Here is a 55,254-nt window from a genome sequence, read left to right as displayed (position 1 = left end):
GCATCGTCGCCCAGATCGCGACTCCAAAGACGAGCAGGAAGTACAGCGCGATGATTACCCAGTCCCACGTCGCAAGCAGACTGGTCACGTGCGCCTCTCTCAGATCAAGGTTTTTTGAAGCAGGGTGCCCCTCGCTGCAGGACTGGGTAAATTGGCTCGAACTGCACCTCGACGGGAAGAGGCTCGTAACGGAATGCCTTCAATGAGGAGCGTATGATCCTGCTGGCCAGGCGAGCTAGGGTTGTCATCCTGGGCGCTGCGTTGAGCGCCGGAATCGGTGCCTGTCGGTCCGAGCGCGTGTCCGTGGAAGAGCTCTACATCACTCGCACGTTGGGACTCAGCTATCTCCAGCGAAACCAATTGTCGCAGGCTGATTCCACGTTCAAGAGGCTCATCGAGCTCGCGCCGGACGATCCCGCGGGGTACGCCTACCTCGGACTCACCTTTCTGCAAGCCGGCCGCTACGCCGAGGCGGAGAAGCAGTTGCGGCGTGCCCGCAAACTGGATCCGGCCGGCGTCGAGGTCGGTCTCGCGCTCGCCAGGGTCTACTCGCTGACGGGACGTCCATCTGACGCGCGCGCAATGCTTGAGGGGCTTCGACGCGACACTGCCGGCAATGCTCACGTGCTGTATGCGCTCGCCGAGCTCGAGGCGCAGCAAAGCGACAGAGCGTCGGCCGGCAGGTACGAAGACCGACTGCGGGACGTGCTCGCGCTGGCGCCGGCGAATCTAGTGGCGCGACTGAAGCTCGTGAATGCGCTCGCGCGGCGGGGCGAAGCCGACAGCGTCGTTCGCCACCTTGAGGAGGTGCGGCGGATACCCCCGGAGCCTCCGAGGGAGGCACGAACGTATCTCGACAGCACGATTCAGCTACTGCGCGCGGGAAAGCTCGCGGAATCGCGGACGACCCTCGACCGCTTCCTCGGTTTCATGGAGGTCACGGCGCCGTATCAGGCGTCGCTCGAGGACGTGAAATGGACTAACGGTCCGATCGCCGGACGTCCTGTTCTGACCTTTGCGCCGCAGGGCTTCTTTTCGCGCGGCGGGATACGGGACCGCGCGACAGTCGACCTGGCGAAATTCACCGACGCGACGATCGAGGCGGGTCTCGCCGGCACGGTAACCGGTACCGGCACTGCCGCCGCGCCGCAACGGCAGGACGGATCCACGACCCTCGCCGTTGGCGACGTGGACGGCGACGGCACGGATGACCTCTTCGTCTCGACGTGGTCGCCGGCGCTGCGGAGGTCCGTCGCGCGTCTCTATCGTGTTCAGGGAGGATTCCTCCGAGACGTTACCGGGCGCTCAGGCATCTCCCTCTCTCAGGGTGCCGCGTACGCCACCTTCGCGGACTACGACAACGATGGCTGGCTGGACCTCTTCGTCATCGGTGGCGAGGGACGCGGCTACCTGTTCCGCAACCGCGGCGACGGGACGTTTGTGGAGCTGGCGGCGAAAGCCGGAGTTGCCGGTGTCCGGGGAGCGCGCAAGGCACTCTTCGTCGACCTCGATCACGACGGAGACCTGGATATTCTTCTCATCGCAAACGGTCAGCGCGCCGTGTACCGCAACAATCTCGACGGGACCTTCACCGAGGCGACGGCAAGCTTCGGTCTGGCCGGCGGCGATGCGCGCGACGCCGTCTTCGGCGACTTCGACGGCGACGGACGCATCGACATCTTCGTCACGAACGAGCATGGCAGCGACGCTCTCCTGCGCAATGGCGGCGTACAACGTTTCGGCGACGTGACCGCGACGAGTGGGCTGGAAAGTGGCGGCGGATCGGGGGCCGCCGCGGCGGGGGATTATAACAACGACGGTTTCCTCGATCTCTTCGTCGTCCGCACGGATGGCGGCGAACCGGCGCTCTGGCTCAACAGAGGCAACGGAACCTTCACTCGCGACCGCCGCTCGAATGCAGCAATGCAGGCGCCCCGCTCAGCGGCCGGATCGGCGGCGACGTTCGTGGATTATGACAACGATGGCTGGCTCGACCTCGTCGTGGTGGGCGTGCCGATCGGGCGTGGCAAGGGTGCTCCTGGGGTGTTTCTCTTTCGGAACGACGGCACGGGCAGGCTCCTCGACAGGTCCGCTTTGGTTCCGGCCGCTGTGCGGGCGGCCGGGGCATCCGCGCTCGCGGTCTCGGACGTCGATGCCGATGGCGACCAGGATCTACTGCTGATCGACGCCGCCGGCGCGGCGCGGCTGCTGCGAAACGATTTCGGGAACAGCAACCTCGCGGTGAACGTGGAGCTCAAGGCGCTGCGCACCGGCAGCGGCAAGAATAACGCATTCGGCATCGGTGCGAGGCTGGAGCTTCGAGCGGGCGGGATCTACCAGACACGCGTCGCCACCGGTCGCACGACGCACTTCGGCCTGGGACCGCATCTCAAGGCCGACGTTCTCCGCGTAGAGTGGCCTAACGGCGTGCCGCAAACCGTGTACTTCCCCGGGTCCGATCAGGACGTCGTCGAGAGCGAAATGCTCAAGGGGTCGTGTCCCTCTGTGTATGCGTGGGACGGGAAGCGATTCCGGTTCGTGACCGATGCGATGTGGCGCAGCGCCCTGGGAATGCCGCTCGGCATCATGAGCGGCATGACGAACGCTCTCGCTCCCGCGGGCGCGTCGCAGGAATACTTCCGCATTCCGGGTGATGCGCTCGCGCCGCGCGACGGGCGCTACATCCTTCAGCTCACGGATGAGCTCTGGGAGACAGCGTACGCCGACGAAATCAAGCTGCTCGCCGTCGACCACCCGGATTCGGTCGACGTGTTCGTGGACGAGCGTTTCGTCCCGCCTGGACCGGTGAGCCTCCGGCTCTTCCAGATCGGGCGGCGCTACTTGCCACTGTCCGCGACTGATGAACGTGGCCACGACGTTCTCCCGGCGTTGCGCGAGCGCGACGACGTGTACGTCTCGAACCTCACGCCCACGCGGTATCAGGGAGTGGTCGAGTCGCACGATCTCATCCTCGATCTTGGCCACGCTGCGGGCGACGCTGGTACGTTCCTGTTCCTCCGGGGCTGGATCTATCCCACCGACGCCAGCATCAACGTCGCACTTTCGCAGCAATCTTCGATCAAGGTCGTCGCTCCTTCAATCGAGGTGCGCGACGCGAAGGGCCGATGGCGCACCGCGATCGCGAACATCAGCTTCCCCTCCGGCAAGGACAAGACGATCGTGGTGGATCTGGCCGGGAAGTTTCCGACGGCGGATCATCACGTGCGGATTCGCACGACCATGCAGATCTACTGGGATGAGGCGTTCGTCGCTCGTAATCTCGCAAACAGCTCCGTCAGGATCACGACGCTGGCGCCCGTAGCGGCCGATCTCCATTTCCGCGGCTTCTCGCGCATGTACCGCAAGGGCGGTCGGTATGGGCCGTATTGGCTCGCCTACGACGAAGTGACGACGGAGTCACCCTGGCGACCAATCGAGGGCGCCTTCACGCGTTTCGGCGACGTGCTGCCGCTGCTGCGGAATCCTGACGACATGTACGTGATCATGGCCCCCGGGGATGAGGCGACCATTCAGTTCGACGCCAGCTCGGGGAGCTCGCTCCCGCCGGGGTGGAAGCGCGACTTCCTGCTCTACACCGACGGCTGGCTCAAGGACTCCGATCTGAACACGGCGTTCGGCACGACGGTCGCTCCGCTACCCTTCCATCAGATCGAGTCGTATCCGTACGCGGCGGCGGAAAAGTATCCGACGGACGCGGCGCACCAGAACTATCTGCGCCAGTACAACACCCGCCACGTGGGCCGGCGTTGATGACCGGCTCACCTGCCGCCGCTGAGGGCCGGCTCAGCGTGCTCTCGCTCGGCGAGCGGAGAGCAGGCTGTTCAGCTCGCGGTAGCGCGTCGCCATGTCGCGCTTCGCGTCGGCTGTTCGCAGCCGCTGCACGAGCGTGCGTAGCTCTCCGCAACGTTGGTTCTCGGCAACGAGTGCCGCTGTACCCCGCCTGGTATCGCCTTCACCGGGCGGCTGCACGGATGGAGTAACGCTCTCGGCGGGCGCGACGGCGCGCGCGAATTGCTGTTCCGCGAGTGCGGTGTTGCCGTTCTTCCACTCCACGTATCCGGCATAGAACCGCGCGAGGTCGTTGCCGGCGTGTGTAACGAGCACCGCCTCGAAATGGCGTTTGGCGGCAGCGAGATCACCGCGCAACAGCGCGACTTCGCCGAGCCGGACGAGCGGCCCGGTTTCCTCCTTGTTGATCTCGTGGGCACGCGCGAAGTGCTGCTCGGCGGAGTCAAGCTGGAAGGGCGCCCCCGTTTCGAGGCAGAGGTACAGCGAGCCTAGCTCCGAGTGTGCGCGCGCGCTCGAGGGGTTGACCGCGACGAGCGTCCTCCAGGCGCGGGCTGCTCCGGCAAAATCGCCGAGGTCGAGCCGCATACTGCCGTAGTAGTACAGAACATCCTCGTGGCTCGGATTGAGCTCGAGAGCCCGCGCGTACGCCTCCGATGCGCGCTGCGTCATGCGCGCCACTCGAAGCGCGGTGGCCTCGCGATAATGGTTCCAGAAATCCCGCACTTGCATGCGATCGACCCCCGCCGTCTCGCTCTCGGTGATGAGAAGGCGCTGGTTCGGGGACACACCGGTGCGCACGACACGCGCGCCGGCCGGCCAGAGCACCTCGACGGTGTCGGCTCGCGTTGCGGCTCCGAGTCCGAACGTCTCGATGAGACTGTTTTGCGACAGATATGAGCTTTGCGCCCCGATCTGCCGGGTCTGAGTCGTGTCGCCCACGACCACGCGAACGGTGGCGCCCAGTCCCTGCCGGTTGGACTTCGTGCCACGCAGCTCGACCTGGAGCCAGTGGTTGCGATTGCCTCCGTCGTTGCGTAGCAGGATACCGGGTCCGCCGTGGTTCACGATGAAGACGTCTTCGTCGCCGTCATTGTCGTAGTCGGCAAAGGCGGCGCCGCGCCCCACGAATTGTTTTCCGAACGTCGCGCCTGCCACGCGTGACACATCGAAGAATCCGGCTCGGCGCCCCTGGTTCCAGAACAGCTGGTTGCGCATCGGCACCAGACGCGTGGAATCGCTCTTGTCCTGTAGTGTGCTGCCATTCGCGATGAAAAGGTCTACCTTGCCGTCGTTGTCGTAGTCGATGAACGACGTCGCCCAACCGACGAAGTCGAGCGAGCTCTGTCCGAGGCCGACGCGGTCCGCCTCGTCCATGAAAGTCAGCCTGGAGACGTCACCACCCGTGAGCCGCTTCTTTGACTCGCTGAGCTGGTTCGTGTACAGTGCGTTCTCCTGCGCGAGCCAATGGGTCAGAAAGAGATCCTGCGCCCCATCATTGTCCCAATCCCCGACCGCGATCCCCATGGAACCACGGTAGTCCGAGACGCGTGCCGAGTGACTCATGTCGCTGAACTTGCCGTTGCCAAGGTTGCGGAAGAACGCGTTGTCTGACTGATCGTTGGCCACGTAGAGATCGAGCCAGCCATCGCCGTCGAAATCCGCCCACGCGGCTGACAGACCACGCCCGCTGACGTCGGCGACGCCTGCCACTGCTCCGACTTCAGTGAAGGTTCCGTTGCCATCGTTCCGGAAGAGCAGATTGCGCTCGGGAGGGAAGGACGACGGGTTGATGCTGGCGGGATTCTCGATATCGTACCGCGCCTGCGCGCTCCCGCCTTCGGGCCGGCTGTACTTCACGTACCCGGTGACGTAGAGATCGAGAAATCCGTCGCGGTCGTAATCACCCCAGGAGGCACCCGTCCAGAATCCGACTGGCGCGCCGATCCGCGACACGAGGCTGCGGTCGGTGAAGGTGCCGTTTCCGTTGTTGTGATACAGAACGTTCCGTCCGTACGCGGTGAGGACGAGGTCGGCGTGTCCGTCGTTGTCGTAGTCACCCCACGCGACTCCCATTCCCCAGCCGCGGAAGTCGATTCCCGCTTTCTCGGTCGCATCGCTGAACGTGCCGTGGTCGTTGTGGTACAGCCGTGCGCGAGCCGGCGACCGGCGGCGCTCGTCCTCGGCCATGGTGAGCGGACCGACTTCGTTCGCGACCATGAGGTCCATCCAGCCATCGTTGTCATAGTCACCCCAGGCGGCGCCGGAACCCATGTCTTCCGGCAGCTGCGACGACCGCTTTCCGCTGAAGTGCACGAACTCAATTCCCGCGGATCGAGTGACATCCGTGAAAGTGACGCGCGGATAGTTTTCCGGCAGGTCGCGCGCAAGCTCCGAGGTGATGCCCTCGCGATCCTCACCGGGCTGGTACTTCCGCTCCTGGCCGCGCCAGCGTAGCGCAGCGGTACTGGCCGCGGCGAGAAACACTAGAGCGCCGGCTGAGGCAAGAAACAACAGTCGTCTTCGCCGCGTCACTCCTGCATCCTCCTAACCGTCAGTCCGCACACGGATCGTCTTGCGATCCTCGGACAGAACGGTGATGGGAGCCGTGATTCCAGATTCCTTCCCGAACAGGAAGTTGAGGAGATACTGGTCCACCTTGCGATACATGAGCCGCGCCGTCACGTGCAGCTCGGTGACAGGGGGGTCCGGACACGCGAAGGTGAATGTTTCCTGATCCGAGAATCCCGGAAAGAGCGAACGCCTATACCGCACGCCCACCATCTCCCAGAGATTGTGCCGGTCGATGAGGTTGCCGTTTTCGTCCACCGGCTCTGCTTTGAGCATGAAGCTTCCCGGCGCGATGAAGTGCGCCGAATCCCGCTGTCCGGACTGGAAGACAACGCGGCCGGCCTGGTCGGTCACGCTGAGCTCGACCCAGGCCTGAATGATGTCGAGTGGTCCGGTCGGGAAGTCGTGCCCCACCTTGTTGTTCGTGAGCACTACCTGAATCGTGATCGGAGCGCCGGGCCGCGCGGTGGCCGGCGCCATCACTTCCACGGGGACGGCCGGGCCTGGGCGCCACTTGTCCGCGATCTCGGGAATGTCGATCTCTCCGCGCAGCCATTTCTCGGTCAAACGCGCATGCTCCTGGGCACCGGGAAGCTCGAGCGCGAGCGGAATGAACTGGTTTCCGCCGAGGAACCGATGGGTCCGGTGCTTGCCGTCGCCGGGTGAGCGGTTGTAATCGAGATCGTCGCCGCTGCCGGGATCGCTGGATGCCGCGAGCGGCATGTGGCATTCCCGGCACTCGATGGTCTTGAGTGGATCTTTTCCGTGATTCCAGCGGCTTTTGCGCCAGTTATCAAATTGGTTCTGGAGCTGTACCCACCCTACATGGTTGATCTCCTCATCGATGAACTGCTTGTGGCAGGCGGCGCAAAACTCCGCGCTCTTGAAGAGCTTGTGCTGAAGTGACCGGACGTGCTGGCGTGGATACGCACGGATGAGAAAGTCGCTCACAGCCCGGGGAACAGGGCGGTCAGTCAGCTCGAACAGGTAGCGTTCCGGCTGCGACATGACATATGCCGCATTCCCCTTCACGTCCGTTTTCTTGATTGCGTGGCAGGCGACGCATGAGACTCCTTCCTGATAACCCGCGCGACTCGTGAGATCTTCGGCGAAGATGTTCTTCGTCCCGGAGAAGAGCGAGATCGGATCGTGGCATCCCCCGCAGTAACGGGTGGATTCGGGCCCGTTCTGCTCCGCCATCACTGCCTGCACCTTTTGAAAGGCAGGGTCCATGGCGGAATAGCGATGGGCGCTCACCGCCCATTCGTCATAGATCGTCTTGTGACAACCCGCCGTGCCGCACGACTCCGAGCCGGCGAGCGATCGCGCATCGTACGCGCCCCCGCTCGCGGTGCGGGCCAGACTTGGCGCGAAGGGCCGCTCCGGACCGAACACGTAGCTGTAGTCCTTTGGGAACTGATTGTTCAGTTTCGGCGGGCGGTACACCACCGACGCCACGATAACTGGTATGAAGAGAGCACCGGTGAGCAGAACGCTGCCGTACTGGAAGCGACGTGACGCGGCGTGCAGCGTGCCACCGATTGCTCCCGCCTTCGCGCGAGCAGCCCGGACGAGCAGTGTCCCGACGTGCGGCAGCACGGATGCGATCAAGCCGAACGTCGCCCAGATGTGCGCGAGGTCCCAGCCCCGGCTGATGCGCGGTGCGAAGATCGCCTCGAAGGTAAGAACCAGCCCAGAAACGATGAGCACGATCGTGGCGAGCATCGCGAAATAGCCGGTGAGCACCACGTGCGACACTCGGATCGACCGATACAGCTTCCAGTGGCGCACCTGGTACCAGGCGAAGGGGATCACGAAGGCCAACCCGGCCAGCGTGTGAAATACCACCATCCACTGGTTGGGCACACTGAACGGCAGTAGATAGATGCCGAGGCCGGTCAGCGTCTCGAAGAGGAGCAGTCCCCCCACACAGTACAGCAGGCGTTGCCGCCATTCGTCAGCTCTGGATGTAGCGTGTCGGGAGGCGGTCATTCTGGAGCCTACGTTCGCGGTCGCGGGCCGGAAAAGCTGTCGGGGAAACGCCTACCGCGTGTCGGCAAAGGTAGCCGTTGCCGCCTCGGGGACTCGAACACGCGCACGGGAAGAGGAGTTTGTCGCGGCGATGAGGTATTGAGGCTATACTCTGCCCCGTGCTGCACCGACCCCGCCCGGCCGTTCGGCGCGCCATCATGGCCGTACCCTTTCTGGGTGCCCTGCTGCTCGCGATGCGACTCGATCGCGGGCCAAATCAGGCCGCGGCGGACGCGGCGCACCCCGGCTTCCTGCTGCGTGACGAGACCGCGGCGGCCGGCATCGCCTTCGTGCATCGCCGGCCGACCTTCGATCCAAAGATTGCGAGCATCGAGCCGCACGTCGCGGCGTTGGGAGCCTCCGTGTCCGTCGCCGATTTCGATAGCGACGGATGGCCCGATCTGTACTTCACCAACAGCCGCTTTGGCGAGCCGAGCTCGCTCTACCGCAACCGCGGGGACGGCACGTTCGAGGACGTCGCCGCAAGCGCGAGGGTGGCGGATCTCAACCGGCCGGGGGATGGAGTGTCGATGGGCGCCGTGTGGGGCGACATCGACAATGACGGCCACGAGGACCTGCTGGTATACCGCTACGGTTACCTGGCGCTGTTCCGAAACATCGATGGCCGCCGCTTCGAGGACATCACCGCCCGGGCCGGTCTGCGTCGCTGGGTGAACAGCAACGGCGCGATCTGGCTTGATTACGATCGCGACGGCCTGCTCGATCTGTACGTCACGGCGTATTTCCGCGACGTCGATCTGTGGCACCTGGCGACGACGAAGATCATGCACAACAGCTTCGAGTTCGCTACCAACGGCGGGAAGAATCTGCTGTTTCGCAATCTGAGTGGCGGCAAATTCGAGGACGTGACCGACGAGATGGGCGTCGGCAGCACGCGTTGGACGCTGGCGGCGGCGTCGGCCGACTTCAACGGCGACCGATGGCCGGACATCTATCTAGCCAACGATTATGGTCCGGAGGAGCTGTATCTGAACGACGGCGGACGGCGATTCGTTCTCACCACCGCCGGTCTCGAGAGCGAGTCCAAGAGCGGCATGTCGGTAGCGCTGGGCGATGCGTACGATCGGGGCCGGCTCGACGCGTTCGTCACCAATATCTCCGAGCGCGGCTACATCTTTCAGAACAACAATCTCCGCCTTAACGAAATGCCCGAGGCGGGCCGGTTCCGGAACGTCGCCGAAGGACAGATCGCCGACGCCGGCTGGGCGTGGGGCGCACAATTCGGTGATCTCAACAACGACGGCGCCAACGAGCTGTTCGTCGCCAACGGCTTCATCTCGGCGAATCCCCAAAAGAGCTACTGGTACTCGATGTCGAAGATCGCCGGCGCCAACGCGCGATTCTTCGAGGACGCTGCCACCTGGCCGCCGTTCGGAAACGCGAGTCTGTCCGGGTACGAGCGCTCCCGCGTGTACCTCAATCGCGGCGTCGTGGGGTGGCTGGACGTGGCGGAAAAAGTAGGCGTGGCGGACGTGTACGACGGCCGCGCAGTGGCGCTCGCCGATCTCTCGAATCGTGGCGCGGTGGACGTGATCGTCGCCAACCAGAATCAGCCGGCAGCGCTGTATCGCAACTATCCCGACAGCGCCAATCACTGGATTGCTTTCAAGCTCGTCGGCACGCGCAGCAATCGCAGCGCGATCGGCGCGGAGGTGGTGCTCGAGTCGGGAGATTTCATCCAACGACGAATCGTCGATGGCGGATCGGGATTCGCGAGCCAGAACGACCGGCGGCTGCACTTCGGGCTCGGCACGCGGGAGTGGGTCGACCGCGTCGTCATCCACTGGCCGTCGGGAGCGCAGCAGGTGTTGCGGCATCCGGCGATCGATCGCTTCCTCACCGTCACCGAGCCGCGCAGCTGACGCCATGAGTGACGTGGCTCACGCAACCGCCGCGGGCAGAAATGTCTTCGCGCGCTCGTGGGACCGCGGCAGCACCCTCGACCCGCGCTATCTCATCGCGTTTCTCATCACACTGGTGCTGGTGGCGGCGCAGCTCCGCTACCACATGTTCGGCGGCTACGACCGGCTGGTGCTAGCCCTCGCCGTGTGCCTGGCCACCGAGGCCCTGCTCTCCTGGTTTGACCGCGGCAAGGTCGTGAACCTGCTGAGCGCCTACATCAGCGGCCTCAGCCTGACGCTGCTCATCAAGCCGCAGGGCGGGGCACTCTGGCCATTCGTGTTGGGGGGCTTTCTCGCGATCTCGTCCAAGTATGTCCTGCGCTATCGCGACAACCATCTCTGGAATCCGACGAACTTCGCGATCACGGCGCTGCTGCTCGCCGCGCCGGAGCGCATCTCCGTGCTCAGCCACCAGTTCGGCAACGACGTCGCGACCAATATGCTGATCTGGCTCTTCGGGCTGGTCGTCGCCGCGCGGGTCGGCGTCCTGCACATCACGCTCACCTATGTGGCGAGCTTCCTGCTCCTGAATGGCCTGCGGGCCGCGGTGCTCGGACAAGCCATGCTGCCGGAGCTCGCGCCGATCACCGGACCGATGTATCAGCTGTTCGTCTTCTTCATGATCACCGACCCGCGCACGATCGTCCGCGGGCGGCAGCGGCAGATCGTAGTGGTGGTCTTGATCGCGCTGATGGAGACGCTGATCCGGTTTGCGTCCGACCAGGCATGGCCCCTGCCGACGGCCTTCAACGCCGCGCCGGCGTTCCTGGCGCTGGCGCTCGTCGGTCCGGTAGCGAAGTGGCTCGATCTGCGACGCCTTGTCAGGCAAACAGTGCGATGATTACCGCTGGAAAGTCTCATATCCGCCCGTGCGCGGGCACGGAATTTCTCGTATCGTTTGAGTCATGAAAGAATCCCATACTCCGCTCCGCCGTTTCGCGGCCTCGATGGCCGCCGGGATCCTGCTCGTGAGCACTGCCGTGACAGGGTCGGCCGGAGCGCAATCGACGGCGGCGCCGGCGGGCGTGGCCACGGCTCACAGCATCGTCCCGGCCCCCGCCTCCCTGACGATGAATGCAGGCGCGCCGTTCAGGCTCGACTCGACCTCGTCGATCGTCGTCGACGACGACGCCGAGGTCGCTCGGACGGCGGAGATGCTCGCGGCGCTGCTCCGTCCTTCGACCGGGTACGCCATCCCGGTGGTCCGCGGATCCGGGAAGGCCGGCACGATCGCTCTGCGTGTGAGCGCAGCCGCCACCGGCGAGGAGTACCAGCTCAGCGTAACGCGCGACTCGGTGGTCATCGCCGGGACCGCGGCGGGAATTTTCCGGGGGGTGCAGACGCTGCGACAGCTGCTGCCGCCGGCGATCGAGTCGGAGATGCTGCTCGGCGGAACGTGGACGATCCCCGCGGTCACGATCGACGACCGCCCGCGCTTCTCCTGGCGCGGCTCGATGCTCGACGTCTCGCGGCATTTCTTCACCGTCGACGAGGTCAAGCAGTTCATCGACCTGCTCGCGCTGTACAAGTTGAACGTGCTGCACCTGCACCTCTCCGACGATCAGGGGTGGCGCATCGAGATCAAGTCCAGGCCGCGGCTCGCCGCGGTGGGCGGCGCGACGCAGGTCGGCGGCGGGCCGGGCGGATTCTACACGCAGGCCGATTACGCCGAGATCGTGCGCTACGCCGGGGAGCGCTACGTCACCATTGTTCCCGAGATCGACATGCCGGGGCACACGAACGCCGCGCTCGTCGCGCATCCGGAGCTGAGCTGCAGCCGCAGAGCGCCCGCGCTGTACACCGGCACCGAAGTCGGCTGGAGCACGTTCTGTCACGACAAGGAAGAGACCTACGCCCTGATCGACGACGTGGTCCGTGAGCTCGCCGCGATCACTCCCGGGCCGTACATCCACATCGGCGGCGACGAAGTCGAAGTGCTGACGCACGACGAATACGTCCGGTTCGTCGAGCGGGTGCAGGACATCGTGGCCCGGCACGGCAAGGAGATGATCGGCTGGGAGGAGATCGCGAAGGCGCGGCTGCGCGCCACCACCCTGGTGCAGCCCTGGAAGGGCGACTCGGGCGTGCTGGCGCTCAAGTACGGCGCCAAGCTGATCATGTCGCCCGCCAAGCGCGCCTATCTCGACATGAAGTACACGAACGCCACCGAGCTCGGGCTCGCGTGGGCCGGACTCATCGAGGTCGCAGACGCCTACAACTGGGATCCCGCCACTTTTCAAGCGGGGGTGACCGAGCGCGACATCGTCGGCGTCGAAGGGCCGATCTGGAGCGAGACGCTGCGCAACATCACCGCGGTGCAGTACCTGGCGATCCCGCGACTCCCGGCTCTCGCCGAAGTCGGGTGGACGCCGCAGTCGGGGCGGCAGTGGGAGAGTTTTCGCCTGCGCATCGCGGCGCATGCTCCGCGCTGGAACTATCTCGGCGTGAATTACTACCGGTCGCCGCAGATTCCCTGGTGAGGAGATGCGCTCGCCGGCATTCGGGCAGCTTCGCAATCCTGTTGCTGGCCGGCTGTGCCCTGGGCGATCGCGACCGGCCGCTGTTCGAGCTGCTGACTCCGGAGCAGACCGGCGTCACCTTCGCGAACACCATAACCACCGACGACTCCGTAAACGTTCAGACCGACGTCTATGTGTATAACGGCGCCGGGGTAGCAGTCGGCGACATCGACAACGACGGACTGTCGGACATCTTCTTTGCCGGCAACATGGTGTCCAGTCGCCTGTACCTGAACAAGGGGGAGATGCGGTTTGAGGACGTCACCGCCCGGGCAGGCGTCGAGACGAGCCGGTGGGCCACCGGCGCCTCGATGGTGGACATCAACGACGACGGCTACCTGGACATATACGTTTCCGTTTCCGGGCCCGAATGGTCCAAACCGGAGCAGCGGTCGAATCTGTTGTTCGTCAACAACGGAGACCGCACCTTCACCGAGGCTGCCGCACAATACGCCGTCGCCGACACCGGCTTCACGACGCACGCCGCATTTCTGGATTACAACGGGGACGGGTGCATAGATCTCTTCCTCCTCAACAATTCGCCCCGGGATTTTTCGCGCAGTGAGGTGACGCGGCATCCATCAGGCCGCGGGGAGACACCCGGCAGCCACAACCAGCTGTACCGGAGCAGCTGCCGGGGAACGTTCACCAACGTGTCCGCCGAAGCCGGCATCCTGCGAACCGTCGGCTATGGCCTCGGCGTGGCCGTGTCGGACCTGAACGCGGACGGGCTGCCCGACATCTACGTCTCGAACGATGGCGCGCCCAACGACGTCCTGTACGTCAACAACGGCGATGGAACGTTCAGCGACAGGGCTGCCCGGTGGCTCAAGCACGCCAGTTATGCCGGCATGGGCGTCGACATCGCCGATTTCAACAACGACGGCTGGCCCGACATTCTCCAGGCGGACATGATGCCGCGCGACCTGAGCCGGCGCAAACGGACGAGCGGGTACATGACCTATGCGAGGCTGCTGGACTCACGCGACCGCGGATTCCGCGACGATTACTCGGTCAACACGCTGCAGCTGAATAACGGAGTGACGAGCGGCGGAGACGTCATCTTCAGCGATATTGCCCGCCTTGCGGGCGTCGCCGCCACGGATTGGAGCTGGAGTGCCCTCTTCGCGGACTTCGACAACGACGGCTACAAGGACATCTTCATCGGCAACGGCTACCCGAAGGCGGCCAATGATCTCGATTACCAGAGTGCCATTTCCTCCGTGCGCCAAACCGGGGATGGCAGCGGCTCGCGCAGAACCGGACTGGGAGTCCTGCAGCGGCTCCACGGTTACGAGGAGTCCAACTACGTCTTCCGGAACGCGGGCGACCTGACGTTTACCGACAAGACCAGCGAATGGGGGATGCAGCGCCCCAGCTTCTCGTACGGCGCGGCCTATGCCGACCTTGATAACGACGGCAGGCTGGACCTAGTGGTGAATAACATCGACGCTCCGGCATTCATCTACCGGAACGCCGGGCTCGGCGACGACGCGCATCACTATCTGCAGGTCAGGCTGCACGGAGATTCGCCGCAGCAAGGCGGGATCGGCGCCAGGCTGATTCTCACGGTGGGGGGACAAAAGCAGTACCTGTACCACTCCCCATACCGGGGCTTCATGTCCACGATGGATGGCCGCGCGCACTTCGGCCTGGGCCGTGTGCGTCGCGTTGACAGCCTGGAAGTCGAGTGGCCTGACGGGCGGTATCAACTACTGACGGGACTCGAAGTCGATCGGCTCCTGGTCGTTAGGCAGTCCGACGCGACGGAGAAGAAGCGTCCTGCCCGTCCTCATGGTCGAAACCACTTGTTCGAGCCGGTAGATCCCGGCCCGGGACTGAAGTACCGGCACCAGCTGGAAACACCGCCGGATTACAGCGTGCAGCCCCTCTTGCCGTACATGCCCTCGCGCCAGGGCCCTCCGCTAGCCGTGGGCGACGTCGACGGCGACGCCCTCGATGATGTCTTCATCGGTGGGGCCGCCGGCGTGCCCGGCAAGCTGTTCATCCAGCGCAAGGACGGCGGTTTCGTCGAATCCGCGCAGGGGCAACCCTGGGCCGCCGACGAATCGTACGAGGATTGGGGAGCCGTGTTCTTCGATGCCAACGGGGACGGCAAGCTGGACTTGTACGTGGCAAGCGGCGGCTATCACGCCGCGCCCGGCTCCCCGTCGTTGCAGGATCGCCTCTACATCAACGACGGAAGCGGCCGGTTTGCGCCAAACGATGGAGCACTGCCACCGATGTTCACGAGCACTGCGACAGTGCGAGCCGGTGATTTCAATGGGGATGGCCGGCCCGATCTATTCGTCGGTGGGCGGCTGACACCGAGAAAGTATCCCTATCCCACCAGAAGCTATGTGCTGCGCAATGACGGTGATCATTTCACCGATGTCACCGAAGACGTCGCGCCTGAGCTCGCGCATCCCGGGGGAATGATCACCGATGCCGTCTGGATCGATTTCGACGGCGACAGGCGCCTCGATCTGGTCACCGTGGGCGAGTGGATGCCGATCCACTTCTATCGCAACGACGGAAGACTGCTGCGCGAGGTGACGCGGCAAACGCGACTGCCGTCGCTGCGCGGCTGGTGGTATAGCCTGGCGGTTGGAGACTTCGACAACGACGGCCGTTCCGACCTCGTAGCCGGCAATCTGGGGCTGAACTACAGCTACACGACTTCGAACGACGGCAAATTCGGGGTGTACGCGAGCAGTTTCACCGGCAACCAAACCACGGATATCGTTCTCACGCAGCAGGTGGACGGGACGGAGTACCCTTACGCCGGCATGGCTCCGCTTGGCAGGGAGGTCTATTCGACCGCCGTGAGATTCCCGACGTATGGATCGTTCGCGCGAGCGTCGATTCGTGACCTGTTCAGCGCCGACCAGTTGCAGCAGTCGCTGCACTACGAGGCTGATACGTTTGCCAGCATCTATTTGCGCAACGAGGGCGGCGGAAGGTTCAGCTCGTCGGCGTTACCCAATCTGGCGCAAATCGCACCGATCAAGGCGATGATCGCGCACGATGTCGACGGTGACGGGCACCTCGACCTGCTCCTGGCGGGGAACCTGTACGACGCCGAGCCAAATACGCCGAGAGCCGATGCGGGCAACGGACTCTGGCTGAGGGGTGACGGCCGGGGTCGCTTCATTCCCGTGCCCGCGAGCGAAAGCGGCTTTCTGGCTCCTCTCAACGTCGCACAGCTGCGTCTCATCGGCACGGCGACCGGCAAGGCGGTGCTCGTAGCGAACACTGGCGATTCGCTGCAGGCTTTTACGATCAGGAAACGCTGACAGGGAAGCAGCAAAAAAACGGGGCGACTGAATGTCGCCCCGTTTTTTTTTCCGTGCGTTCGGTTACCCGAGTCCGCTTACCAACCCGGATTTTGGGTTAGCCTGTTCTCACTCCCGACCTTGCTCAGTTCGATCTGAATGTTGGGAATCGGATACAAAGCGTGGCGGGCCGTAAAAGCTTCGGCGTTTGCAAGGTAGAGCCTGCGGGTGTCTTCGCGGCCCCCGCCCATGCCCGTGAGGTATCCGTTGAGCGCAGTAGCGGCGATCCCCCAGCGGCGCAGATCAAAGAGCCGTTGCCCTTCCATCGCCAGCTCGAGCCTGCGTTCTGCTCGAACCGCCTCACGGCCGTAGGCCTGACTCGGAAACGTCGTGGGATACTGGTTGACTCGATAAACTGCCCAGGTGATCGATGGCGAATTGATCGGCACCGCTATGGTCGCGCGATCTGTGCCAGGGCCCTGAGCCGTCTGCCCAGCCCGTGCTCTCACGAGATTGACCATCGCCGTGGCGCCGGAGAGATCGCCGGTTTCAACCATCGCATCCGCCAGGAGCAACAGCATGTCGGCATAACGGAAAAGGTGAATGTTCACTGAATTCTGCTGCGTCGGCGCCCAACCCCCGGCTAGCTGCTCAGCGCCGCTGGTATTTTCATGGATGTTTTTCTTGGCAGCGTAGGGACCACCGTTTGCCACGTCCCTGGCATAAGCTGCCACCGTGTAGAGTCCCCAATCCTTGAGTGGCACGCCCTCCCGACCGACTGTCCAGTCCAGACGCGGATCCACCGGGGCAGTGTTCGCCGACGTGAAATTCGCATCGTTCGCGTTCCAGTTGTCCGGATCCGACAACGCCAAGGGAAGCCCGCCGGCATCAACCCGGAAAAAGTTGACCAGGTTCTGCGTCGGCTGGTTGAAACCGCAGCAACCGAAGTGGCCACCGTTCGGAAAATTCAGCCGTTCTCCAAAGTTGGCATTATTCCCGTCGGGCTCACCGTCATTCGCTGACGCCTGGTAGGCAAGTATCGTCTCCCGCCCATTGGCGAAATCCGAAAAGCCGGTCCAGACACGGTCATAGCTCTGCTCGAGCGCATAAGGTCCGGTGTCTCTGACGTCCTTCAGCGTCGTCACGGCCGCGGCAAATTGGCCCGCATAGACCTGAACCCGCCCTTTGTAGGCTTTGGCGGCCCATGAGGTCGCCCGTCCCTTCTCCCCGTTGCGCGGGGTCGGCGGCAGCAGCTCGATGGCTGCATCGAGGTCCGCCAGGAGGTCTGCAACGACCTGGTCGCTCGTCTCATTCGCCTTGCGAAAATCCGTATCATCTTCGTGGTAGTACGGGATGTTCCCCCACATCCGGTATGCCTCGAAGTGGTAATGGGCTCTGAGGAACAAGGCCTCTCCCTCGATGCTGCTAGCCTCCGCGGCGGTAAACTCTCCCGGACTCGAGGCTACCACACTCTTGACGAGGCGTAGCGCCGCGTTGCTTCGGACCACTCCTTCATAGAGGTGCGACCACTTTTGATTCAGGTAGTCCTCGGCTTTGGCCGATCCCCAGTGGTAACCCTCGATGTCATTGATGGGTGGCTGATCGCTCCCGGTGGACCCTTTGTAGGACTCGTCGCTGGCAACAGTAGACCAGACCCAGTTGCTGGCGGCGCATCCCCAGGCACCACTGGTATTCGTGCAGTCCAGAGGTCGATACGCTCCAATGAGCGTGCCTTCAACTCCCGCTCGATTAGCGAGCGTCCCTTCATCCAAAGTCCCTTGCGGAGTGGCGCTATCAGTCAAGAAGTCGCTGCAACCGTAGATGGTGCCGGTCGCGAGAGCCAGAAGCGCCATTCCGACGAGGAGTGGGTGTTTCGATACGATTTTCATCGTCTATGCATCCCTTGAAAGAGGCGGGTGGCTAGAACGTGGTGACGACGCCAATGCTGAAAACTCTGTTGCTGGGATACGATCCACGATCGACGCCCCGATACTGATCACGAACGTCGCCGGCGGCCCCGAAGACGTTCGCCGTGGGGAGCGCCGGATCGAGGCCCTCGTAACCGGTAAAGGTGAACAGGTTCTCTCCCTGGAGATAAACCCGGGAGCCCGCCGGTAACCAGCGCGCGAACGACGAGGGAACCGTGTACCCGAGCTGCACGTTGCGCAGCCTGACGTACGACCCGTCCGCAACGTAGAAATCGCTGATCGCGGAGCTGAAGGAGTCGTTCCGGTCGATGCGGGGATACTTGGCGTTCGGGTTTTCGGGCGTCCACGAATTCTTGAGCAGGTCCTTTCGGACATTCGTCTCGAACTCGCGGAACACGTAGAATTCCTTCTGATTCTCGAAGATGTCGCTCCCGAACGTCCCGAAGAGAGTCGCGTTCAGGTCCCAATTTCCCCGTCGCAGCCCCAGATCCAGGCCGGCCGTGAAATCCGGATGGGGATTCCCGATAATGGTTCGGTCCGCCGCATTCACGATCCCGTCGCCGTTTACATCCTTGAACTTGAACCGGCCGGGAGCGGCCCCGTCCTGACAGGGAGGAGTCGCGCATACCAGGGTGACCGGATCCGCGGTGTGGGCGTCCGCCTCGGCCTGGGTCTGGAAATAGCCGTCCGTCACGAGGCCATAGAACGAGCCGATCGGATGACCGACCTGGTTGATGACCTGATTGCCGAAGCGCGTCGATATCGGACCGTAGAAGAAGTCCTGGACTCCGTCGATCGAGACGATCTCGTTCTTGTAGTGGCTGCCGTTGAAGGAGACGCTCCATGACGCGGCCTGATGTCCGATGGAGAAGTCGACGCCCGTGTTTTTCATCTCCCCGATATTGACGATCGGGGGAGCGGCGACGCCGGCCGTCGCCGGGAGTCGCGGGTCGAACAGCAGGTTGCTGGTCGCCCGCCGATACACGTCGACGATGAAATTGACCTTGCCTTCGAAAAGGACCATGTCGGCGCCCACGTTCGTGGACTTGTTCTCTTCCCACTTCAGATTGGGATTGCCCAACGACGTTTGGCGGAATCCCCCTACGATCGTGCTGTTTGATCCTGCCACGTCGTAGTAGGTATCTCCCCGGCTGCCGCCGAATTGAGCGACGATACGTCCGGAGGGTATGAGCTGGTTTCCGGTGACGCCCCAGCCAAACCGCAACATGACGTCCGAGAAGATTCTGCTGTTCGCCAGGAAGGGCTCGTTGGATATTCTCCAACCCAGGCCCGCTGCCGGGAAAGTTCCCCACTGGTTGCCGGGCGCCAGCCGGGAGGAGCCGTCTCTCCGCAGCGTAAAGCTCGCGACGTATTTGTCGGCGAAGTTGTAGTCGGCCTTTCCAAAAACGGACAACAAGGCATTCCGGCCACCGGTCGTGAAGACGTTCTTGGTGCTGGCCTGGCCCAGCGCGTCCTGGATGTATCTGGAATCCGGGCTGGTGTTCAGGAGGTTGCCAATTGATGCCTCGATGTACCGGTTGTTGCCTCTATTCGCTTCCTGTCCGACCAACAGATCGAAGTTGTGCCGGGAAAGCGCCTTGACATACCTCAGCGTATTGGTCCAGGTCCAATCGTTGAAGTCGTTCCTGTTCTCGCCCGCGCCATTGCCGAACGTCGCCTCGGCGACCTCGGGAGAGGCCGGAGTGAAGGTGAGGCTGGTTCTCTGTGCCACGTTGAATCCGAGCCTGCTCTTGAATGAGAACTGTGGGCTTACGTCCAGGCCGGCGAACACGTTGCCGAAGACCTGGTTGTTTTTGGTTGTGTTGTTCCTTGCAGCCGACGCAAACTTGAGGGGATTGCCCTGGTTGCCCAGGGTTTTGGCCTTTCCGCCGGCGAAATTGCCGTTTATGTCGTATATCGGGATGACGGGCTGCTGCAGAATGTTCTTGCCGAGGATGCCGTCTTCGGCGTAGCCACCCGGATCGTTCGGCAGCCCGCCAACATGTCGCTCGAGAGCGAGCGAGATGTTCTCACCGAAGTTCAGCTTGCCGCGGGTGAATATGGTGTTGACGCGGACGCTCCCCCGCTTGAAGTGATTGAACTTCGCGGTGCCGCCCTGATCGAAGTAATTGAAGGAGACACGGTATGCGTTGTCCTCACCGCCCCCCGCGACATCCAGGTTGTAATCCGACACCATCGCCGAACCGAAGACGGCGTCCCACCAGTTGGTGCCCTGGCTGCCGGGCATGATCAACGTATTGGGATAGGAATACGCAGCCTGATTCACGGCGGTCGGCCGTCCAAACGCGTCGAACGAGGTGACGACGCCCGTGCAGGCGGACGTCGCAGGGCAGTTGTTCGGCCAGATGAAAGCAGGGACCGACGGGTTGTTGGGGTCCCCGTAGATGTTGGTCGGGACCGCCTCTCCGGCGTTCTCGTAGCTTGCCTTCATTACCTGGAAGTAGTCCAGCGAGTTGGTAATGAGTATGTCGTCATAGCCGCGTACCGGAGTCGCCATCCCGGTTCTCGCCCGAAATGTGACCTGGGGTGGTCCGGCGACGCCCTTCTTCGTGGTCTCGATGAGAATCACACCGTTACTGGCGCGCGCACCGAAAATCGAGGCCGACGACGCATCCTTCAGGACCTGGATCGACGTGATGTCATTGGGGTTCAGAAAATTGAGATAGGATTCCTGAACCGGAGTTCCATCAATGACATAAAGAGGATCGTTGTTCTGGAAGGAACTGATGCCGCGGATTCTGACGGTGCTGCGTGCGCCGGGCGAACCGCTCGCAACAACCGTTATGCCGGGTACGGCGGCGTCCAGCCGCTGGAGCACACTCGCGCCCGTCTGTCGGGAAGCGCTTTCAACGTTGACGCTTGAGACCGCACCGGTGATATCTGCCCGCCGCTGTTCCGTGTAGGCGGTAACCACGACCTGCTCCAGATAGGAAATGGCCTCCATCGTGACGTCGACGGTCGTCCGTCCGGCGATCGGTGTCTCGACGGCGCGCTGGCCCACGAGAGTAAAGCTCAGGGTTCCATTCGAGGGAGCCGCTATGGAGTATCTCCCGTTCGCGCCCGTAATCGCGACGACATCCGTCCCCTGTAACCGCACTCTCACTCCCTGAAGGGGGGTGCCGCCCGCGGAAGTGACGGTTCCGGAGATCGGTATCCGCTGGGCCAGCGCAGTTCCGCCGAATGCCAGTGTGAGCAGAATGGCCATCCCCACCGCGCCAAGCCGGTGAAGGTGGCTGTTCCGGAATGAGCTCCTACCCGACTGAATCTTCTCCATGATTACCCTCCAAGTAGCACGCATTCGGTGTCATCCTCCTGGTCTGCGCATGGACTGCAAGCCCTGCATGTCGATCAGCTGGCGGTACGTAATGAGCCGGACGTTGCGAGCCTGGACCGCTTCGCTGAACGTCCGTGACGTGAGCGCATCAAGCTCTCCCTGGCGATTCTTGCTCATCTTGGCGAGAGGTTGGCCGGTGTTCATATCCAGCAGCGCGCCCAGCTCGGCGTCGTCTATCCCCACGTGAGTCACCACCATGTTGAGCCGCTCCGGGAGGCGACCGATCAGCGCCACCAGGCTGTCGATCTTGTTCTCCGGGGCCGCCCGGTACTGGGGATCGTGTCTGGTCTCCCCAAAGTATCCCGACATGCCAAGACCAAACTCACCCGCTAGCCGCTCCGTGATCTCGCGAAACTCGGGGTAGCGAACCGCCGTGCCCATGTGGTAATCCATGTAGTCGATCTTCAGACCCGACCGCTGCGCCCGTTGGATTTGCGCGCGCAGCTCCAGCTCGACTTCCCTTGGGTCAGGGTGGTTGCGATACAGCGCGGCGCCGTCCGGAAAGAAGTACCCGTCGGCATCCACGAGCGTGGGAACCGCACTGCGGCCCGCCACGGGTCCCCAACGGTAGTTCTTCCACTCCGAGTTGAGCGTCAAGTGAATTCCCACCGCGACCGCGGGGTTTCGCTGCAGGATCTCCACCGTTTCCTGGTACCACGGAGTGGGGAACATGACCGACACGGAAACCGGCAGGCCGGTCGCGATGAGCCGCTCGAGAGCCAGGTTCACGCTGTGGCTCATTCCGGCATCGTCACTGCGGATAATCAGATAGACCGGGTCGGAAGCACCGGGATGGATCGGCGTGTCGGCCCGAGCGGCAACACGGGTCGGCGAGGCGGACAACAGCGAGCTACACAGCAGTAAAACAAACGCACGAAGCAGGAGCGTACGACCCTCCCTTCCGAAAGAGGAAGTCAGGTAACTCTGCCTATTTCGACCCTCGTAATCCGGGCCAGGCAACCGCGTGGCCGGTCCGGAAGATCCCCTCTATTACTGCCCCGGATTGGAGATGTCAAGAACGGTTTCGCGGACCCCCGCGCATGTTCCCGGTACTCGAACCGGATGCCCATCCGCCGTCTCGAGCCGGAATCGAAGCTGGTTCGTGCTTGCCGAGCTGCCCCCGACGAACACGGTAAAGGTTCCCGGCTCCGCTACGCGAGCCAAAGCGGCATCGTGGAACGCGAGATCCTGGACGTGGATCGCGAACACAATTGTGCGGGTCTCGCCCGGGGCCAGTCGCACCCGGCGGAATCCGCGCAGTTCTCGTACGGGACGCGTGACGCTCCCGACGTCGTCGCGAATGTAGAGCTGCACGACCTCGTCGCCTGCGACCCTGCCCGCGTTCGTGACGTCCACCTCGACGCGTAGCGTGTCTGCGGGCCGCATCGTCGTCGCGCTGGCCCGCGGAGTGCCATGGCGAAAACTGGTGTAGCTCAAGCCGTGACCGAACGGGTACAACGGAGTCCACGGCACGTCGATGTATTTCGACGTGTATTTCTCGTTGGTCGGGGGGCGGCCCGTGTTGCGGTGGCTGTAGTAGATCGGCACCTGGCCCGTCACTCGCGGGAAGGTCGCGGCCAGCTTGCCGCCGGGGTTGTAATCGCCGAACAGCACGTCCGCCGTCGCGGTCCCGTGCTCCACTCCCAAAAACCACGTCTCCACGATTGCCGGCACGTTGTCGTGCAGCCATTGAAGCGCGAGTGGCCGGCCGTTCATCAGCACCACTACGACGGGTTTTCCGGTCGCGGCAATCGCTTGCGCGAGCCGCAGCTGCGCCCCCGGAAGCTCGACGCTGGCGCGACTCGCCGCCTCCGCGCTCTGCAACGGCGACTCGCCGAGCACCAGCACGATCGCGTCAGCCTGCCTTGCGACGCGCACGGCGCCGGCGATTCCCGTGCTGTCGTCGTCCATGGGAGATGCCCCCCGCTCGTGCACCACGCGCGTCCGCGGCGAGACCGCGCGCCGGATGCCGGTGAGGACCGATACCGCGTCCGCTCCGCGGCCAAGCGCCGACCAATTGCCGATGGCGGCACCGCTGTCGGCGGCCAGCTCACCGATCACAGCCAGCGTGCCAAGGTCTTTCGAGAGGGGCAGGGTGTTGCGATCGTTCTTCAGCAGTACGATCGACGCGCGCGCCACTTCCCGCGCGGCCTCGCGATTCTCGGCGGAAAGTCCGACTCCCTGCACGTGGGCGGAGTCCCCCACGCGATACGGGTTCTGAAAGAGGCCGAGCCGGTACTTGAGCCGGAGCACGCGGCGCACCGCTTCGTCCAAAGTCTGCGGCGCCACGCTCCCGGCGCGCACGAGCGACGGCAGCTGCTTGCGGAAGATCTCGCTCACCATGTCGATGTCGACGCCCGCGTTCAGAGCGAGGGTTCCGACGCTGGCGCTGTCGCCGCCGATGCCGTGATTGAGCAGCTCGCCGATGCCGGTCCAATCGCTTACTACCGCGCCGTCGAATCCCCATTCGCCGCGCAGGATGTCGGTCAGCAGTCGCTTGTGCGCGTGCGCCGGAACGCCGTCGATCTCATTGAACGCCGCCATCAGAGTCTGGGCGCCGGCGCACACCGCCGCCTGGAAAGGCGGCAGGTAGACGTCGCGCAGCGTCCGCTCCGGTACGTCCGCGATGTTGTAATCGCGCCCACCCTCGGCTGCTCCGTACGCGGCGAAGTGCTTGGCTGTCGCGGCAATGGTGCCGGGGTTGCGGAGGCTGCTGCCCTGAAAGCCCCGCACTCGTGCGGCGGCCATTATCGCGCCCAGGTACGGGTCCTCTCCCGAGCCCTCGACGATGCGTCCCCAACGAGGATCCCGCGCGATGTCTACCATCGGCGCGAAGGTCCAGCTGATGCCTTGCGCGGCTGCTTCCGCCGCGGCGATCCGAGCCGAGCGCTGGACAGCGGCAGGATCCCAGCTGCTGGCTTCGGCGAGCGGGACGGGAAACGTCGTGCGGAACCCGTGAATGACGTCGAGCGCGAAGAGCAGCGGGATGTGCGTCCGCGACTGCTCCACGGCGATCCGCTGCAATCGCACGACCGTGTCTCTTCCCACGACGTTGAGGAAAGAGCCCACCTCGCCCCGCCTGATCTGTTCGATTCCCGCCGGAGCTCCGCCGGGTCCGGTGGGCGCTCCCAAGCCCGAGAGCTGGTTGAGCTGGCCGACCTTTTCTTCCAGCGTCATCCCCGCGAGCACAGAATCCACGAAAAGGCGCTCTCGCCGATCCTCGCCCGGCGCCGCCGTCAGGGCTGCCTGCGTGGAGGCGACCTGATTGACCGAGCAACCGAGCGTGGCAATGGCACCGAGGAAGACCAGCATTCGGGTCAATTCCGCCGGTCTCCCAGTCTCCCGCACATCGACCTTCTTACGGATCGCGATACGCGCGCACATAGTCCACCACCATTTGCTGCGGGAACGTCGTCGACGTGTCGGGATCCCCTGGCCAACCTCCGCCCACCGCGACGTTGAGCAGCAAGAAGAAAGGATGATCGAACACCCACTTCGTACCCGCCGGCAGGTCCGCCGGCGTCAGTCGATGGTAGGGGCGCCCGTCGACGTACCAGCGGACCTCGCCCGGCCGCCATGCGACCGCGAAGACGTGGAAGTCGTCCGCGTAGCCCCCTCGAGACAGCGTGTCGGCCCGGCTGATGCCGCCAGCGCCCGAATAGCCCGGGCCGTGCAACGTGCCGTACGCTACGGCCGGCTCGCGCCCGATGTGCTCCATGATATCGATCTCGCCGCTCCGGGGCCATCCGACGGAATCGATGTCCGCGCCGAGCATCCAGAAGGCGGGCCAGAGTCCCTGTCCGCGTGGAACGCGGATCCGCGCCTCGAAGCGGCCGTACGTCTGCGCGAACAGCCCCTTGGTCTTGAGCCGCGTCGACGTGTAGAGACAGCGTCCGTACCAGCATGCGTACCCGGACTCCGCCGGCTCGGCGCGGGCGGTGATCACCAGATGGCCTTCACCGTCCAGGGCGATGTTCTCGCCGCGCGTCGTGTAGAACTGCCGCTCCTGGTTGCCGAAGCCGTGTCCGCCCGTGTCAGCGACCCACCTCGACCGATCAAAAGACGCGCCCGCGGGTCCGTCGAATTCGTCGTGCCACACAGGGCTCGGCGATGGAGCCGCAACGGCGCACGCGGAAACGGTGAACCATGCGACGAAGGTCGCCATCATTTCAGTCCTTTGTTGCACCACAGCTCAGGCGTGCGGAGCCCAAGCCTTCTCGCCGGGCCGATACGGCACGCACGGATCGAAGCGGCCGGGCGATTCCTCGTAGCGCAGCGCCTGCGTGTAGCCGATCTCCGACGTGAAATAGCCGAGCAGCGCGAGCTCCTTCATCATCCGAAAGTAGTGCGGTGGGGGGTCCTCGGTTATCGCGGCGGCCGCGCCGACGTCGGCGCCCGGTGCCGCCTCCTGGCGCTGGTCGCTCAGAGCCGCCTCGGCTCGCTGCCGCTCTTCCTTCTCATCCCTGCGGGCGTCGCTCTCGGCCTTCTGCTCGCGATCGACCGCCTCGAGCAGGGCGAGCCGCTGCCGCGGCGTCGCGGTCATGAACGAGACGGTGTGCGCCTTGCGGCTCGCTTCGTCGAGCTTGCGCATGCCCTCACGGAAGACAGCCTGATCGCGCGGGCTGTAGCTGTCCGTCACCATGAGCGCCATGAACGCGCCCGTCTTCGCGGCTTTCGCGCCGGGCGTGCTCGTGGCGGGAAGAATCGTTTCCGCGACCTCGTCGAGGAACGCGATGTCCTCGGGTGTGAACAGCGCGCCGGTGACGCCACGGTCTTCGTCCCGGCAACCGGTGAGCAGCGCGCTGCCGCCGACCAGCGCAACCCCGCCGAGCAGCGCGGTTACGCGCAGGATCGCCTCGCGGCGGTCGATCATCCCGGGAGTGAGGTCACCCGCGTTTTCGTGTGCGGCCATCGGCGACTCTCCGGTCAAATGTTGCGGCGATTCAGCTCGCGCACCGCGAAATCGGCCGCGCGCGCGGTGAGCGCCATATAGGTGAGCGACGGATTCTGGCACGCGGCAGACGCCATGCAGGAACCGTCCGTAACGAAGACGTTGGGCGCGTCCCACACCTGGTTGTGCGCGTTGAGCACCGAGGTCTTCGGATCGCGCCCCATGCGCGCCGTCCCCATCTCGTGGATTCCCATGCCGGGGAAGTACTCGTTGTCGTACGTGTATACTCCCTTCGCGCCGCACTGCTCGAGCATGTCCGCCATATCCGTCATCATGTCCTTGCGCATCGACCGCTCGTTCTCGCCCGTAGCGCAGTCGATCTTCAGGACCGGCAGACCCCATTTGTCGCGCTTCGTCTCGTCGAGTGAGATCCGGTTTGCGTGATTCGGGAGCATCTCGCCGAAGGCGGTGGCACCGATTGACCAGTCTCCCGGCTGCGACAGCGAATCCTTGAAGGCGGCGCCGACACCCAGCTCGGCGACCGCTCTCGACCACCCCTGGCGTCCGGCGCTTCCCTGGTAACCGAAGCCGCGGAGATATGCGCGCTTGTCGCCGAACAGGTTCCGGTAGCGCGGGATATAGAAACCGGTGGGTCGCCTGCCGTTGTAATACCGGTCCTCCATCCCCTCGAGCTTCCCGCCCGCGCCGACGCGGAAGTGGTGGTCCATGAGATTGTGGCCCAGCTCACCGGAGCTGCTACCGAGCCCGCCGGGCCAAACGTCGGTCGCCGAGCGCATCAGCAGCCAGGTGGAGTTGAGCGTCGAGGCGCAGAGGAAGATCACGCGGGCCGAATGGTCCGTAGTCTGGTCGCTTACCGCGTCGAGGACGCGGACGCCGGTCGCGCGCTTGCGATCGCGGTCGTACAGCACCTCGGTGACGATCGCGAACGGCTTGAGCGTGAGGCGTCCGGTTTTCGCGGCCGCGGGCAGCGTGGATGACTGCGTGCTGAAGTAGGCCCCATACGGGCAGCCGAGCCAGCAGGCATCCCGGTACTGGCAGGCTGAGCGGCCGGTAAGCTCTCGCGTGAGGTTCGCGACGCGGCCAGGGATGATGCGTCGCCGTCCGTCGTACAGTTTGCTCAGCCGCCCGGCGACCAGCTCCTCGCCGCAATTCAGCGGCATCGCCGGTTGGAACTTGCCATCGGGGAGCTGCGGGAGCCCTTCGAGCGACCCCGAGATCCCGGCGTGCGGCTCGATGTGATCGTACCAGGGGGCGAGGTCGGCGTACCGGATCGGCCAGTCGGTCGCGATTCCGTCCCTCGCGTTGGCCTCAAAATCGAATTCACTCCACCGGTAGCTCTGCCGCCCCCACATGAGTGACCTACCGCCGACCTGGTACCCGCGGAACCAGTCGAACCGCTTCACTTCCGTGTACGGGTTGTCCTTGTCCGATGCCCAGAACTCGAGGTTCTTCTCGTTCAGCGGGTAGTCGCGCTTGAGGACCGGGTACGCCTCTTCCATCGCGCGGGTGCGGCCGCCGCGATGCGGGTACTGCCACGGCGCCTTGGTCGCGTTGACGTAGTCCTTGATGTGCTCCACGTTGCGGCCGCGCTCGAGCAGCAGCACGCGGAGTCCCTTTTCCGTGAGCTCCTTGGCCGCCCATCCGCCGGAGATCCCGGATCCGACGACGATCGCATCGTAGCTGGTATCCTGCATCGTGTCCTCGCTGGCGGTTGCGAATTTGCGCACGCGCCACCTTGCTCGCGTGCAACGGAAGCTGCGTAGCGGCCTGAATTCGAATATGTCGCGCGGCGCGTTCGACGGCTACATTTCCACGGGTCCCGTGATGAACTCCCCAGGTATCCCTTCCGGGCCGGACACGCGCCGCGCGTTCGTCGGCGCACTCCTGCGTGCCGCTGCCGCGCTGGCCGCCGGTGGCCTGACGGCGGGCGCGAAGTGCGCCCGCCGCGAGGCGGAAGCCGGCGGCACCGCACTGCTGCCGGCGGGCACGCGTGCGATCGGCGTGCAGCTCTACACGGTGCGCGACCTGATGGCGCGCGATCTCCCCGGCACTCTGGCGGCCCTGGCCGCGATCGGGTACACCGAGGTGGAGTTCGCCGGGTACTTCGGACAGGAGCCGGCGCAGCTACGGGCGCTTCTCGCCCGGCTCGGATTGGCGGCGCCTGGCGTGCACCAACCGCTCGATGCGCTGCGGAACACCCTCGATGCCGTGCTTGCGGCGGCCGAAATCATCGAGCACCGCTACATCGTCTGCCCGTGGCTCGCCGAGTCGGAGCGCACGGCCGACGGCTACCGGCGCCTGGCCGCGGACCTCGACCGAATCGGGAGGGCGTGCCGTGATCGCGGGTTCCAGTTGGGGTATCACAACCACGACTTCGAGTTTGACCCCGGGGTCTTCCCCGGAACGACGCCGTACGACGTGCTGCTCGCCGAGACCGATCCCGAGCTCGTGACCATGGAGCTCGATCTGTTCTGGATCACGCGCGGCGGGCGCGATCCACTCTGGTACTTCGAGCACCATCCGGGGCGCTTCCCGCTCTGGCACGTGAAGGACATGCGTGACGTCGCCGGCGCGCGGGAGATGGTGAGCGTCGGTCAAGGCGACATCGATTTCGGGCGGTTGTTCGCGGCCGGTGAGCGGGCCGGGCTCAAACATTTCTTCGTCGAGCACGACAACCCGGCCGATTCCCTCGCGAGCGTCAGAGCGAGCTACGAACATCTCAGGCGGATCCTACGCTGACGGCCCGCGCCTTTCCCTGCGGACGCGGGCGGGGCGCTTTCACCGCGCTCCTGGCGCTGTGCGGCGTGATCGTCGGTGCGGGCTGCACCCCGTCGCAACCTGAATCGGATCAGATGAGCGACGGGTGGACGGCCTTGTTCGATGGCAGCGGCCTCGATCACTGGCGCGGATACCACCGCGAGGACCTGCCGTCGGGCTGGCGTGTGGAGGACAGCGTGCTCGCTTTCGTTCCGGGCGCGGACGGCGGCGACATAGTGTCACGCGACCAGTACGGTGACTTCGAGCTCACACTTGAGTGGCGCATCTCGGAAGGCGGCAACAGCGGAATATTTTACCGGGCTGCCGAACAACGTGACAACGTGTGGGAGACGGGTCCCGAGATGCAGGTGCTGGACAACGCGCGTCACGTGGATGGCCGCAGTCCGCTGACATCGGCCGGCGCCAACTATGGGCTGTACGCGCCCACGGTGGACGTGACCAGGCCGCCAGGCGAGTGGAACGAAGCCCGCATCGTCGCGCGCGGGCCGCACGTGGAGCACTGGCTCAACGGCCGGGAGCTCCTCGAGTACGAGCAGGGAAGCCCGGAGTGGCAGGAGCGGGTGCGCCAGAGCAAGTTCGCCACGATGCCGGAGTATGGGCGGCAGCTGCGCGGGCACATCGCGCTGCAGGATCACGGCGACCGCGTGTGGTACCGCAACATCCGCATCCGGCGGCTCGGTGAGCCGGCGGCCGACACCGCTCCCTGACGCCTCAGCAATTTGATTCTTCGGATCAGCGCGGATCGATTCGCGTTGGCCTGATCGGGTACGGGCTCGCGGGCGCCGTCTTTCATGCTCCGTTGATCGCGGCGACCCAGGGACTGCGCCTCGCCGCAGTGGTGACCGGGAATGCCGAACGGCGGGAAGCAGCGCGGCGCTCGCACCCGGGGGCCGGCCTCTTCGGCACTCCGGCACAACTTTGGGAGCATGCCGCGGACCTCGACCTGGTCGTCGTCGCCTCGCCGAATCGTACGCACGTGCCCCTGGCGCTGGCCGCGCTCGCCGCCGGACTGCACGTCGTCGTCGACAAGCCGCTCGCTCCGACGGCCGCCGAAGGCCGGCGGCTCACCAATGAAGCTCGCGAGCAGCGACTCATGCTCACCGTATTTCATAACCGGCGGTGGGACGGCGACTTCCTCACACTACGCCGGCTGCTGCGCGAAGGCGCGCTCGGCGAGCCCCTCCGGTTCGAGTCGCGGTTCGAGCGCTGGCGTTCCGTTCCCAAACCGGGGTGGCGCGAGCTCGGCGCGCCGGAGGAAGCGGGGGGGCTCCTCTACGATTTAGGCTGCCACCTCATCGACCAGGCACTCGTTCTCTTCGGCCCCGGGAGTCATGTCTATGCCGAGTTGGATCGCCGCCGATCATCGGTCGAAGTCGACGACGACAGCTTCGTGGCGCTGACCCACGCCTCTGGTGTGCGCTCTCATCTGTTCATGAGCGCCGTTGCCGCTCAAGGCGGCCCGCGCATTCGCCTCCTCGGCAGCCGGGCGGCATACGTCAAGCATGGGCTCGACGTTCAGGAAGCCATGCTCCGAAGGGATTGGCGGTTTGATCCCACCGGGTCGACGCAGGAGCTCCGCGACAGCAGCGGACAGTTGGGAAGCGGCGATGCGGTCGTTACGATCCCGACCGAGACAGGAGCGTATCACCGGTTCTATGAGGGAGTTGTCGCGTCACTCCGCGACGGCGGGCCGCCGCCGGTGGATCCTGCTGACGCGGTTGCCGGACTGGAGATAATAGAGGCAGCCCGGCGCTCCGCAGCCGAACGACGCGTTATCACTGTTTCGGGAGGATCGACGTCGTGAAGCGTGCCGCCGGTCGGCTTGTGGTCGCTTCGCGCTCCGCGCAGCATCTTTTTGCCACCCACTATCACACCGGACCCAACTGATGAAGCCGATGTTCCTTACTGAAGTCGAGCAGGCGGAGCCGAAGGGCGCTTACTCCGGCACGATCGCTGAAATGCGGGCGGCAGGTCTCCCCGTGCCGCAGATCATGCACCTGTTTGCGTTCAAGCCGGACCGCACGGAACATCTTTCCGCGTTTACTCAAGGCGTGATGCGCGGTCCCTCTCCTCTCGCACCGGGATTTAGGGAGCTGATCGCGGCATTCACCTCGCGCCGGAACGATTGCCTCTTCTGAATCGGCTCACATGCCGCGGTCGCGGCGACGCTGCTCGAGGATCGCGCGATGGTGGAGGCCGTGCTCGATGATTTCCGGACCGCGCCGATAAGCGCGCGGGAGAAGGCTATGTTCGCTTTTCTGGAGAAGATGAATCGGGAATCCAGTCGCCTTGAGAAGGAGGACGTGCAGGCGGTGGTGGCGGCGGGGTGGACCGAGGAAGCAGTGTACGATGCGATCACCGTGTGCTCTCTGTTCAACTTCTACAACAAGTGGATCGACGCGACCGGCGTGAGCGACATGCCGGCTGCAGCTTATGAGGCATCCGGCCAGCGCCTGGCCGCGTTCGGTTACGTCCCCCAACCTCCTCCTGCGGGCTAAGCGCGTGGCGCCGTCGCCGTAGGCGATCGGTGTCTATCTCACCCGCGGTGCCGGTGTGCTGGCGCCGCCCTGATGGAGGGTGAGCGTCGTTGCCCTCCCATCCGGGCCGCGCGTGAAGGCGACCTGCGCCTCCACCACTCGCAGAAAGAAGCTGTCCTCCGATTCGGCGTACAGCGGGAATCGCGGCTGACCGGTGGCCTGGAGATACATCTGCGAGCCTTCGCGCGTGATGGTGATGTGGAACTCGGGCGTGAGGGCGTATTCGCCCACCAGTCCCTCGAGTGAGGTCTCGGGGAGCGTCACCGCCACCCGCTCGCGGACCACCGGATACGCGTCGTCCAGCAGATGCCGCCCGATATCGGTGACGTCGGCCGCCGAAGCGGACAGCACGATCACCGCCACCCGCCGTACGGGATCGAACGCGGCGTAAGAGCGGTGCCCACCCGTGCCACCGTCGTGAAAGAACATCTTCGCCCCGCCCGTGATCGTGGCCCGTATCCAGGCGAGTCCGGCGTCGGCTCCCGCGCCCACCTCGCGCCTGGGCTCGTGCGCCAGCCGCAGCGCCGCCGCGAGCGGCCGCTTCGACGCGGAGTCCACGTCCGCGGCGATGTTGGCCGTCAGATATCGGAGCATGTCCCCCGCGGTCGATCGCAGCGCGCCCGCGCCCTGCAGCGACGCGAGATCCCAAACAGGCATCACTTGCCCGCCCGCGTTGTGTCCGGCGGCGAGCCGCGCGCTGTCCGCCGGCGTCAGCGTGATCCTGGTGTCCGTCATCCCGAGCGGGCCGAGCACCCGGGTCCGCACCAGCGTCTCGTAGTCCGTTCCCGCGCGGAGCGTAAGCGCGTGGCCCAGCAGGCCCGCGCCGAGATTCGAATACTCGAAGCGATCGCCGGGCGCCCGCCTGAGCTCGTGCGCCGCGAGAAACGCGTACAGCTTGTCGGCCGTGTAATCGACGTACGGGTTGGCGATGTCGCGCGGCGAGAGGTTGCTCGGCAGGCGCGGGAGTCCGGAGAAGTGCGTCGCGAGATCGACCAGAGTGATCTGGCGATCGCCGCTCGCGGGCACGCGTGTGCCCGCGGGCAGGTACTTCGCGACGGGGTCGTCCAGCGCGACTTCACCGCGCACAACCATGTCGGCGAGGATGGCGCTGGTGAAGGTCTTCGTGATCGAGCCGATCTCGAACAACGTCGCGCTGTCGACCTCGGTCGCTCCCGGCAATCCCGTGCCGTGGCTGACGAAGCGCGTGCCGGCTGCATCCAGAACTCCGACGACGATGCCCGGCGTTTTTCCGGATTCGACTCGTTGCCGCAGGATCGCCGCGATCGCCGAGTCCGGCAGCAGCGAGACGGTGGAGCGAACCACCGCGTCCGCGGGCTGCGCGGGGCGTCCGGCGGTCGCCGAAGCGCACGCGCCCGGAAGGAGGCAGCTGACGGCGAGAGCAAGCGAGCGGGCGATCGGTCGCACGCTCATTTCCGGAAAAGCCAGACGAGCGCGGTGAGAGGCACGACCGGGAGAATGCGCGCGGGCTGCAGCAGGAAACGAGGAATCAAACGCGCCCGAAGGGACTCGAACCCCTAACCTTCTGATCCGTAGTCAGATGCTCTATCCAATTGAGCTACGGGCGCTGAGAAAAACCGTGACTAGTGACTAGTGACTAGTGGCTAGTCACTCGATGGGCGGTACAAGACTCGAACTTGTGACCTCCACGATGTCAACGTGGCGCTCTAACCAACTGAGCTAACCGCCCTACATCCATCGACAGAAACGGCCGCCCGCGGCGGCCGTTTCCCCTTCCGCAGTTACTAATCACCAGTCACTAGTCACTAGCCACCGCCCTTCAGAGCGGGAAACGGGACTCGAACCCGCGACCCCAACCTTGGCAAGGTTGTGCTCTACCAACTGAGCTATTCCCGCGTCGCACCAACGAACTCGTAACATATCAGCGGCCGCTGCCCAAAAAAATGGAGGCGAGGGGAATCGAACCCCTGACCTCTTGAATGCCATTCAAGCGCTCTCCCAACTGAGCTACGCCCCCCGACAGCGGCACCCACCGTAAGTCGTTAACACACGTCCGTTTGGGAACCTTGAAGGATATTCAGACGTAGTAAGGAAGTCAACGAATTGGGTCTAGCGGGATTCCATCCGGCAGGTATTTTGCAGCCGTTTGGTAATGCCCGAAATGAGGCGGTCCTGCTTCGCGCGCTGATCAGGTGCAGTAGTTGCGGCAGCGCGAGGGAGTATTACGGCCGAGCGTCGGGTTTCGCAGATTCAATCGCGGGGCGGGAAATCCCTCTCCGAGCAGTCTATCCGAGGAAATATTCGAAATGGCGGAAGTGAAGCGGCGGCGCAGGACTACCACACCGGCAGGGATCGGGACCACCGAGCCGGACAGGGACATCCTCGACCAGTATCTATACGAAGTGAGCACTTATCCCCTTCTCAAGGGGACGGAGGAGCTCGATCTCGCGCGCCTGATCCGCGCGGGGGATCAGGACGCCCTCCAGGAGCTGGTCAAGCGCAACCTGCGCTTCGTCATCTCCGTGGCGAAGAAGTACCAGAATCGCGGCCTTCCGCTCATCGACCTGATCGGTGAAGGGAACGTCGGGCTGCTCACGGCCGCCCGGAAGTTCGATCCCGACCAGGGCGTCAAGTTCATCTCGTACGCGGTGTGGTGGATCCGGCAGGCCATCCTGTCGTCGCTGGCGCGCCAGGGACGGACGGTGCGCGTGCCGCTCAACCGCACGGCGGACCTGTCGCGCATCATCAAGGCGTCGGAGATCCTCCGGCAGAAGATGCGCCGCGAGCCCACGCCCAACGAGCTGGCGCAGCTCACCGGCCTGTCGGTGGACGTGGTCCAGTCGCTCGCCGCGCTCAACACGGGCGACGTCCGGCTCGACGCGCCTATGGACCCGGAAGGCGATCGCTCGCTCATCGAGCGGTTCGTCGCCGACGAGATGCCGGACACCGAGGAAGAGGCGATGAGCCGCTTCCTGAACGACGAGATCGAGACGGCGCTCTCCACGCTCCCCCCGCGGGACGCGAAGGTGCTGCGGCTCTACTTCGGCCTGGAAGGCGGACGCGAGCACACGCTCGAGGAGATCGGCTCGATGCTGGGCGTTACGCGCGAGCGCGTGCGGCAGCTGCGGGATCGCGCGCTGAAGCGGCTGCGCGAGGGTGAGGTCGGGCGGGCGCTCGGCAGCTTTGCTGCCTGAGCGGGTGACTAGTGACTAGTGACTAGTGGCTAGTGACTAGTCACTGCTAACTGCTGGAATCGAAGGGGCGAGCCGAAATGCTCGCCCCTTCTTTTTTTACGCCAGCGAGAGGTAGCCACCCTACCGCCCCGAAGCCAGTTTTGTGATAGTAGTTGTAGTTCACCAGTCACCAGTCACTAGTCACTAGTCACCGCTTCTAAGTCACCGCCTTGATCCGTCTCGTCGACGTCCACAAATCCTTCGGCACCAAGCACGTCCTGCGCGGCTTCTCGCTCGACGTCTCCGAGGGCGAGACCATGGTGGTCATCGGTGGGTCGGGCACCGGGAAGTCGGTCGCCATCAAGCACATCGTCGGCCTGCTCGATCCCGATGAGGGGACGGTCTTCGTCGACGGCCAGGAGGTGCCGGAGCTCTCCCGCAACGAGGTGTACGAGCTGCGAGCGCACATCGGCTACGTCTTCCAGTTCGCGGCGTTGTTCGACTCGCTGACCGTCGCGCAGAACGTCGCCATGGGGCTGAAGCAGCTCCGGCACCTCAATCCCGGAGAGGTCAGCGGCCGCGTGAGCGAGGCGCTCGCGCTCGTGGACCTGCCCGACATCGAGGACCGGTACCCCGCCGAGCTGAGCGGGGGGATGCGGAAGCGCGTGGGAATCGCGCGCGCCATCGCGCGAAAGCCGAAATACATGCTGTACGACGAGCCGACCACGGGCCTCGATCCCGTGACGGCGTCCGTGATCGATCAGCTCATGATCCGGCTGCGCGAGCGGCTGGCCGTCACGAGCCTCGTCATCACGCACGACATGAAGAGCGCCTACGCCGTCGGCTCGCGCATCGCGCTGCTGCACCAGGGACGGATCCGGCAGGTCGGCACCGTCGAGGAGATACAGCAGAGCACCGATCCGATCGTTCGGCAGTTCATCGAGGGCAGGCCGGCTCCCGACGCGGCGCAGCTCGGCGTCTAATGCTTCCTCCCGCGGTCCTTGCACCGACGATCGTCGTGTACGCCGTGCGCGACCGGGCCCGCGCGCTGGTACGGTCGGCGTTTCCGAAAAGGCGCACGCACGCGATCGTCGTGCGCACGCCGGGCGAGATGGAGAGCGCCTTCCGCCAGAACCTCGTCGACGCCGCGCTCGTGGATCTCGGATCGGGCACGGAAGACTCGTGGAAGGTGGCCGGACTCTCGCTCGAGTACCCGAGCGCGCCTTTCTTCGGCATGCTGCCGCTGCGATCGGCCGACGGGCCCGCGCTCGCGCGCGCGGCGGCGCTCGAGTTCGCGGACGTGCTGGTCGAGGGCGTGGACGACCCGGTGGCACGCGAGCTCGTGTATCCCCGGACGTTCACGGCGCGGTTCGCCGGGGCTCTGTCGAATCCGCCGCCGTCCGTTGGACTCACCGACGAGCGCCAGCACGCCGTCTGGCGGATCATCGTGGGGCAGGCGGGACGTCCCGTGCGCACCGGAGCAATAGCCGACGCGATGGGGCTCAGCCGCGAGCATTTGAGCCGGGTGTTCGCGAGCGCCGGCGCGCCCAACCTCAAGCGCGTGATCGATCTCGTGCGGCTGATAGCCGCCGCGGAGCTGGCGAAGAACCCCGGCTACGACGTGCGCGACGTCGCCGCGGTGCTCGGCTTCGCGTCGTCGTCGCACCTGTCGAGCACCTCGCAGCGGATCGTGGGCTCGCGGCCCGCGTCGTTGTCCCGCTTACGCACAGTAGATCTCGTCGAGCGCTTTTCGCAGGGGCGAGGACGAAGTCGCCGGTGAGATCCGGCGGGCGCCCTCCTCAACCTCGGCGGCCTTCTGCCGCTCGATGAACGTGAGAAAGCCGGCCAGCAGACGCGTCACGGTCGCGGCGCGTGTCGCGAGCGCGGCCAGCGAGTCCTGCGGGAGCGCGGCGGAATGCCGCGCGATGGCGAGCTGAGTCTCGAAAGTCGTGAGCGAGCGGCGCGCCTGCTCGAACACGCGCTGCTGATCGAGCGCGTCGCCGCGGCCGTACCCGTCGGCGATCCCCGTGGCGAGCATCGTGGCGCTTTGGACGAGCGCTTCCACGAACCAGGAGCACTCCCTGCGGCCGTGCTGCCGGGCGACGCGCAGCGTCTCGCCGCCGAGCGCGACGGCCTCCTGCCACAGCTTGAGATCCTTTACGCCCGTCGCCATCCCCCAGGGTCGGTACGGACCGTGCCGTATGCGGCATCGAAAAACCGCCGGCGAGTGTTTCCCGCCGCCACAACGAGGTGCACCTGATGGCTCGCTATCCCGGCTGGATCGGTCTCTCCCTCGCTCTTGGATCTCTCGCCTGCTCCGCGCGCGGCCCCGTCGCGCCGCTGCCGGAGCCCACTCCGCGCCTGCCGGAGGTCGAACGGGACGTCCGGATCGGAGTCGTGCAGGCGGCGGACAGCGTCATGGTGGGAAGCACCGGGGCTTTCACGGTAACGGAGCGCGGCACCAACCGCGTGCTGGCGTCGGGCTCGAACGCGGCCGCGACCGTGACGCGCGCCGGAGGGGGAGCGGGATATCTGGTCAGGCTCGGCAACGCCACGGCGGAATCCGCCAATCCCGTGCGCGTGACTTCCGCGGCCGGCGTGACGATCAACGGTCAGCAGTACCGCGGGAGCGCGGAAGTCGGCGTCAACTCCGCGGGGACGCTGGCGGGGGTCAACGAAGTGCCGGTCGAGCAGTACCTGTACGGCGTCGTCCCGCGCGAGCTCGGCCCGAACGTTTTTCCCGAGATCGAAGCGCAGAAGGTTCAGGCGATCGCCGCGCGCACCTACACCGTGGCGTATTTCGGCCGCCGGGCGGCGGACGGCTACGACCTGCGCGCCACCGTGGACGATCAGGTGTACGGCGGACGCTCCGCGGAGCATCCCGTGTCCACCGCCGCCGTCGACGCGACGCGCGGAATCGTCATGCGCCACGGCGGCCAGCTCATCCTCGCGCGCTACTCGTCCACGTCCGGCGGGCACACCGCGAACAACGAAGAGTCGTTCGCGGAGAATCCGATCCCGTACATGCGGGGCGTGCCCGACATGCCGCCGACCGCCGGACCGACGTTCGTCGCGAGCCTCGAGGCGTTCAAGTCGGCGCCGTACAGCACCGATTTCAGAAAGCCGGCGGCGCCCTTCGATCCCGACCGTCCGCGGTACCACCGCTGGGTCGTAGAGTGGTCGCCAACCGAGCTGAGCTCGATCGTCTCGACGTTCGCGCAGCGCAACGTGGGGCTCGTGCGGGAGCTCAAGGTCATTCAGCGCGGTCCATCGGGCCGGATCATCTTCCTGGAGATCGTGACCGATTCCGGGTCGTTCCCGGCTTCAATGGGGACGATCCGCGCAGCGCTGAAATACGTGAACGCGACGGGAGGGCTGAGCAATCTGCCGAGCACGCTGTTCTTCATCGAGCCGGTGGAGCAGAACGGAGCGGCAGTGCCGGGATCGTTTCGCGTGTACGGCGGAGGGTTCGGCCACGGGACCGGAATGGCGCAGGTGGGAGCCGTGCTGATGGCGCGGGCCGGAAAGCAGTACCCGGAGATTTTGCAGCACTATTACACAGGGATCGAGCTCATCCGGGCGTACTGAAGGTCTCGGGTTTGCTCCACCCGTGCCTGCTGTCTCTCTTGCCGCGGCTAGCGTAATGCGTGGCCCGTCGTTGCGTGGAGCGTCAGGCCGTAGTCAGGACATGTAAACGGGAAAACGAAACGACGGAAAAACGGGAAACGCACTACGCTAGCCGGGGCAAAGAGATGCCGACTCGGCAAGCCTAATGGTCTTTTGGATAACTGAAAAACGCGTCCTTCCAGTTAGCTTGAATCGCCCCTGGGCTTGTGATATTTTTCACAAGCCCTCCAGGGCCCCGCCGGCAGCCCAAAAATGGCCCGGCTCTTACCACTCAGAACACAACCGTCATGCCCGCTGAAACGACACTTCGCCCCGGGGAGATCAAGGACATCCTCCTCCGTGAGATCGAGGCCGCCGACCTCCACGAGCTCGACGTAGAGGAAGTCGGCACCGTCCTCGAGGTCCGGGACGGCATCGCCCGCATCTATGGCCTCGCTAAAGCGATGGCCGGCGAGATGCTCGAGGCGACCTCGTCGGAGACCGGAGCGAAGATCGTCGGACTGGCGCTGAACCTCGAAGAGGACAACATCGGCGCGGTCATTCTCGGCGACTACCTCCAGCTCAAGGAAGGCGACGAAGTCCGCCGCACCGGCCGTGTGCTCGAGGTGCCGGTCGGACCCGAGATGATCGGCCGCGTCGTGGACGCGCTCGGGAATCCCGTGGACGATCGCGGTCCCATCGGCACGACGCACACGCGCAAGGTCGAGTCGGAGGCGCCGGGCATCATCGTGCGGCAGCCGGTCCGCGAGCCGATCCAGACGGGACTCAAGGCGATCGACTCCATGATCCCGATCGGCCGCGGCCAGCGCGAGCTGATCATCGGCGACCGCGGCACGGGCAAGACGGCGATCGCGGTGGACACCATCATCAATCAGAAGGGCACCGGCGTCATCTGCGTGTACGTCGCGATCGGCCAGAAGAAGTCGACCGTCGCGGCGGTCGTCGAAAAGCTGCGGCAGGCGGGCGCGATGGAGTTCACGATCGTCGTCGTGGCCGGCGCGTCCGACCCGGCGCCGATGCAATACATCGCTCCCTACTCCGGCTGCGCGATGGCCGAATACTTCATGTACAACGAAGGGAAGCCGACGCTGTGCGTGTACGACGATCTGTCCAAGCAGGCCGCCGCGTACCGGCAGATCTCGCTGGTTCTGCGCCGCCCGCCGGGGCGCGAAGCGTACCCCGGCGACGTGTTCTATCTGCACTCGCGGCTGCTCGAGCGCGCGGCGAAGCTGCGCGAGGATCCGGGCGTCGTCGACAAGAACATCCTGAAGCCGGGTGGATCGCTCACCGCGCTGCCGATCATCGAGACGCAGGCCGGTGACGTGTCCGCGTACATCCCGACCAACGTGATCTCGATCACCGACGGGCAGATCTTTCTCGAGTCGGATCTCTTCTTCGCCGGCGTTCGCCCCGCGGTCAACGTCGGCATCTCGGTGTCGCGCGTCGGCGGCGCGGCGCAGATCAAGGCGATGAAGTCCGTCGCCGGCCGGCTCCGCCTGGACCTCGCGCAGTACCGCGAGCTGGAAGCGTTCTCCTCGTTCGCCTCCGATCTCGACGCCGCGACCAAGCGGCAGCTCGAGCGCGGCGCGCGCACGGTCGAGATCCTCAAGCAGCCGCAGTACCAGCCGATGCCGGTCGAGCAGCAGGTCGTGATCATCTACGCGGTGACGAACGGCTACCTGGATCAGATCGAGGTCTCCGAGGTGCGCGCGTGGGAGCGCGACTTCCTCGAGGTGATGGCCAGCCAGCACGGCGACGTCCTCGACAAGATCCGGAACGAGAAGGTCATGTCGAAGGACACCGAGGCCGCGCTCAAAGCCGCGATCGAGGCGTTCAATTCTTCGCGGACGCCGGCGAATGCCGCTGTGTAACTCGAACTGCGCTATTGGCTATTGGCTCTTGGCTTTTGGCCAACAGCTAACAGCCAACAGCCAACGGCTGCCGTTCAATGGCTAAAGGCCGCGAGCTCAAGGGCCGCATCAAGTCCGTCGAGAACACGCGCAAGATCACGCGCACGATGGAGATGGTCGCCACTTCCAAGATGAAGCGCGCGCAGGACCGCGTGCACGCCGCGCGGCCGTACGCGCTGGTGCTGCGCGAGGTCATCTCGAGCGTGTACTCGCCGGACGTGGCCGACGGGTTTCCGCTGCTGCGGCAACCGGAGAGCGTGCGACGCGCGGCGATCCTGCTCATCACGTCCAACCGCGGACTGGCGGGCGGCTTCAACGCCAACCTGATCAAGGAAGCGCGCAACCTCATCGCTCGCCTCGAAGCCGCGGGCACCGAGACGGAGCTGCACATCGTCGGCCGCAAGGGAGTCGGCTATTTCAAGTACATCGGGCGCGAGGTGAAGACGAGCCGCACCGACATCACCGACAAGCCAACTTCGGCCGATGCCGCGTCGCTGTCCGACGTGCTGATGGACGATTTTGCGGCCGGCCGGCTCGACGCCGTGTACGTCGTGTACGCCAAGTTCAACTCGGCCCTGTCCACGCCGCCAGTGTCGGAGCAGGTGCTGCCGGTGCAGCCGCCGGCGCGTGAGGAGGGGAAGCAGGGACTGCAGCGCGACTACCTGCTGTATCCCTCCGCGGACGCGATCCTCGGCGAGCTGCTCCCGCTGTACGTGCGCAACACGGTGTACCGCGCGCTGGCGGAATCGAACGCCGGCGAGCAGGGCGCGCGCCGGACGGCGATGAAGAACGCAACCGAGAACGCGAGCGAGATGATCAACGGACTTCGCAGGACATTCAACCGCGCCCGTCAGGCGCAGATCACCCAGGAAATCGCCGAGATCGTCGGCGGTGCCGCCGGTTTACAGGGATAAGAAATGGCTACTGCCGTGAAGACAGAGAAGAACGTCGGACGCGTCGTCCAGGTCATCGGTCCGGTCCTGGACGTGGAGTTCGAGCCCGAGAATCTGCCGGAGCTGTACAACGCTCTGCGGATCCAGGCCACGACCGACTACGGCCAGGTGATCGACGTCACCTCCGAGGTGCAGCAGCACATCGGCCGCAACCAGGTCCGCGCCGTGGCGATGTCGTCGACCGACTCCGTCGTCCGCGGAATGGAGGTCGTGGACACGGGTCAGGCGATCACGATCCCGGTCGGCTCCGCGGCGCTCGGCCGCATCCTCAACGTGCTCGGCAACCCGGTGGACAACGGCCCGCCGATTCCGGCCGACGTGGAGCGCTGGCCGATTCACCGCGCGGCCCCGAAGTTCTCCGCGCTCGAGCCGAAGACCGAGATATTCGAGACGGGCATCAAGGTCATCGACCTGATTGCGCCGTTCGTGAAAGGCGGAAAGATCGGATTGTTCGGCGGCGCCGGCGTCGGCAAGACCGTCATCATCATGGAGCTGATCGCCAACGTGCAGAAGGGACACGGCGGCAAGTCCGTGTTCTGCGGCGTGGGCGAGCGTACGCGCGAGGGCAACGACCTGTACCTGGAGATGCAGGAGTCGGGCGTGCTTGCCTCGACCGCGCTGATCTACGGGCAGATGAACGAGCCGCCGGGCGCGCGGCTCCGCGTCGGGCTGTCTGGTCTCACCGTCGCCGAGTATTTCCGCGACGTCGAGAACGCCGACGTGCTCGTGTTCATCGACAACATCTTCCGCTTCACGCAGGCCGGCTCGGAAGTGTCCGCGCTGCTTGGCCGGATGCCGAGCGCCGTCGGCTACCAGCCGACGCTCGCCAGCGAGATGGGCGACCTCCAGGAGCGCATCACTTCGACCAAGTCGGGCTCGATCACGTCGGTACAGGCCATCTACGTTCCGGCCGACGACATCACCGATCCCGCGCCGGCCACGGCGTTCGCGCATCTGGACGCGACCGTGGTTCTGTCGCGCGCGATCACCGAGCTCGGCATCTACCCCGCCGTCGACCCGCTGGCGTCCTCCTCGCGAATTCTGGACGCGCAGTACATCGGCGACCGGCACTACAAGGTCGCGACGGAAGTGCAGCGCATTCTGCAGCGCTATAAGGAGCTGCAGGACATCATCGCGATTCTCGGGATGGACGAGCTGTCGGAGGACGACAAGAAGATCGTCGGCCGCGCGCGCCGCCTGCAGCGCTTCATGTCGCAGCCGTTCGCGGTCGCCGAGCAGTTCACCGGCATTACGGGCCGCTACGTGAAGCTGGAGGAGACGATCTCCTCGTTCGAGCGGCTCGTCGCCGGCGAGTTCGATCAGTATCCCGAGCAGGCCTTCTTCATGGCCGGCGGGATCGAGGACGTGATCGAGAAGGCGAACCAGATGGCCAAGGCGTAGGAACGAGGCTGTTGGCTATTAGCTATTGGCTCTTAGCTCTTAGCAACAACCCCGTCTTTCCCGGCGTTTCCGCCTCAAGCCAATAGCCAATAGCCAATAGCCAATATAGCCAATAGCCAATAGCCAATAGCCAATAGCAATGTTAAAAGTCTCGCTCATCTCTCCAGAAGCATTGCTCTTCGAGGGCGAGGCGACTTCGGTCATCGCCCCCGCCTTCGACGGCTCGCTCGGCATTCTCACGGGCCACGCACCGATGGTGACTCTACTCGGCAACGGCGAGCTGCGCCTCGAAGGCGCGAGTGCGGGCGGCAAGCGGTTCACTGTCGACGGCGGCTTTCTTCAGGTCGAGGACAACAACGTTCGCGTGGTCACGGAGAGGGCCCGCGCTGTTTGATCTCGTGCTGGGGATAGGTGATGTGATCCCGGTGACCTGCGAGGTCCTTTCGCCCGTAGAGTAGCGCTAGACTCGTGGCTCGGATGTGCGATTGCAAGCCGCTCAGGCTTCGCATCTTCGCATGTGGATAGGATCTCGCCGCAAAACCACGCTATGGCCGCTCGGCGTGGTGAACCGTGAGCGCCCCAGACATCTTGGCCCCGGTGCGTCGGAGAACTGCGCGCGGAGCCGTGGCAGCACTGGCGCGGGCATCTGGACTCCGTGCGTACTGCGGGAATCGTACCCGGGCGTGGCCTGAGTTGACCACAAACAGGGGGACCCAGAAGAGACAATCTGCACGATTCTTGCGGAGTGAACTTCTCCCACATCTTGGCGAGACTTCTCATGTCGAACCGGCCGGTCAGTCGCATGCAACGGGAGACACTTATGGCTCCCAATGCAGCGCGCACGCGCAGCGCTTTTCGTTTCGCTCTCTCAATTCTAGCAGTTACGATCGCGTGTCACGATTCTCCGACTAACCCAGTAAGCCCACCGCAGAAAGGAAGCATGAACCTCGCTGCGGATACTGCGGGCGAGTACTACTACCATCAGGGCGAAAAGGTTTATCTCGACCTTGACCCGACCCGGCTTGTCGTTGTCTCACCTGCGCCGTATCCGGTTGCAGATGCGCTGCGGGCTATCGGGATAACTAGCGGGGAATCCGAACGACTTCTCCAAGCCCCTGACCATTGGCTCTTTCGCCTGTCAGCCGCAACGACCGCTGAGCAAGCGGTGGCAGGCAGCACATTGCTGAAGGGCGATCGGAGATATCGGTTTGTCAGCAACGTTTACAAGACCCGTCATGGCGGGGATGACGTGATTCCTTTGAATCGCGTGGTGGTGAAGTTCAGGCAAGGCGTTCCGGACGTCCGGGCCGACAGCCTTATCGCTGTGTTCGGCATGCGGCTCGTCAGACCACCCAGGCCCGACTCCGGATTCACTTACCACGTTCTCGAGTACCCGAGAGACTCGGTGTCGTCGCTACGAGTCGCGGCTCTGCTTGACCGGCACCCATTGGTTGCCTGGGCGGATCCGGACAAAATCAGCAACAGGAAACCACACTACGTTCCGACTGATCCCTACTACTCGTGGCAATGGCACCTCAAAAATACCGTCATCAGGAACGGCGTAACCGTTGATGACAACGTCGAGAGCGCTTGGGATCTAACAATCGGCGAGTGGTCGCCTACCAGCGGAGGGTTGCGGGTCGGCGTGATTGGAGACGGAGTCGATGCAGCGCACCCGGATTTCGACGGCCGAGTCATGGGCGGTTACGATGCGGCGCCATGTGACCAGCCTTGCCCAGACAATGAGACTAAGCCGTACCGTGGCGACAACCACGAGACACTTGTCGCGGGACTCATTGTCGCCCACCACAACAATGGTGGCGTCGCTGGCATAGCACCAGGTGTGTATATGGTGACGGCCCGGATTTTTCGCGGGGAACAAGTTGCTAGTGATCAGGGAATTGCTGACGCAATAAATTTCACGTGGCAGTGGAACACTGCTCACGTAATCAACAACAGCTGGGGCGGTGGGGCTCCAAGCAATGCAATCACGAACGCTATCGTCGCGGCGAACTCCCAAGGTCGTGGTGGTCGGGGCACGGTAGTCGTTTTTGCAGCCGGAAACTCCTCGCAGCGAAGCGCAGGCTACGTGGGTCCTGTCGAGTATCCAGCGACACTACCTGAAGTGATCGCCGTAGGAGCGATCAACCGAAATGGATATCTGACCGACTACAGCCCCGAGGGTTCAGAGCTGGACATCGTGGCGCCAAGTGGGCACTTCACAGGCCGGTGCATTGGCGACGTCACGACCACAGACTTGACTGACGGGACGGGCTGCAACGACGGACCCAACGGCGACAACATTTACTCGACAAGTTTCTCAGGTACGTCTGCCGCCGCACCACAAGTGGCTGCCGTGGCCGCGCTCGTGATTTCCCGAGACCCCGATCTGACATCTACTGCAGTAAAAAAACAGGGTTTACCAGGGCGCCGTTTACTGGGGCCAAGCTTCGCAGTATGGCGCGGGAAAGTTGGACGCCCTCGCGAGTGTGACAAATGTTGTGGTGACAATCACGGGCCCAACCACGATAAAAACGGAGGGCTGGTATAGTTGGTCGGCTTCGGCGACTGGCGGAAACGGTAGCTACACGTACACTTGGGAAAGGAGTGTCGACGGGAGCCCTTACTCCTGGGTTGGCTCCGGGAGCAGCTATGGCGAGTACATCGACAGCAACAGTGGCTGGACCATTGACCTTCGCGTGACTGCCGTCTCAGGGATCGAAATCGGGCAGGAGACCAAGCAGGTGAACAATTTAATAAGTCCTTGAGGACCCAGGATGGTGCGCGTAGCGGTACGGAGGTTGATGAGATCGGCCGCAGCGATGGCTGCGGCAGCGGTCGTGGGTTGTCTTGGTCCGACAGATCCCTCGCTGGAGCCGGCATTTGCGCTACTAACCACGATTAATAGCGACGGCCTCCTCACGATTATGGATCTGAGGTCCGGCGCCGTGGTTGAACAACCGACGAGCGGCGCTTTAGGTGAAGATGCGCGGGCGTTGGCCTCCCGTTCGCCGACCTTGTATTACTCGTGGGCCGGAAAACTTGTCAGCTTCGATCTAAGCAGTCGTGAGGTTGCCTGGATAGACAAGCTTTTTGGGAGTCAGGACCCGCGGTGGGGCGGGCAGAACATTTCTGCGGCGTCCTCGATCGCCCTCACCCCAGACGAAACAACGCTCTTAGCTGCGGACTCCTACTATGGCGGCGTCTTGGGGGTCGCAGTTATCGACGTGAATTCACGAACCGCGACCGGGTTCGTATCGCGCCTACGCGCGCGAATGATGTTCACGATTCACCCCGGATCGGTTCTTCCTGATGGCGGTGTGCTGGCTCTCGGCACTACGCTGCCGGTGACGTACGGCGACGACGCCGAGCGTCGGCGGGGTCAGCTGTATTTGCTGAGCGGTAAACCGTTGGCGATTCAGGATTCCATCAAGTTCCTTTCGGCGAGCGATTCCGCGGCCGGTGGTGTGGCCGAAATGATTGTGGATCGTGCGGGTAAGTACGCTTACTTCACAACGTATAACGGCAAGCTTCACAAGTTCGACCTTACCACCCGCGCGTACGTAGGAACTTTGAGGATCGGCGTGTATGGACCCTTGGCGCTCTCTCCAGATGGGGCTTGGGTGTACGTGATCGACGGTACCTACACACGTGACTATCCCGGATCTGGATTCATGTACGTGGCTGATGCTGGTTTGACTGAAGCCCGTGCTATTGACCTCAATAGTGCGTCCAGAAACGGCATTTCTCCTCAACTCAACAGCATCGCCGTGAGCAGCGGTGGCTCGCGTGTGTACATCGGGACAGGCACCGGGCCTCGTGGCCCGCTCTTCGGAGTTCAGCGCGGGTCTGTGATCGTAGTTGACACGCAGAGCCGGATGGTCGAGCAAAGCTTTTCACTGCCGACTTGGGGAGTCACTAGCGTTCTACTTCTTTGACCCCGAGGTTGTCTGGACGCGCGCGAACCGAGGCCGCGCGTGGAAGCGCCTGCCCTTGACGCGCGAAGCGAGCGCGGATGCGTAAGAAAGCAGCCGCCTGGAAATCGAACGGATGCCGGCGAGAAAAACGAAGCAGGGATGGTTTGCAGGGGCGTCTTAGCGAAGCGTAGCCCCAGCAATCCACCCCTGCTTCATTATTCCCGAGCGGGATTATCGCAACATCACGGCGCGGCTGGCTTGTTCCAGTCTCCAGCGCGAACCACGATCATGCGGCTCGGGTCGAGGTACTTCCGAATCGCTGCGTTCACCTGCTCCGCAGTCAGCGCCGCGAGATCGGCGTCGAGCTTGGCGTCATAGGCCATAGTCCTGCCCGTGAACCTGCGGTCCACGAGAATGCCGACCAGCTCCGCATCGCGGGCCCGGGCCTGCGACCGCGACTGCACGTAGCCCGCCTTGGCCGCGTCCACTGAGGATCGGCGATTAAGTGAGGATTGAGGAGACGGGCCCTGGACACGCTGTCCCCTGTGTTCCGCGCATCCTCGGTCCTCACTTAATCGCCGATCCTCAGTGGCCGTGAGTCCTGAGGCCGCAAGGGTCCTCCATCCGCAATCCCCGGCTACGGCGTCGCGGCCTTGTTCCAGTCTCCAGCGCGAACCACGATCATTTTGCCCGGATCGAGGTACTTCCGCAGCACCGCGTTCACCTGCTCCGCGGTCAGCGCCGCGAGATCGGCGTCGAGCTTGGCGTCGTAGGCCATCGTCCGTCCCGTGAACCTGCGGTCCACGAGAATTCCCATCAGCTCGGAGTCGTTGGCCCGGGCCTGCGACCGCGACTGGACGTAGCCGGTCTTGGCCGCGTCCACTTCCGCTGGGGTGAATCCTTCCCGCACCGCGCGGTCCAGCTCCTCCCGGAACGCCGTCACTACCCGGTCCGCGTTCTGCGGCGCGTAGATGGCGAAGCCCTGGAAGATCGCGTACTCGTCCAGCGACTGCGCGGAAAAGCCCGAGCCGACGCCGTAGCTGAGTCCGTCCCGCTGCCGCAGCCGCGTGGCGAGCCGCGAGTTCAGGAACCCGCCGCCGAGCATGTAGTTCGCCAGCAGCATCGCCGGATAATCCGCGTGCGCGTCGCTGAGCTTGATCGTCTGCGCCGACAGGTAGATCGCCTGCGCCTTGTCGGGGGTGAGAATGCTCGTCATCGCCGAGTCCGTCGGCGCGTACACGCGCACGAGCCTGCTGAACGGCTGCGGGCTGTTCCAGTCGCCGAACAGGCGGGTCAGAGCGGCGCGCGTCTCGTCGGCGTCGAAATCACCGACGACCGCCAGATCAGCGTGACTTGCGCCCAGATACTCCGCGTGGAAGCGGCGAACGTCGTCGAGCGTGACGGCGTTGATGTACGCCACGTTTTCATCCGGTGAAGCCGCATACAGCAGATGGCCCGTTGCTACCGGGTAGAGGGCCCGCTGGAGCGCGATCGATGCGAGCACCTGCGGCTCGGACTTCCCGGCCTCGACGCTCGCCAGCCTCTCCTGCTTGAGCTTGGCGAACTCGTCCGCGTCGAACCGCGGCGAGCGAAGCTGCTGCGCCACGAGATCGAGCGTCGGGAGCAGATTCGGCCGCGTCGTCTCGATGCGCGTGATGACGTTGTTCCCGCCGCCGATGATGCTGACGTTCGCCTTCAGCTTGCTGAGCGAGTCCTGCACCTGCTCGCGCGTCAGGCTGGTCGTGCCGCGGGAGAGCATCGCCACCATGAGCGACGAGATCGTGGACTTGTTCATCAGCGACTGCTCGGTTCCCTGGCGCAGGTACATCGTCGCGACTACACGATCGCCGCGCGTGTCCTTCGGGAGCAGCGTCACCACGGCGCCATTGGACAGGTCGACGCGCGTGACCCGCGCGTCGATGTTGCTCGGCGACGGATCGAACATTTCTCCCTCCGCTACCGCGGCCCGGCCCGTGTAGTTCGCAACCAGCGCGGCTACGTCCGGCACGGGCGGGATCTCCGCGCGGTCGGGGCTCGGCGTCGGCTGGAACATCCCGATCGTCCGGTTCGCGGGCTTCAGGTAAGCCGCGGCCACGCGCTGCACGTCGGCCGGCGTGACCTTCTCCACGCGATCGCGGTGCAGGAACATCAACCGCCAATCGCCCATCGCCGCCCATTCGGTCAGCTCGAATCCGACGCGCTCGGAGTTGTTCAACAGCAGCTCGACGTTCCGGAGCAGATCGGTCTTGGCGCGGTCAACTTCCGCGGCCGTGAACTCCGCCGAGCGAAGGTTGTCGAGCGTCGAGGTAAGAACCCTTCGCGCGGTATCGATTCCCTGGTCCGTGCGGAGCTGGGCGAAGTTGAACAGCAGCCCCGGCTCCTTCAGCTGAAACGCGAACGCGCCCGCGTTGGCCGCGAGCTTCGTGTCCACCAACGCCTTGTACAGCCGGCCGGACGGGTTGTCGCCGAGCACCGAGCTGAGGACCTCCACCGCGGCGAAATCGGGATGCGATCCTGCGGGAACGTGGTACGCGGCGAGCAGCAGCTGCAAGTCGCCTACGCGGCGCACCACCGCCTCACGCTCGCCATCCTGCACCGGCTCCGCGGTGTACGTCGGGTAAAGCAGATTCGCGTTCTCGAGCGACCGCACCGGCCTGCGGATAACGCCGAACTTCTGCTCGATCAGACGCAGCGTCTTGTCCGGCTCGAACTTCCCGGCCACCACCAGAATCGCGTTGTCGGGCTGGTAGTACTTCCTGTAGAAGGCCTGCAGCCGCTCTATCGGCACGTTCTCGATGTCGGCCCTGTTGCCGATCGTGGAGCGGCCGTAGCCATGCCAGACGAAGGCGGTGGACATCGTGCGCTGGAGCGTGGCGTTGAACGGGCTGTTCTCGCCGCCCTCGAACTCGTTCCGCACGACGGTGAACTCGCTCTCCAGGTCCTTCTTGGCGATGAAGCTGTTGACCATCCGGTCGGCTTCGAGATCCAGCGCCCAATCCAGGTTCACGTCGGTCGCGGGGACCGTCTCGAAGTAGTTGGTGCGGTCGTACCAGGTCGTCCCGTTGGGCCGCGAGCCGTGCTCGGTCAGCTCCTGCGGAATGTTCGGGTGCCGCGACGTCCCCTTGAACACGAGGTGCTCGAGCAGGTGCGCCATGCCGGACTCGCCGTAGCCTTCGTGCCGCGAGCCGACGAGGTAGGTGATGTTGACCGTCACCGTCGGTTTGGACTGGTCGGGAACGAGCAGGATCCGGAGCCCGTTTGGCAGCGAATACTCGGAGATCCCTTCGACCGTCGTGACGAGGGTCGCGCTCGCCGGCTGCGCCTGCGCCCGGGCGGCAGCAGGCCGCGCTTGCGCCAGCGACTCCAGCGGGAAAACGGCGATGAGGGAGAGCGCGAGCGGTCCAAGGATCGCCCGCCGGAACGACGGGAAAAACCGGTGCATTTGGGAGGACTCCGGAGAAGGCTAAATACAAATGTATAAGGCTTTACTACGTTGCAGTCCGGACTTTGTGCCGGCAAGAGGACCGGCCAGGCCAAGGTGGCGGCAATTAGCTGTTGGCTGTTGGCTGTTAGCCGTTAGCTACTAGCTGCTAGCTGCTAGCTGCTAGCTGCTGGCCAATGACGGCCCCCATGGCTTGCATCTTGCCCCGCCCCCTGTGCAGGGGTGCACCCATCCAATGACCAATACGCAGTTTCCCCACGTTCTTGTCGTGGACGACAATCACGACAACGCGAACATCATTCGCGACTACCTGAAGGCACGCGGTTACCCCATAAGCGTCGCCTATGGCGGGGAAGAAGCGCTCGAGATCTTCGAGCGTGAGCACCCGTCCATCGTCCTGCTCGACGTGATGATGCCCGGGCGCGACGGGTGGGAGGTCTGCCGGGAGATGAAGCAGAATAACGACGCCGCGCACCCGGTGCGCGTGATCATGGTCACGGCGCTGCACGACTGGACCAACAAGCGGCAGGCCATTCAGACGGGCGCCGACGATTTCGTCGAGAAACCTTTCGAGCTCTCCAAGCTCGCGAACACGGTGGAGCGCAATGCGCGGATGCTGTCGCCGGGCCGGTAAATGGAGACCGAGCACCTACTCTACGACGGCGTAACCGGCCTCCCCACTCTCCAGGCGGCCGTCGAGAGCATGCGGCGCGCGATCGTCGAGCGCGGCGAGCTGTTGATCCTGTACTTCAACTTCACCCGTTACTCCAAGATCGAGGAGATCTACGGCTGGGAGAAGCTCGACGCGGTCCTCGCGACCACGGCGGCCGCGATGCGGGCGTACCTGCACGACAGCCCACTCCGCTCTTCCCGCGTCATGGTCAGGTTCACCAACGACGACGACTTCGTGTTCTTCCACATCCCCGAGCCCGGCTTCGAGGCGGCGAGCGACGAACAGATGACGGAGATCATCAGCGGGCTGCAGAAGCACGTCTCCGAGAGAATAGAAGCGGTCCACGGCGAGGAGATCGCGTCACTCTTCGACATATACGCGGGCCGCGCGCACGTCATGGTCAATCCCAAGTTCCGCCTGGAGCGGCAGATATACCGCGGCGTGCGCCAGGCGGTGCTCTCCTCGCACAGCGTCGAAGCGCGGGAAACGGTCAAGAAGCTGGAGGATCTCCGTGAGAGCATCCGGACGCGGGGCGTGTACGTGGACTATCACCCCATCGTGGTGGCCGAAACCGGCGAGATATTCGGCTACGAGGCGCTCGCCCGCGGGGTGATGCGCAGCATGCGCAGCCCCGAGGTGATGTTCGAGGTCGCCGCGCGGGGCGATCTGCTCTGGGAGCTGAGCCGCATCTGCCGCGCGCGCGCGATCGAAGGGATGCACCACCGCTTCGACCAGGGCGAGCTGCTCTTCCTCAACGTGGATCCCGGAGACTTCGCCGATCCGACGTTCACCCCGGAGCAGCTGAACGCACCCGATCCCAAGCGCGTCGTGATCGAGATCACCGAGCGCACCGCGATCAAGGACTATCCCAAGTTTCGCAACCGGCTGCAGGCCTTCCGCGATGCGGGCTTCCGCTTCGCGGTGGACGACGCCGGCAGCGGCTACGCCGGACTGGGGTCCATCGCCAACCTCGAGCCCGACTTCATCAAGCTCGACATCTCGCTGATCAACGGCATCGACGAGAACTTCATCAAGCAGAACCTGGTCGAGACGATGATCAGGTTCGCGAACGATCAGGGCGCGCAGGTCATAGCTGAGGGCGTGGAGACGGCGGCGGAGCTGGCGATCCTGAAATCACTCGGCGTGCATCTGGTGCAGGGATTCTTTCTGCACCCCGCGGGCGCTCCGCGCCATACGGTGGAGCATCAACCCGTGCCGGGCATGCCGCCGGGATCCGGGGCGACTCAACCCGGCAAGGGCGGCGCGGCCATGAGGGCGGTCAGGAGCGCGTAGGTCCGCTCCGAAGCGCCGGCTTCACCTCTGACGACCGCGAGCGCCCCGGCGCCCGCGGTTTTTCTTTTTGCTTCCGGCAGCCACGCGGTGACCGCGCGCTCCAGCGAAGCCGCGCCGTCGATGGCCGCGGCGCCGCCCGCCGCGAGCAGGAGGTCCGCGTCGCGCCGGCGCGCGTGCGTCGCGCCGTAGATCACCGGAACGCCGAACGCCGCAGGCTCGATCACGGAGTGGAGGCCGGCGCGGTGCAGCCCGCCTCCGACGTACGCGACGTCGGCGACGGCGTAGATGTCGCCCAGCACTCCGTATCGGTCCACGATGATCACCTCCGCGCTGGTGGCGCCGGCCTCGCTGAGCCGCGCGAGCTTGTAGGACGGCCGGGCCCACGCCTCGATGGCGCCGAGCTGCCGGTCCGACAGATCGTGCGGCGCGATGATGAGCCGCGCCTTCGAGTCGCGCTGCCTGATTCGCTCCCATGCGGGGAAGAGCACGCGGTTGTCCGCCGGCCAGGTGGATCCCGCGACGAGCGTGAACCGGGTTGACGCGAGCCCCTCGACGACGCGCGATCCCCGCGCGGCCGCGGCGCGCGCGATCACCTGGTCGTAGCTCGTGTCGCCCGTGACTTCGATTCGCGCGCGCGGGATCCCCGCGGCGGCGAACCGCTCGGCGTCGTCCGCCGAGGCGGCTCCGATGGCGTCGAGCGCGAGATAAGCGTCCCGCGCGAGCGCTCCGCCGATGCCCGAGAGGCGCCGCGAGTGGGGAGAAAGAGTTCCACTGATGAGCGCCAGCGCGACTCCTCTCAGCCTGGCGCGCTCCACCAGGACAGGCCACACGTCGAGCTTGCTGAACACCAGCAGCGTCGGCCGGAGCGCGTCGAGCGCGGCGTCCATGTCGGCGGCGTTGTCGAACGGTAGATAATCGGCGAAGTCCGCGTCGATCGTACCCGCGAGCTGCCTGCCGCTCGGGGAGAAGTACGTGTACGCGATCTGCGCGTCGGGCCGTCTCGCGCGCAGCAGCGACAGAACCGGCTTGGCCTGCAGCCCTTCGCCGACCGACGCGGCGTGCACCCACACCAGCGGACGGGACCGGTCGCGGGAGTCCCGCGCCCAGGCGACGTACCTTTCCGTGAGCCTCCGGCGCGCGCGCAGGGCGGTGAGAGTCCGGGACTTTCCCGGCGGAGCGAGGAGTGGAGCGACGCGGCTCAGCTGTCCCACGGCACCGTAGAGCAGCCGCGCCGCGCGGTTCATCGCGTTACGGCTGAGGGGCCAGGGCCGAGTCGATGAGGCGACGGAATTCCTCGATGGGCGCGGCGCCGCGCATGATCTGCCGGTCGATGATGAAGGTCGGCGTCGAATTCACGCCCGCGCCCAGCGCGCGGTCGCGATCGGCTTCGATGAGCGGATCCATCACGTCCGACGTGAAGCAGCCGCGCCATTCCTCGATCCGCACTCCCGCGGTGCGGGCGATCGATTCGAAAAGGGGGGCCGCGTCGGGAGCCGCCGCCCAGCGCTCCTGCGTCTCGAAGATCGCGTCGTGCACCGGCCAGAACCGCCCCTGCGCTCCGGCGCACATTGCCGCGCGCGAGGCGGACATTGCGTGCCGGTGCTGCTCCAGCGGGAAGTTCACGAACGCGAGCTTCACCTTGCCGGTGCGAACGTACTCGGCGCGGAGAGCCTCGTGAGTGTTGCGCTGCCATTCCGCGCAGTAGGGGCACTGGAAATCGCTGATGTCGATGACCCACAGCGGCGCCGCCGAATCGCCCTCGATCCGGCTGCGATCCGCGAGCATCCGGAGCGTGTCGTCGCGTGAGACGATGCTCGGCGCGACGGCGCTATTGCGCGGCGGCTCGGGAGGGCGGCTGCAGGCGGCGAGGAGAAAAGCGGCACCCAGCGTCAGGGAAAGTTCGAGTCGTGTCTTCACCCGGGTAAACGTTGGGGAGAGCCCCGCGCCGGGCAAGTGGGCATCGTGATTGAGAGTCCGAGTGAGGGCAACCGGAATCCAGGCCGTTAGCTCTGAGCTGTTAGCAATGAGCTTTCAGGCAACTGACATTTGGACGTACCGTTGCGTTCGCCGGCAGAATCCCTTGCACGTCCCAATCGCAGTTGCTGACGGCTGATTGCTGATCGCTCAGCGCTCACGGCCTGGATTCCGCCTGTCGCGCAGTTCGGAGCCGCGTGGCGCCCGGCGATACGCTCACGCACGAAAGCTGTTCTTCCTTGCCCATGCATTTGCCTAACTTCCGCATGACCAGCACCCAATAGCCAACAGCCAACAGCCAACAGCTCCCTTTGCTTCTGCTCTCCTTCGCCTTCGCCCTGCTCCAAGCCGTTCAGATCCCGGCGCCGACGGGGCTCGTCAACGATTTCGCCAACGTCATTCCCGCGCCGCAGGAGCAGAGAATCGCGCGGATCGCGGAAGACGTGCGGACCAAATCGCGCGGAGAGATCGCGGTGGTCACGCTGCCGAACATCGGCGACCGCGACGTCACCGAGATCGCGCTGCGGATCGGTCGCGAGTGGCGCGTGGGCAGGATCGGCGACCCGGGTGATCCGACGCGGAACGCGGGAGTCGTGATCCTCATCGTGCCGAAGGAGGCGAGCGCCGACGGACGCGGCCGGTGCCGGATCGAGACCGGCACCGGCGCGGAGGGTTTCATCACCGATGCGACGGCCGGTGAGATCTGCCGGAGTGCGACGCCGCTCTTCGCCGCGAGGGATTACGGCGGCGGCATCGAGCTGGTCACGTTCGCCGTGGCCGAGCGCTTCGCCGCCGAGTTCGGGTTTACGGTGGACACGGCGCTCGCGTCTTCCGCCGTCGTCGCCAGGCGCGCGCCGCGGGACGAGCCGTTTCCCATGGGCCAGATCATCTTCATGCTGGTGCTGATCATGCTGATCAGCCGCATGGCCAGAGGCGGCCGCGGCGGCCGCGGCGGACGCAGAGGCCGGACTTTCCTGCCGGTGCCGATCTTTCTGCCCACCGGCCGCGGCCGCTGGGGGAGCGGCGGGGGTTTCGGCGGCGGCTTCGGCGGCGGTGGCGGCTTCGGCGGCTTTGGCGGGGGCGGAGGGTTCGGCGGCGGCGGTGGGGGTTCAAGTTGGTGACTAGTGACTAGTGACTAGTGACTAGTGAAAGGCAACATCTTTCAGTCAGCGATAAACGGGATATTTCCATGATCAGGTTAGCCAGCAACCAACCAGTCGTTACTAGTGGACTGTAACTGAAGTTCGTTTTGCAGCGATCCGATTCTTTGGATTGCT

Annotated in this window: 38 protein-coding genes and 4 tRNA genes; 23 read left to right on the top strand and 19 right to left on the bottom strand. The window is 64.7% G+C overall.

Annotated features, from left to right (window positions below):
• The first annotated feature begins 303 nt into the window (after positions 1 to 303).
• Positions 304 to 3,771 carry an FG-GAP-like repeat-containing protein gene (locus WEA80_13570; GenBank protein MEX1187606.1) on the top strand — a complete coding sequence of 1,156 codons (3,468 nt, stop codon included), beginning with the start codon at positions 304 to 306 and terminating at the stop codon, positions 3,769 to 3,771.
• Positions 3,772 to 3,804: 33 nt separating this feature from the next.
• Here WEA80_13570 and WEA80_13565 read toward each other — a convergent pair whose 3' ends face one another.
• Positions 3,805 to 6,294 carry an FG-GAP-like repeat-containing protein gene (locus WEA80_13565; GenBank protein ID MEX1187605.1) on the bottom strand — a complete coding sequence of 830 codons (2,490 nt, stop codon included), beginning with the start codon at positions 6,292 to 6,294 and terminating at the stop codon, positions 3,805 to 3,807.
• Between the two features lie 60 nt (positions 6,295 to 6,354).
• Positions 6,355 to 8,307 carry a multiheme c-type cytochrome gene (locus WEA80_13560; GenBank protein ID MEX1187604.1) on the bottom strand — a complete coding sequence of 651 codons (1,953 nt, stop codon included), beginning with the start codon at positions 8,305 to 8,307 and terminating at the stop codon, positions 6,355 to 6,357.
• 260 nt (positions 8,308 to 8,567) lie between these two features.
• Between WEA80_13560 and WEA80_13555 the strand changes: the two genes are divergently transcribed.
• From WEA80_13555 to WEA80_13540, 4 genes are all read left to right on the top strand, one after another.
• Positions 8,568 to 10,292, top strand: coding sequence for a CRTAC1 family protein (locus tag WEA80_13555; protein MEX1187603.1), 1,725 nt, complete (start codon positions 8,568 to 8,570; stop codon positions 10,290 to 10,292).
• A gap of 4 nt (positions 10,293 to 10,296) precedes the next feature.
• The gene (locus WEA80_13550; protein MEX1187602.1) at positions 10,297 to 11,172 is read left to right on the top strand and encodes a hypothetical protein; all 876 of its coding nucleotides are present in this window, start codon (positions 10,297 to 10,299) and stop codon (positions 11,170 to 11,172) included.
• A gap of 64 nt (positions 11,173 to 11,236) precedes the next feature.
• The gene (locus WEA80_13545; protein MEX1187601.1) at positions 11,237 to 12,811 is read left to right on the top strand and encodes a beta-N-acetylhexosaminidase; all 1,575 of its coding nucleotides are present in this window, start codon (positions 11,237 to 11,239) and stop codon (positions 12,809 to 12,811) included.
• Complete coding sequence (locus tag WEA80_13540; GenBank protein MEX1187600.1) at positions 12,808 to 16,146, top strand: VCBS repeat-containing protein; 3,339 nt, start codon at positions 12,808 to 12,810, stop codon at positions 16,144 to 16,146. The genes WEA80_13545 and WEA80_13540 overlap by 4 nt, the downstream gene beginning before the upstream one ends.
• 77 nt (positions 16,147 to 16,223) lie before the next feature.
• Here WEA80_13540 and WEA80_13535 read toward each other — a convergent pair whose 3' ends face one another.
• From WEA80_13535 to WEA80_13505, 7 genes are all read right to left on the bottom strand, one after another.
• Entirely contained in the window at positions 16,224 to 18,014 is a 1,791-nt protein-coding gene (locus WEA80_13535; protein MEX1187599.1) for a RagB/SusD family nutrient uptake outer membrane protein, read from the bottom strand.
• 31 nt (positions 18,015 to 18,045) lie between these two features.
• Entirely contained in the window at positions 18,046 to 21,279 is a 3,234-nt protein-coding gene (locus WEA80_13530) for a SusC/RagA family TonB-linked outer membrane protein (GenBank protein MEX1187598.1), read from the bottom strand.
• Between the two features lie 99 nt (positions 21,280 to 21,378).
• On the bottom strand, positions 21,379 to 22,251 hold the full coding sequence (locus WEA80_13525) for a ChbG/HpnK family deacetylase (GenBank protein ID MEX1187597.1): 873 nt from the start codon (positions 22,249 to 22,251) through the stop codon (positions 21,379 to 21,381).
• A 147-nt stretch (positions 22,252 to 22,398) separates the two neighbouring features.
• Entirely contained in the window at positions 22,399 to 24,720 is a 2,322-nt protein-coding gene (locus WEA80_13520) for a glycoside hydrolase family 3 N-terminal domain-containing protein (protein ID MEX1187596.1), read from the bottom strand.
• Between the two features lie 46 nt (positions 24,721 to 24,766).
• Positions 24,767 to 25,573, bottom strand: coding sequence for a glycoside hydrolase family 16 protein (locus tag WEA80_13515; protein ID MEX1187595.1), 807 nt, complete (start codon positions 25,571 to 25,573; stop codon positions 24,767 to 24,769).
• A 27-nt stretch (positions 25,574 to 25,600) separates the two neighbouring features.
• Entirely contained in the window at positions 25,601 to 26,320 is a 720-nt protein-coding gene (locus WEA80_13510; protein ID MEX1187594.1) for a gluconate 2-dehydrogenase subunit 3 family protein, read from the bottom strand.
• A gap of 14 nt (positions 26,321 to 26,334) precedes the next feature.
• Positions 26,335 to 28,047 (bottom strand): GMC family oxidoreductase, encoded by a 1,713-nt coding sequence (locus tag WEA80_13505; protein ID MEX1187593.1) that lies wholly within the window; start codon positions 28,045 to 28,047, stop codon positions 26,335 to 26,337.
• 97 nt (positions 28,048 to 28,144) lie between these two features.
• Between WEA80_13505 and WEA80_13500 the strand changes: the two genes are divergently transcribed.
• From WEA80_13500 to WEA80_13480, 5 genes are all read left to right on the top strand, one after another.
• Entirely contained in the window at positions 28,145 to 29,059 is a 915-nt protein-coding gene (locus WEA80_13500) for a sugar phosphate isomerase/epimerase (protein ID MEX1187592.1), read from the top strand.
• Between the two features lie 113 nt (positions 29,060 to 29,172).
• The gene (locus WEA80_13495) at positions 29,173 to 29,805 is read left to right on the top strand and encodes a DUF1080 domain-containing protein (protein MEX1187591.1); all 633 of its coding nucleotides are present in this window, start codon (positions 29,173 to 29,175) and stop codon (positions 29,803 to 29,805) included.
• Positions 29,802 to 30,902, top strand: a complete 1,101-nt coding sequence (locus WEA80_13490) for a Gfo/Idh/MocA family oxidoreductase (GenBank protein ID MEX1187590.1) — start codon at positions 29,802 to 29,804, stop codon at positions 30,900 to 30,902. Before WEA80_13495 ends, WEA80_13490 begins: the two co-directional genes overlap by 4 nt.
• Positions 30,903 to 30,984: 82 nt before the next feature.
• The gene (locus WEA80_13485; GenBank protein ID MEX1187589.1) at positions 30,985 to 31,236 is read left to right on the top strand and encodes a peroxidase; all 252 of its coding nucleotides are present in this window, start codon (positions 30,985 to 30,987) and stop codon (positions 31,234 to 31,236) included.
• A gap of 51 nt (positions 31,237 to 31,287) precedes the next feature.
• Complete coding sequence (locus tag WEA80_13480; GenBank protein MEX1187588.1) at positions 31,288 to 31,596, top strand: hypothetical protein; 309 nt, start codon at positions 31,288 to 31,290, stop codon at positions 31,594 to 31,596.
• Positions 31,597 to 31,629: 33 nt separating this feature from the next.
• Here WEA80_13480 and WEA80_13475 read toward each other — a convergent pair whose 3' ends face one another.
• The 5 genes from WEA80_13475 to WEA80_13455 form a co-directional block, all read right to left on the bottom strand.
• Complete coding sequence (locus WEA80_13475; protein ID MEX1187587.1) at positions 31,630 to 33,060, bottom strand: serine hydrolase; 1,431 nt, start codon at positions 33,058 to 33,060, stop codon at positions 31,630 to 31,632.
• An 87-nt stretch (positions 33,061 to 33,147) separates the two neighbouring features.
• Positions 33,148 to 33,221: transfer RNA gene (locus WEA80_13470), tRNA-Arg, on the bottom strand.
• Positions 33,222 to 33,269: 48 nt separating this feature from the next.
• Positions 33,270 to 33,343, bottom strand: a tRNA-Val gene (locus WEA80_13465).
• A 94-nt stretch (positions 33,344 to 33,437) separates the two neighbouring features.
• A tRNA-Gly gene (locus WEA80_13460) sits at positions 33,438 to 33,510 on the bottom strand.
• A gap of 48 nt (positions 33,511 to 33,558) precedes the next feature.
• Positions 33,559 to 33,631, bottom strand: a tRNA-Ala gene (locus tag WEA80_13455).
• Positions 33,632 to 33,920: 289 nt separating this feature from the next.
• On the opposite strand from WEA80_13455, the gene WEA80_13450 reads away from it, so the two are divergent.
• From WEA80_13450 to WEA80_13440, 3 genes are all read left to right on the top strand, one after another.
• Positions 33,921 to 34,808 carry an RNA polymerase sigma factor RpoD/SigA gene (locus WEA80_13450; GenBank protein ID MEX1187586.1) on the top strand — a complete coding sequence of 296 codons (888 nt, stop codon included), beginning with the start codon at positions 33,921 to 33,923 and terminating at the stop codon, positions 34,806 to 34,808.
• A gap of 209 nt (positions 34,809 to 35,017) precedes the next feature.
• Positions 35,018 to 35,770, top strand: coding sequence for an ABC transporter ATP-binding protein (locus tag WEA80_13445; GenBank protein MEX1187585.1), 753 nt, complete (start codon positions 35,018 to 35,020; stop codon positions 35,768 to 35,770).
• Entirely contained in the window at positions 35,770 to 36,567 is a 798-nt protein-coding gene (locus WEA80_13440; GenBank protein MEX1187584.1) for an AraC family transcriptional regulator, read from the top strand. Before WEA80_13445 ends, WEA80_13440 begins: the two co-directional genes overlap by 1 nt.
• Here the strand turns inward: WEA80_13440 and WEA80_13435 are convergent.
• Entirely contained in the window at positions 36,508 to 36,960 is a 453-nt protein-coding gene (locus tag WEA80_13435) for a four helix bundle protein (GenBank protein MEX1187583.1), read from the bottom strand. The two genes, WEA80_13440 and WEA80_13435, sit on opposite strands and share 60 nt — an antisense overlap.
• A gap of 86 nt (positions 36,961 to 37,046) precedes the next feature.
• On the opposite strand from WEA80_13435, the gene WEA80_13430 reads away from it, so the two are divergent.
• The 7 genes from WEA80_13430 to WEA80_13400 all read left to right on the top strand — a co-directional run bounded on the left by WEA80_13430 (position 37,047) and on the right by WEA80_13400 (position 46,616).
• Complete coding sequence (locus WEA80_13430) at positions 37,047 to 38,375, top strand: SpoIID/LytB domain-containing protein (GenBank protein ID MEX1187582.1); 1,329 nt, start codon at positions 37,047 to 37,049, stop codon at positions 38,373 to 38,375.
• 326 nt (positions 38,376 to 38,701) lie between these two features.
• Positions 38,702 to 40,285: a F0F1 ATP synthase subunit alpha gene (gene atpA / locus WEA80_13425; GenBank protein ID MEX1187581.1), complete on the top strand. Its 1,584-nt coding sequence runs from the start codon at positions 38,702 to 38,704 to the stop codon at positions 40,283 to 40,285.
• Positions 40,286 to 40,362: 77 nt separating this feature from the next.
• The gene (locus WEA80_13420) at positions 40,363 to 41,238 is read left to right on the top strand and encodes a F0F1 ATP synthase subunit gamma (protein MEX1187580.1); all 876 of its coding nucleotides are present in this window, start codon (positions 40,363 to 40,365) and stop codon (positions 41,236 to 41,238) included.
• A gap of 3 nt (positions 41,239 to 41,241) precedes the next feature.
• Positions 41,242 to 42,678 (top strand): F0F1 ATP synthase subunit beta, encoded by a 1,437-nt coding sequence (atpD, locus tag WEA80_13415; GenBank protein MEX1187579.1) that lies wholly within the window; start codon positions 41,242 to 41,244, stop codon positions 42,676 to 42,678.
• A gap of 139 nt (positions 42,679 to 42,817) precedes the next feature.
• Positions 42,818 to 43,072, top strand: coding sequence for an ATP synthase F1 subunit epsilon (gene atpC / locus WEA80_13410; protein MEX1187578.1), 255 nt, complete (start codon positions 42,818 to 42,820; stop codon positions 43,070 to 43,072).
• A 546-nt stretch (positions 43,073 to 43,618) separates the two neighbouring features.
• Entirely contained in the window at positions 43,619 to 45,229 is a 1,611-nt protein-coding gene (locus tag WEA80_13405; GenBank protein ID MEX1187577.1) for a S8 family serine peptidase, read from the top strand.
• Positions 45,230 to 45,500: 271 nt separating this feature from the next.
• The gene (locus tag WEA80_13400; GenBank protein ID MEX1187576.1) at positions 45,501 to 46,616 is read left to right on the top strand and encodes a hypothetical protein; all 1,116 of its coding nucleotides are present in this window, start codon (positions 45,501 to 45,503) and stop codon (positions 46,614 to 46,616) included.
• 221 nt (positions 46,617 to 46,837) lie between these two features.
• Here WEA80_13400 and WEA80_13395 read toward each other — a convergent pair whose 3' ends face one another.
• Together WEA80_13395 and WEA80_13390 are read right to left on the bottom strand one after the other, a co-directional pair.
• Positions 46,838 to 47,083 carry a hypothetical protein gene (locus WEA80_13395; GenBank protein MEX1187575.1) on the bottom strand — a complete coding sequence of 82 codons (246 nt, stop codon included), beginning with the start codon at positions 47,081 to 47,083 and terminating at the stop codon, positions 46,838 to 46,840.
• Positions 47,084 to 47,232: 149 nt separating this feature from the next.
• A complete protein-coding gene (locus WEA80_13390; protein ID MEX1187574.1) occupies positions 47,233 to 50,037 on the bottom strand; it encodes a pitrilysin family protein in 2,805 nt (934 codons plus the stop codon).
• Between the two features lie 235 nt (positions 50,038 to 50,272).
• Here WEA80_13390 and WEA80_13385 point away from each other — a divergent pair, with 235 nt between their 5' ends.
• Together WEA80_13385 and WEA80_13380 are read left to right on the top strand one after the other, a co-directional pair.
• Positions 50,273 to 50,671, top strand: a complete 399-nt coding sequence (locus tag WEA80_13385) for a response regulator (GenBank protein ID MEX1187573.1) — start codon at positions 50,273 to 50,275, stop codon at positions 50,669 to 50,671.
• Positions 50,672 to 52,003 carry an EAL domain-containing protein gene (locus WEA80_13380; GenBank protein MEX1187572.1) on the top strand — a complete coding sequence of 444 codons (1,332 nt, stop codon included), beginning with the start codon at positions 50,672 to 50,674 and terminating at the stop codon, positions 52,001 to 52,003.
• On the opposite strand, the gene WEA80_13375 is transcribed toward WEA80_13380, so the two are convergent.
• Together WEA80_13375 and WEA80_13370 are read right to left on the bottom strand one after the other, a co-directional pair.
• Complete coding sequence (locus WEA80_13375) at positions 51,955 to 53,247, bottom strand: glycosyltransferase N-terminal domain-containing protein (GenBank protein MEX1187571.1); 1,293 nt, start codon at positions 53,245 to 53,247, stop codon at positions 51,955 to 51,957. The two genes, WEA80_13380 and WEA80_13375, sit on opposite strands and share 49 nt — an antisense overlap.
• Positions 53,248 to 53,251: 4 nt before the next feature.
• Entirely contained in the window at positions 53,252 to 53,920 is a 669-nt protein-coding gene (locus tag WEA80_13370) for a thioredoxin domain-containing protein (GenBank protein ID MEX1187570.1), read from the bottom strand.
• A 368-nt stretch (positions 53,921 to 54,288) separates the two neighbouring features.
• Here WEA80_13370 and WEA80_13365 point away from each other — a divergent pair, with 368 nt between their 5' ends.
• Positions 54,289 to 55,098 (top strand): TPM domain-containing protein, encoded by an 810-nt coding sequence (locus WEA80_13365; protein ID MEX1187569.1) that lies wholly within the window; start codon positions 54,289 to 54,291, stop codon positions 55,096 to 55,098.
• Positions 55,099 to 55,254 lie beyond the last annotated feature (156 nt).

This window comes from Gemmatimonadaceae bacterium (assembly GCA_040882285.1).
In the GTDB taxonomy this organism is placed as follows: Bacteria; Gemmatimonadota; Gemmatimonadetes; order Gemmatimonadales; family Gemmatimonadaceae; genus JACDCY01.
The sequence above is the reverse complement of the archived record's forward strand: the minus strand, read 5'-3'. Positions and strand labels throughout refer to the sequence as shown.

Bases quoted from the DNA above. Each gene is read 5' to 3' on its own strand.
- WEA80_13555 (MEX1187603.1), top strand. From the start codon at position 8,568: ATGGCCGTACCCTTTCTGGGTGCCCTGCTGCTCGCGATGCGACTCGAT.
- WEA80_13550 (MEX1187602.1), top strand. From the start codon at position 10,297: ATGAGTGACGTGGCTCACGCAACCGCCGCGGGCAGAAATGTCTTCGCG.
- WEA80_13545 (MEX1187601.1), top strand. From the start codon at position 11,237: ATGAAAGAATCCCATACTCCGCTCCGCCGTTTCGCGGCCTCGATGGCC.
- WEA80_13535 (MEX1187599.1), bottom strand. From the start codon at position 18,014: ATGAAAATCGTATCGAAACACCCACTCCTCGTCGGAATGGCGCTTCTG.
- WEA80_13530 (MEX1187598.1), bottom strand. From the start codon at position 21,279: ATGGCCATTCTGCTCACACTGGCATTCGGCGGAACTGCGCTGGCCCAG.
- WEA80_13520 (MEX1187596.1), bottom strand. From the start codon at position 24,720: ATGCTGGTCTTCCTCGGTGCCATTGCCACGCTCGGTTGCTCGGTCAAT.
- WEA80_13515 (MEX1187595.1), bottom strand. From the start codon at position 25,573: ATGGCGACCTTCGTCGCATGGTTCACCGTTTCCGCGTGCGCCGTTGCG.
- WEA80_13510 (MEX1187594.1), bottom strand. From the start codon at position 26,320: ATGGCCGCACACGAAAACGCGGGTGACCTCACTCCCGGGATGATCGAC.
- WEA80_13500 (MEX1187592.1), top strand. From the start codon at position 28,145: ATGAACTCCCCAGGTATCCCTTCCGGGCCGGACACGCGCCGCGCGTTC.
- WEA80_13495 (MEX1187591.1), top strand. From the start codon at position 29,173: ATGAGCGACGGGTGGACGGCCTTGTTCGATGGCAGCGGCCTCGATCAC.
- WEA80_13485 (MEX1187589.1), top strand. From the start codon at position 30,985: ATGAAGCCGATGTTCCTTACTGAAGTCGAGCAGGCGGAGCCGAAGGGC.
- WEA80_13450 (MEX1187586.1), top strand. From the start codon at position 33,921: ATGGCGGAAGTGAAGCGGCGGCGCAGGACTACCACACCGGCAGGGATC.
- WEA80_13440 (MEX1187584.1), top strand. From the start codon at position 35,770: ATGCTTCCTCCCGCGGTCCTTGCACCGACGATCGTCGTGTACGCCGTG.
- WEA80_13435 (MEX1187583.1), bottom strand. From the start codon at position 36,960: ATGGCGACGGGCGTAAAGGATCTCAAGCTGTGGCAGGAGGCCGTCGCG.
- WEA80_13430 (MEX1187582.1), top strand. From the start codon at position 37,047: ATGGCTCGCTATCCCGGCTGGATCGGTCTCTCCCTCGCTCTTGGATCT.
- atpA (MEX1187581.1), top strand. From the start codon at position 38,702: ATGCCCGCTGAAACGACACTTCGCCCCGGGGAGATCAAGGACATCCTC.
- WEA80_13420 (MEX1187580.1), top strand. From the start codon at position 40,363: ATGGCTAAAGGCCGCGAGCTCAAGGGCCGCATCAAGTCCGTCGAGAAC.
- atpD (MEX1187579.1), top strand. From the start codon at position 41,242: ATGGCTACTGCCGTGAAGACAGAGAAGAACGTCGGACGCGTCGTCCAG.
- atpC (MEX1187578.1), top strand. From the start codon at position 42,818: ATGTTAAAAGTCTCGCTCATCTCTCCAGAAGCATTGCTCTTCGAGGGC.
- WEA80_13405 (MEX1187577.1), top strand. From the start codon at position 43,619: ATGAACCTCGCTGCGGATACTGCGGGCGAGTACTACTACCATCAGGGC.
- WEA80_13400 (MEX1187576.1), top strand. From the start codon at position 45,501: ATGGCTGCGGCAGCGGTCGTGGGTTGTCTTGGTCCGACAGATCCCTCG.
- WEA80_13390 (MEX1187574.1), bottom strand. From the start codon at position 50,037: ATGCACCGGTTTTTCCCGTCGTTCCGGCGGGCGATCCTTGGACCGCTC.
- WEA80_13385 (MEX1187573.1), top strand. From the start codon at position 50,273: ATGACCAATACGCAGTTTCCCCACGTTCTTGTCGTGGACGACAATCAC.
- WEA80_13380 (MEX1187572.1), top strand. From the start codon at position 50,672: ATGGAGACCGAGCACCTACTCTACGACGGCGTAACCGGCCTCCCCACT.
- WEA80_13375 (MEX1187571.1), bottom strand. From the start codon at position 53,247: ATGAACCGCGCGGCGCGGCTGCTCTACGGTGCCGTGGGACAGCTGAGC.